This window comes from Phenylobacterium composti DSM 19425 (assembly GCF_059568645.1).
In genome coordinates this window covers 165,417-219,773 of record NZ_JCANTT010000016.1, presented here as the reverse complement: position 1 = coordinate 219,773, position 54,357 = coordinate 165,417, and the positions used below count along the sequence as shown (strand labels likewise).

General features: G+C 69.4%; 49 protein-coding genes, 1 tRNA gene, 1 rRNA gene and 1 pseudogene (1 of these 52 cut by a window edge). 27 read left to right on the top strand and 25 right to left on the bottom strand.

The features are described from left to right. The 6 genes from BO64_RS12695 to BO64_RS12670 all read right to left on the bottom strand — a co-directional run. Nucleotides 1–145: ribosomal RNA gene (locus BO64_RS12695) — 16S ribosomal RNA — on the bottom strand; the annotation flags it as partial. A gap of 649 nt (nucleotides 146–794) precedes the next feature. Then, the gene (locus BO64_RS12690) at nucleotides 795–1,865 is read right to left on the bottom strand and encodes an alkene reductase (RefSeq protein ID WP_496403673.1); all 1,071 of its coding nucleotides are present in this window, start codon (nucleotides 1,863–1,865) and stop codon (nucleotides 795–797) included. A gap of 129 nt (nucleotides 1,866–1,994) precedes the next feature. Continuing rightward, nucleotides 1,995–3,716, bottom strand: coding sequence for a gamma-glutamyltransferase (gene ggt, locus BO64_RS12685; protein ID WP_496403672.1), 1,722 nt, complete (start codon nucleotides 3,714–3,716; stop codon nucleotides 1,995–1,997). Further along, on the bottom strand, nucleotides 3,716–6,892 hold the full coding sequence (locus tag BO64_RS12680; protein ID WP_496403671.1) for a TonB-dependent receptor: 3,177 nt from the start codon (nucleotides 6,890–6,892) through the stop codon (nucleotides 3,716–3,718). Before BO64_RS12680 ends, ggt begins: the two co-directional genes overlap by 1 nt. Nucleotides 6,893–6,952: 60 nt before the next feature. Next, nucleotides 6,953–7,951, bottom strand: coding sequence for a FecR family protein (locus tag BO64_RS12675; RefSeq protein WP_496403670.1), 999 nt, complete (start codon nucleotides 7,949–7,951; stop codon nucleotides 6,953–6,955). Then, nucleotides 7,948–8,457 (bottom strand): RNA polymerase sigma factor, encoded by a 510-nt coding sequence (locus tag BO64_RS12670; protein WP_496403669.1) that lies wholly within the window; start codon nucleotides 8,455–8,457, stop codon nucleotides 7,948–7,950. The genes BO64_RS12675 and BO64_RS12670 overlap by 4 nt, the downstream gene beginning before the upstream one ends. Nucleotides 8,458–8,636: 179 nt before the next feature. Between BO64_RS12670 and BO64_RS12665 the strand changes: the two genes are divergently transcribed. After that, a complete protein-coding gene (locus tag BO64_RS12665; RefSeq protein WP_496403668.1) occupies nucleotides 8,637–9,065 on the top strand; it encodes a hypothetical protein in 429 nt (142 codons plus the stop codon). A 43-nt stretch (nucleotides 9,066–9,108) separates the two neighbouring features. Here BO64_RS12665 and BO64_RS12660 read toward each other — a convergent pair whose 3' ends face one another. Beyond that, nucleotides 9,109–9,360: a hypothetical protein gene (locus tag BO64_RS12660; RefSeq protein ID WP_496403667.1), complete on the bottom strand. Its 252-nt coding sequence runs from the start codon at nucleotides 9,358–9,360 to the stop codon at nucleotides 9,109–9,111. Between the two features lie 223 nt (nucleotides 9,361–9,583). On the opposite strand from BO64_RS12660, the gene BO64_RS12655 reads away from it, so the two are divergent. After that, the gene (locus BO64_RS12655; RefSeq protein ID WP_496403666.1) at nucleotides 9,584–10,024 is read left to right on the top strand and encodes a helix-turn-helix domain-containing protein; all 441 of its coding nucleotides are present in this window, start codon (nucleotides 9,584–9,586) and stop codon (nucleotides 10,022–10,024) included. 10 nt (nucleotides 10,025–10,034) lie between these two features. On the opposite strand, the gene BO64_RS12650 is transcribed toward BO64_RS12655, so the two are convergent. Then, complete coding sequence (locus BO64_RS12650; protein ID WP_496403665.1) at nucleotides 10,035–10,676, bottom strand: TlpA family protein disulfide reductase; 642 nt, start codon at nucleotides 10,674–10,676, stop codon at nucleotides 10,035–10,037. On the opposite strand from BO64_RS12650, the gene argH reads away from it, so the two are divergent. Genes argH through lysA form a run of 3 tightly spaced genes read left to right on the top strand, consistent with a single transcriptional unit; the run spans nucleotide 10,677 to nucleotide 13,692 of the window. Next, nucleotides 10,677–12,113: an argininosuccinate lyase gene (gene argH / locus BO64_RS12645; protein WP_496403664.1), complete on the top strand. Its 1,437-nt coding sequence runs from the start codon at nucleotides 10,677–10,679 to the stop codon at nucleotides 12,111–12,113. It begins immediately after the preceding gene. Beyond that, the gene (locus tag BO64_RS12640; protein WP_496403663.1) at nucleotides 12,110–12,424 is read left to right on the top strand and encodes a hypothetical protein; all 315 of its coding nucleotides are present in this window, start codon (nucleotides 12,110–12,112) and stop codon (nucleotides 12,422–12,424) included. The genes argH and BO64_RS12640 overlap by 4 nt, the downstream gene beginning before the upstream one ends. Further along, nucleotides 12,421–13,692, top strand: a complete 1,272-nt coding sequence (gene lysA / locus BO64_RS12635) for a diaminopimelate decarboxylase (protein ID WP_496403662.1) — start codon at nucleotides 12,421–12,423, stop codon at nucleotides 13,690–13,692. The genes BO64_RS12640 and lysA overlap by 4 nt, the downstream gene beginning before the upstream one ends. A 22-nt stretch (nucleotides 13,693–13,714) precedes the next feature. On the opposite strand, the gene BO64_RS12630 is transcribed toward lysA, so the two are convergent. Together BO64_RS12630 and BO64_RS12625 are read right to left on the bottom strand one after the other, a co-directional pair. Further along, a complete protein-coding gene (locus BO64_RS12630; RefSeq protein ID WP_496403661.1) occupies nucleotides 13,715–14,242 on the bottom strand; it encodes a phosphoribosyltransferase in 528 nt (175 codons plus the stop codon). Further along, nucleotides 14,235–15,092: an MJ0042-type zinc finger domain-containing protein gene (locus BO64_RS12625; protein ID WP_496403660.1), complete on the bottom strand. Its 858-nt coding sequence runs from the start codon at nucleotides 15,090–15,092 to the stop codon at nucleotides 14,235–14,237. Before BO64_RS12625 ends, BO64_RS12630 begins: the two co-directional genes overlap by 8 nt. Before the next feature lie 56 nt (nucleotides 15,093–15,148). Between BO64_RS12625 and ftsE the strand changes: the two genes are divergently transcribed. The 4 genes from ftsE to BO64_RS12605 are packed head-to-tail and all read left to right on the top strand — an operon-like array spanning nucleotide 15,149 to nucleotide 18,134. Then, a complete protein-coding gene (gene ftsE / locus BO64_RS12620; protein WP_496403659.1) occupies nucleotides 15,149–15,901 on the top strand; it encodes a cell division ATP-binding protein FtsE in 753 nt (250 codons plus the stop codon). Beyond that, nucleotides 15,898–16,791, top strand: a complete 894-nt coding sequence (locus BO64_RS12615; RefSeq protein WP_496403658.1) for a cell division protein FtsX — start codon at nucleotides 15,898–15,900, stop codon at nucleotides 16,789–16,791. The genes ftsE and BO64_RS12615 overlap by 4 nt, the downstream gene beginning before the upstream one ends. A gap of 6 nt (nucleotides 16,792–16,797) precedes the next feature. Continuing rightward, nucleotides 16,798–17,433 (top strand): YdcF family protein, encoded by a 636-nt coding sequence (locus tag BO64_RS12610; RefSeq protein WP_496403657.1) that lies wholly within the window; start codon nucleotides 16,798–16,800, stop codon nucleotides 17,431–17,433. Further along, a complete protein-coding gene (locus BO64_RS12605) occupies nucleotides 17,430–18,134 on the top strand; it encodes a lysophospholipid acyltransferase family protein (RefSeq protein ID WP_496403656.1) in 705 nt (234 codons plus the stop codon). Before BO64_RS12610 ends, BO64_RS12605 begins: the two co-directional genes overlap by 4 nt. Before the next feature lie 19 nt (nucleotides 18,135–18,153). Here BO64_RS12605 and BO64_RS12600 read toward each other — a convergent pair whose 3' ends face one another. Continuing rightward, on the bottom strand, nucleotides 18,154–18,690 hold the full coding sequence (locus BO64_RS12600) for a gamma-glutamylcyclotransferase (RefSeq protein WP_496403655.1): 537 nt from the start codon (nucleotides 18,688–18,690) through the stop codon (nucleotides 18,154–18,156). Between the two features lie 31 nt (nucleotides 18,691–18,721). Between BO64_RS12600 and BO64_RS12595 the strand changes: the two genes are divergently transcribed. The 4 genes from BO64_RS12595 to BO64_RS12580 all read left to right on the top strand — a co-directional run bounded on the left by BO64_RS12595 (nucleotide 18,722) and on the right by BO64_RS12580 (nucleotide 22,664). Continuing rightward, entirely contained in the window at nucleotides 18,722–19,768 is a 1,047-nt protein-coding gene (locus BO64_RS12595; protein WP_496403654.1) for a DUF2125 domain-containing protein, read from the top strand. A gap of 64 nt (nucleotides 19,769–19,832) precedes the next feature. Continuing rightward, a complete protein-coding gene (locus BO64_RS12590; protein WP_496403653.1) occupies nucleotides 19,833–20,453 on the top strand; it encodes a class I SAM-dependent methyltransferase in 621 nt (206 codons plus the stop codon). Between the two features lie 214 nt (nucleotides 20,454–20,667). Next, the gene (locus BO64_RS12585) at nucleotides 20,668–21,420 is read left to right on the top strand and encodes an outer membrane protein (RefSeq protein ID WP_496403652.1); all 753 of its coding nucleotides are present in this window, start codon (nucleotides 20,668–20,670) and stop codon (nucleotides 21,418–21,420) included. A 197-nt stretch (nucleotides 21,421–21,617) separates the two neighbouring features. Beyond that, nucleotides 21,618–22,664 (top strand): serine hydrolase domain-containing protein, encoded by a 1,047-nt coding sequence (locus tag BO64_RS12580; RefSeq protein ID WP_496403651.1) that lies wholly within the window; start codon nucleotides 21,618–21,620, stop codon nucleotides 22,662–22,664. On the opposite strand, the gene BO64_RS12575 is transcribed toward BO64_RS12580, so the two are convergent. The 7 genes from BO64_RS12575 to BO64_RS12545 form a co-directional block, all read right to left on the bottom strand. Beyond that, the gene (locus BO64_RS12575) at nucleotides 22,661–23,386 is read right to left on the bottom strand and encodes a TetR/AcrR family transcriptional regulator (protein WP_496403650.1); all 726 of its coding nucleotides are present in this window, start codon (nucleotides 23,384–23,386) and stop codon (nucleotides 22,661–22,663) included. The two genes, BO64_RS12580 and BO64_RS12575, sit on opposite strands and share 4 nt — an antisense overlap. A gap of 100 nt (nucleotides 23,387–23,486) precedes the next feature. Further along, nucleotides 23,487–24,788, bottom strand: coding sequence for a spinster family MFS transporter (locus tag BO64_RS12570; RefSeq protein WP_496403649.1), 1,302 nt, complete (start codon nucleotides 24,786–24,788; stop codon nucleotides 23,487–23,489). 2 nt (nucleotides 24,789–24,790) lie between these two features. Continuing rightward, on the bottom strand, nucleotides 24,791–27,079 hold the full coding sequence (locus tag BO64_RS12565) for a TonB-dependent receptor (RefSeq protein ID WP_496403648.1): 2,289 nt from the start codon (nucleotides 27,077–27,079) through the stop codon (nucleotides 24,791–24,793). Between the two features lie 246 nt (nucleotides 27,080–27,325). Beyond that, a complete protein-coding gene (locus tag BO64_RS12560; protein WP_496403647.1) occupies nucleotides 27,326–27,766 on the bottom strand; it encodes an alginate O-acetyltransferase AlgX-related protein in 441 nt (146 codons plus the stop codon). A gap of 63 nt (nucleotides 27,767–27,829) precedes the next feature. After that, entirely contained in the window at nucleotides 27,830–28,168 is a 339-nt protein-coding gene (locus BO64_RS12555; RefSeq protein ID WP_496403646.1) for a hypothetical protein, read from the bottom strand. A 302-nt stretch (nucleotides 28,169–28,470) separates the two neighbouring features. Further along, entirely contained in the window at nucleotides 28,471–29,337 is an 867-nt protein-coding gene (locus BO64_RS12550) for a hypothetical protein (RefSeq protein ID WP_496403645.1), read from the bottom strand. A gap of 710 nt (nucleotides 29,338–30,047) precedes the next feature. Beyond that, nucleotides 30,048–30,124: transfer RNA gene (locus BO64_RS12545), tRNA-Met, on the bottom strand. Between the two features lie 96 nt (nucleotides 30,125–30,220). On the opposite strand from BO64_RS12545, the gene BO64_RS12540 reads away from it, so the two are divergent. From BO64_RS12540 to BO64_RS12530, 3 genes are read left to right on the top strand one after another with little or no spacing between them, the layout of a single operon-like run. Then, nucleotides 30,221–31,261, top strand: a complete 1,041-nt coding sequence (locus tag BO64_RS12540; protein WP_496403644.1) for a glycosyltransferase — start codon at nucleotides 30,221–30,223, stop codon at nucleotides 31,259–31,261. Next, nucleotides 31,261–32,958 carry an asparagine synthase (glutamine-hydrolyzing) gene (gene asnB, locus BO64_RS12535; protein ID WP_496403643.1) on the top strand — a complete coding sequence of 566 codons (1,698 nt, stop codon included), beginning with the start codon at nucleotides 31,261–31,263 and terminating at the stop codon, nucleotides 32,956–32,958. Before BO64_RS12540 ends, asnB begins: the two co-directional genes overlap by 1 nt. Then, nucleotides 32,958–34,220 carry a PQQ-dependent sugar dehydrogenase gene (locus BO64_RS12530; protein ID WP_496403642.1) on the top strand — a complete coding sequence of 421 codons (1,263 nt, stop codon included), beginning with the start codon at nucleotides 32,958–32,960 and terminating at the stop codon, nucleotides 34,218–34,220. The genes asnB and BO64_RS12530 overlap by 1 nt, the downstream gene beginning before the upstream one ends. Nucleotides 34,221–34,228: 8 nt before the next feature. Here BO64_RS12530 and BO64_RS12525 read toward each other — a convergent pair. After that, nucleotides 34,229–35,176: pseudogene (locus BO64_RS12525) on the bottom strand (NAD(P)H-dependent flavin oxidoreductase); the annotation flags it as partial. 66 nt (nucleotides 35,177–35,242) lie between these two features. Then, nucleotides 35,243–36,355 carry an NAD(P)/FAD-dependent oxidoreductase gene (locus BO64_RS12520; RefSeq protein WP_496403641.1) on the bottom strand — a complete coding sequence of 371 codons (1,113 nt, stop codon included), beginning with the start codon at nucleotides 36,353–36,355 and terminating at the stop codon, nucleotides 35,243–35,245. Between the two features lie 124 nt (nucleotides 36,356–36,479). On the opposite strand from BO64_RS12520, the gene BO64_RS12515 reads away from it, so the two are divergent. The 3 genes from BO64_RS12515 to BO64_RS12505 all read left to right on the top strand — a co-directional run bounded on the left by BO64_RS12515 (nucleotide 36,480) and on the right by BO64_RS12505 (nucleotide 39,551). After that, nucleotides 36,480–37,622 carry a serine hydrolase domain-containing protein gene (locus BO64_RS12515; protein ID WP_496403640.1) on the top strand — a complete coding sequence of 381 codons (1,143 nt, stop codon included), beginning with the start codon at nucleotides 36,480–36,482 and terminating at the stop codon, nucleotides 37,620–37,622. Between the two features lie 90 nt (nucleotides 37,623–37,712). Then, the gene (locus BO64_RS12510; RefSeq protein ID WP_496403639.1) at nucleotides 37,713–38,612 is read left to right on the top strand and encodes a lipid kinase; all 900 of its coding nucleotides are present in this window, start codon (nucleotides 37,713–37,715) and stop codon (nucleotides 38,610–38,612) included. Nucleotides 38,613–38,684: 72 nt separating this feature from the next. After that, nucleotides 38,685–39,551 carry a sulfotransferase family protein gene (locus tag BO64_RS12505; protein WP_496403638.1) on the top strand — a complete coding sequence of 289 codons (867 nt, stop codon included), beginning with the start codon at nucleotides 38,685–38,687 and terminating at the stop codon, nucleotides 39,549–39,551. Between the two features lie 10 nt (nucleotides 39,552–39,561). Here BO64_RS12505 and BO64_RS12500 read toward each other — a convergent pair whose 3' ends face one another. Beyond that, nucleotides 39,562–42,984 carry an indolepyruvate ferredoxin oxidoreductase family protein gene (locus BO64_RS12500; protein ID WP_496403637.1) on the bottom strand — a complete coding sequence of 1,141 codons (3,423 nt, stop codon included), beginning with the start codon at nucleotides 42,982–42,984 and terminating at the stop codon, nucleotides 39,562–39,564. A gap of 141 nt (nucleotides 42,985–43,125) precedes the next feature. Here BO64_RS12500 and BO64_RS12495 point away from each other — a divergent pair, with 141 nt between their 5' ends. From BO64_RS12495 to BO64_RS12480, 4 genes are all read left to right on the top strand, one after another. After that, nucleotides 43,126–43,623 carry an Lrp/AsnC family transcriptional regulator gene (locus tag BO64_RS12495; RefSeq protein WP_496403636.1) on the top strand — a complete coding sequence of 166 codons (498 nt, stop codon included), beginning with the start codon at nucleotides 43,126–43,128 and terminating at the stop codon, nucleotides 43,621–43,623. A 40-nt stretch (nucleotides 43,624–43,663) separates the two neighbouring features. Next, nucleotides 43,664–44,554 (top strand): pirin family protein, encoded by an 891-nt coding sequence (locus tag BO64_RS12490; protein WP_496403635.1) that lies wholly within the window; start codon nucleotides 43,664–43,666, stop codon nucleotides 44,552–44,554. 13 nt (nucleotides 44,555–44,567) lie between these two features. After that, nucleotides 44,568–45,938 (top strand): L-serine ammonia-lyase, encoded by a 1,371-nt coding sequence (locus tag BO64_RS12485; RefSeq protein WP_496403634.1) that lies wholly within the window; start codon nucleotides 44,568–44,570, stop codon nucleotides 45,936–45,938. A gap of 73 nt (nucleotides 45,939–46,011) precedes the next feature. Continuing rightward, complete coding sequence (locus tag BO64_RS12480) at nucleotides 46,012–46,428, top strand: YciI family protein (RefSeq protein WP_496403633.1); 417 nt, start codon at nucleotides 46,012–46,014, stop codon at nucleotides 46,426–46,428. On the opposite strand, the gene pgsA is transcribed toward BO64_RS12480, so the two are convergent. Then, on the bottom strand, nucleotides 46,425–47,048 hold the full coding sequence (gene pgsA, locus BO64_RS12475; protein ID WP_496403632.1) for a CDP-diacylglycerol--glycerol-3-phosphate 3-phosphatidyltransferase: 624 nt from the start codon (nucleotides 47,046–47,048) through the stop codon (nucleotides 46,425–46,427). The genes BO64_RS12480 and pgsA overlap by 4 nt on opposite strands. Nucleotides 47,049–47,104: 56 nt before the next feature. Further along, nucleotides 47,105–48,964: an excinuclease ABC subunit UvrC gene (gene uvrC / locus BO64_RS12470; protein ID WP_496403631.1), complete on the bottom strand. Its 1,860-nt coding sequence runs from the start codon at nucleotides 48,962–48,964 to the stop codon at nucleotides 47,105–47,107. A gap of 93 nt (nucleotides 48,965–49,057) precedes the next feature. Between uvrC and BO64_RS12465 the strand changes: the two genes are divergently transcribed. Then, nucleotides 49,058–50,539 (top strand): sensor histidine kinase, encoded by a 1,482-nt coding sequence (locus tag BO64_RS12465; protein ID WP_496403630.1) that lies wholly within the window; start codon nucleotides 49,058–49,060, stop codon nucleotides 50,537–50,539. Here BO64_RS12465 and BO64_RS12460 read toward each other — a convergent pair. Next, complete coding sequence (locus tag BO64_RS12460) at nucleotides 50,536–52,323, bottom strand: long-chain-acyl-CoA synthetase (RefSeq protein WP_496403629.1); 1,788 nt, start codon at nucleotides 52,321–52,323, stop codon at nucleotides 50,536–50,538. The genes BO64_RS12465 and BO64_RS12460 overlap by 4 nt on opposite strands. A 384-nt stretch (nucleotides 52,324–52,707) precedes the next feature. On the opposite strand from BO64_RS12460, the gene BO64_RS12455 reads away from it, so the two are divergent. Next, entirely contained in the window at nucleotides 52,708–52,965 is a 258-nt protein-coding gene (locus tag BO64_RS12455; RefSeq protein WP_496403628.1) for a hypothetical protein, read from the top strand. A 92-nt stretch (nucleotides 52,966–53,057) separates the two neighbouring features. Here BO64_RS12455 and BO64_RS12450 read toward each other — a convergent pair whose 3' ends face one another. Next, nucleotides 53,058–53,429, bottom strand: a complete 372-nt coding sequence (locus tag BO64_RS12450; protein ID WP_496403627.1) for a GreA/GreB family elongation factor — start codon at nucleotides 53,427–53,429, stop codon at nucleotides 53,058–53,060. A gap of 491 nt (nucleotides 53,430–53,920) precedes the next feature. On the opposite strand from BO64_RS12450, the gene BO64_RS12445 reads away from it, so the two are divergent. Together BO64_RS12445 and BO64_RS12440 are read left to right on the top strand one after the other, a co-directional pair. Next, nucleotides 53,921–54,142 carry a hypothetical protein gene (locus BO64_RS12445; protein WP_496403626.1) on the top strand — a complete coding sequence of 74 codons (222 nt, stop codon included), beginning with the start codon at nucleotides 53,921–53,923 and terminating at the stop codon, nucleotides 54,140–54,142. Nucleotides 54,143–54,228: 86 nt separating this feature from the next. Further along, nucleotides 54,229–54,357, top strand: the beginning of a protein-coding gene (locus tag BO64_RS12440) for a hypothetical protein (RefSeq protein WP_496403625.1). Its footprint extends 612 nt past the window's final position; the window shows 129 of its 741 coding nt (coding positions 1–129); it begins with the start codon at nucleotides 54,229–54,231; the stop codon falls past the right edge of the window.

The window sequence follows — 54,357 nt, the reverse complement described above, 5'->3', positions numbered from 1 at the left end:
AAGTTTCCCTGGGTTGTTCCGTACCTAAGGGCACATTCCCACGCGTTACTCACCCGTCCGCCACTGCTCCGAAGAGCCGTTCGACTTGCATGTATTAGGCCTGCCGCCAGCGTTCGCTCTGAGCCAGGATCAAACTCTCAGGTTGAGTTGACGTTCTGACTTCAGCGTAACCAGTCCCTTGCGGAACCGGCTGGCATAGTCTGCGTAGTTCTTGACGAGTTCCCACAAATCTTGGCCAGGCCAAAGCCCAGCCATATTCATGGTGTCTTCAAGAGACCGCAGTCACAGTCAGCGTCGAGATAGAGCGGTTAGCTCCATCGCCAGGACGCCGCCGCCTGCGTTTCTCTTTCCTAATCAACGATGTCAAAGACCTGGAGCCCGGAGACCGAACCCCATGCGCAGAGCGCTTTGTCGCGTGAGACGCGCGGCCGGCCGAAGCCTGAACCAGTGCGCCCTTGGCGGCCAGGCCGCCTGGCCGACGAGACATCCGCAAGCGAACGTCCGTTTCGACCGAAGCCGCCACATGCTCTCGTTTGGACCGAAACGCAAGTGGCGCTTTCCGTTTCGCCGCGAGGCCCGGTGGGGCACCGCGTCGGCGGAGGCGGGCTTTTAGGCGGACCCTTTCCGCGGGTCAACACCCTTTTTTCGGCGCCCAACTGCGGCAGCCTGCCGCCCCCCTGCGCAAGGGCCTTTCAGGGCGGGCGCACCGCCCGGGACAGGCGCCTCGGCGGTGCGGAAACCGGCCGTCAGCTCGCCCGGATCGAGGTCGACGATCTCGTTGGCTGGCACCCGGCTCAGGCCGCCGCTTCAGACGTGAGGGCGGGATAGTCGACATAGCCCTCGGGCCCCGAGGCGTAGAAGGTCTTCACGTCCCAGGGATTGAGCGCCGCGTCGGTGCGCAACCGCTCGACCAGGTCCGGATTTGAGATGAACAGGCGGCCGAAGCTCACGGCGTCCGCCTCGCCTGCATCCAGCAGCGCTTGCGCCTCGGCCCGGCCCGTCAGGCCCTCGTTGGCCACATAGACGCCCCCGAAAGCCGCCTTCAGCTGGGGGCCGATGCGGTCGTCGCCCAGGTGTTCGCGGGCGAACAGAAAGGCGATGCCACGCTTGCCGACCTCCCGGGCCACATAGCCGAAGGTGGCCTGCGGATCGCTGTCGCCCATGTCGTGGTCGTCGCCGCGGGGCGCGATGTGCAGGCCCACGCGCTCGGCGCCGAACACCGAGATGGCGGCGTCCACCGCCTCCAGCATCAGGCGGGCGCGGTTCTCCACGGGGCCGCCATAGGCGTCGGTCCGCCGATTCGTGCTGTCCTGCAGGAACTGGTCGAGGAGGTAGCCATTGGCGCCGTGCAGCTCGACGCCGTCGAAGCCCGCCCGCTTGGCGTTCTCAGCGCCCTTCCGATAGGCCGCCACGACCTCGGCGATTTCGCCCAGGGTGAGCGCCCGAGGGACCGGATGCGGCCGCTTGGGCCGCAGCAGGCTGACGTGGCCCCGGGCGGCGATGGGGCTGGCCGACACCGGCGGCTGGCCGCCCAGGAAGCTGGGGTCGGAGATTCGGCCCACATGCCACAGCTGCAGGAAGATGCGGCCGCCCTGCTCGTGCACGGCCCGGGTCACTGGCTTCCAGCCCTCCACCTGCTCGTCCGACCAGATGCCGGGCGTGTCGGCGTACCCCACCCCCATCGGGGTGACGGCGGTGGCCTCGCTGATGATCAGGCCGGCCGAGGCGCGCTGGGCGTAGTACTCGGCCATCAGCGGCCCCGGCACCCGCTCAGGCCCGGACCGGCGCCGGGTGAGCGGCGCCATGATGATGCGGTTCCTGAGGGTGAGGTCGCCGACCTGGATGGGGTCGAAGAGGCTGGGCATGACTGGTCCTCGCGTAACGACGGTCACGCCAGAGGTAGGAAGCCGCCCCGGCCGCGCACCCGAAGAAATCCTGGACGCGGCGTCAGCACGGCTAAGGCGCCCGAGGCGCCAGGCCTCGGCGCACGCGCCTCAGTCGATTCCCGCCGCGAGGTTGTCCGGCCGACGGCCGTCCGAACCGCCGTAGAAGACCCCGTCCTCGATGACGATCGACTGGGTGGAGCCCATGGTCAGCGAGGTTCGGGTCTTATGCCCCCGGGCCTCCATCAGCCTGAGGATGTCGGGCGGAAAGCCCGGCTCGAACTCCACCGGGGTGTCGCTCGCCGCCTGGAAGATCCGCGGCCGAGCGGTGGCCTCGGCGACGTTCAGCCGGTGATCGATCAGATTCATCAGCAGTTGGGCCAGGGCCGAGATGATCCGCGTCCCGCCCGGCGTGCCGGACACGAGCCAGGGCTTGCCGTCCCGGAAGGCTATCAGCGGGGTGATGGTGCTGATCACCCGTTTGCCGGGCTCGGGCAGGTTGGCCGGCTCGGCCGAACTCCAGTTGAAGTTGGCCATGGCGTCGTTGAGGAAGAAGCCCGTGCCCGGGGCCATCACATGCGCCCCATAGGACGAGCCCAGAGTGTAGGTGTTGGACACCACATTGCCCTGGGCGTCAGCGACCGAGAAATGGGTGGTGTCGCGGCTCTCGTAGAGCAGCGGGTCCCCGGGCAGAGCAGCCGCCGCCATCGCCCGCTGTGGGTCGATGAGCCTGGCGCGCTCGGCCGCATAGGCCTTGCTGGTGAGGCCCTTCACCGGCGGACTGTAATGCGGATAGCCGCCCATGAACCGCGACCGGTCGGCGAACATCAGCTTCATGGCCTCGGCCGTCACGTGCAGAGCTTGGACGCTGTTCTGGCCGTACTCGGCGATCGGGAAGCGTTCGAGGACGTTCATCAGCCCGCAGAGCAGGACGCCCGCCGACGGCGGCGGGACATAGGCGATCGCCACCCCGCGGTAGTCGCAGGTCACCGGGTCTGCCCAGCGGACGCGATAGGCGCGCAGGTCCTCCATGGACAGCACCCCGCCGCCGGCCTGGACCCCAGCCACCACCCGCCGGGCGAGCTCCCCTTCGTAGAAGGCCGTCGCGCCATGGTCTCGCACCTGGCCGAGAGACCAGGCGAGCTCCGGCTGGCGGAGGATCTCGCCAGGCCGATAGACCGCACCATCGGGCTTGAAGAGACTGGCCTTTGTCGGGGCGTCCAGAATCAGCCCTTCCCGCTGCAGCGCGAGACCGTAGACCAGCTGGTCGGTGACCCGGATGCCGTCCGCGGCGAGCCGCACCGCCGGCTCGACCACCTCGCGCCAGGGAAGCCGCCCGTAGCGCTGGTGCATCTCCGCTAGCCCCAGCACGGTGCCGGGCACGCCGACGCCGAGGTGGGAGTAGCGCTTGGCCGGATCAAGCTTGCCGTCAGCGCCACGCAGCAGATCCCTGGTCGTGCCGAGGGGCGCCTGCGGATAGTAATCGAGGGCGTAGGTGCGGCCCTCCTTGGCGATATGGATGAGGGCGAAGCCGCCGCCGCCCAGGTTGCCGGCCTGCGGCAAGGTCACCGCCAGGGCGAAGGCCGTCGCCACCGAGGCGTCCACGGCATTGCCGCCCCGGGCGAGGATGTCCGCCCCCACCTTCGACGCCACCGCGTTCTGGCTGACCACCATGCCTCCGCGGGCGATCGCCGGGTGATGGATCGCCTCATAGTCGAGGATGTAGTCGAACCGCGGCGGAGCCTTGGCCGGCTGCGCGGCCAAGGCTCCGCCGCCGACCGCCAGCGCCGCGAGGGCGCCGACCGCCAGGCGTCCCAACAGGGTTCGGGCCATCAGAAGCTCTTCGAGACTTCGAGGTACCAGAACCGTCCGCGCGGATTGTAGAGGCTGGTGTAGAAGCCGAAGAGCTGGTTCGCGAGCGGCGGATCCCTGTCGGTGAGATTGTTGATCCCCAGCCGCACCGAGGAGCCCTCAAGCGGACCGTCCGACGGCGCATAGCGCACCGCGGCGTTGAAGGTCGTCCACGACTTCACCGGGAAGTTCAGGGCGCTAGTGTCGTAGATGCGGGAGATGTGCACCGCGCTGCCGGTGACCTGCCAGTCGCCGCCCGTCCAGATCACGGTCGCCGAGGCCCGCGTCCTCGGATTGCCGTTGAGGCCCAGTTGCGAGCCGCCCGCGGCCGTCGACAGGCCCGCGGCCACCAGGGCTGCCGCCTCGGGCGATGGCGACTGGTGGAACTTGCCGAAGACCGACATCTCCGCGTTCAAGCGGAAGTCGCCGAAGCCGTCGGTGGGCACGAGATAGCCCACGCCGAAGTCCGCCGCCTCCACGGTGCGGGCGTTCAGGTTCTGGAAGATGGCCTGCACATTAGTCACCTGCCCCGCCGCATTGCGCGTCACCAGCGGGTTCGAGCCGCCGCTTTCCAGCCGGCGGATGGCGTCCAGGTTGATCTGGTCCTGGGTGGAGAGGACACCCACCAGCCCCGTCTGCTTGATGCGCCACCAGTCGGCGGTCAGCACCAGATTGCGGATCGGGGTGAGGACCAGGCCCGCGCTGACCGTCTTGCTGTCCTCAGCCTTCAGCCGGTCGTTGCCCGAGCGGGCCTCCGACACATCGCCCCTGAAGGCGGCGCAGGCGCTGCGGTCGATGGCTGCGATGGTGGTCGCCCCCTGGGCCAGGGCGCAGCGATAGAGGTCGGTCTGGTTCTGCTGCACCCGCACCGCCGGAGCGGCGTTGATCTGCTCCAGGTTCGGCGCGCGGAAGGCCTCGGAATAGGAAGCCCGCAGCTTCACGACCTCATTCACTTCCCAGCTGGCGGCGATCTTGGGCTTCAGCACCTCGTCCTTGGTGTCGCCGTAGCGCTCATAGCGGGCCGCCGCCTGCACCTCGAAGCTGCGCATCAGCGGCACGCCATCCTCGGGCCGGACCACCATCGAGCGCAGCTCGGCATAGGCCGACAGCACGTTGCGGTCGCCGTGGGTGTCGAAGGTAGGGCTGGTGCCGACCACGTCGCTGGTTCGCGCGCCGGTGGGCGTGACGTAGCTGATTGTCCCGTTCACCCGCGGGTCGCGGTAGTCGTCATAGCTCTCGTAGCGCCACTCCAGGCCCGAGGCGACGCCGATGTCGCGTCCGAACACGGTCAGGGCGGCCGGATTGGAGACCTCGGCGTTGAGCAGGCCGAGCTTGGTGACGCTCTTGCGGGTCACGTCGATCCTCAGCCGGTCGACAACGGCCGCCGGGTTGAAGGTGGCGTCACCGAAGCGCGGGGTGCTCGGGTCGCCGCCGTTGAAGGGGTTGTAGGCCGTGGCCGGGTCCGAGCTCTGAAGGGCGGCCTGCAGAGCCGTGTTGCTGACGCGATTGTGCTCCGTGTCGATCGTCTTGGCGCGACTCCAGACGCCCGAGGTCTCCCAGCTCCAACCGCCCAGCTCGCCCTTGAAACCGAGAACGGCGCGGTACTGGTGATTGTCCACGTCGAAGCTGCGGTTGCCGACGTCCAGCACATTGTAGCCCACGAGGGTTACGTCCTGGGCCGGACCCGTGTAGGCCGCCAGCCGGCCAGGGCCGCTGCCGAACGGATTGTAGGGGTTATCCTTGGACACCACGAGCGGAGCGTCGGTGAGCAGGGTGCTGCCGCCGCGCTCGGCATAGGCGCTGGCCCGGTAGTAGAGCAGGTCGCCGAAGACCGTAATGTCGCCCGTCAGCTGATGGTCGAAGACGCCCATGACGCTGCCGCGGGTGGTGCGCGGGATCATGGTCCGCACCGGCCCCTCATCGGTCCGGAGGCTGGACGGCAGAGTGGACGAGCCTCCGTTCAGGCAGACGCCCGGCGTGGCGGTTTCGGCGCGCGATCCGGTGAAGCCGCAGGGCTGGAAGAGGAAGGTGGTGAAGCTGGCGCCCAGGCCGGTGATCGGCGTCGCCACCCGCGCTGTGGCCCAAGGTGACTGGCTCTGGGTGCGGTTGAAATAGCCCGCGTACTTTGCGTCCACACGGCCGCTCAGGTCGTCGGTGGCCGCATAGTCACGGTCCGCGCCTGGCATGTCGGAATTGTGGAAGATCTGGCCGAAGACGGCCACGTGCGTGCGGCCCTCGTTTAGCGAGCCGCCGAGCTTGAACGACAGGTCTTGCTCCTCGAAGTTCGTACCTTCCGAGGCCCCATAGCGGGCGGTGACCTGCGCGCCTTCGAAGTCGCGGTCGAGGACGAAATTCAGCACGCCGGCGGTGGCGTCCGAGCCATAGAGGGCGCTGGCCCCGTCGCGCAGCACCTCGACCCTGCGCAGGGCCGAGGCCGGGATTGCATTCAGGTTGACGATCTGCACCGGGACTGTGCCGCCTTCCTGCTGGCTCGTCGGGTGCAAAACCATGCGCCGGCCGTCCAGCAGCACCAGCGTATTGCCCGAGCCGAGGCCGCGGAGGTTGGCCGAGGCCACGTCGCCACGAGCATTGTTCGGACCCTGGACCCCGCTATTGAAGGCCTGGGCGCCGCTCTGAGGCAGGCGGCCGATCAGTTCGCCGGTGCTGGCCGCCCCTTGCGCCTGGATCTGGGCCTGGTCGACCACCGACACCGGCAGCGCGCCGGTGAGGGCCGCGCCGGCGATCTTGCTGCCCACCACGACGATCTCGTCGACAGCGGCCGGGGGCTCGGCCGCCGCGACCGCAGGCGCGCTCGCCTGGGCCGCGACGGGAGCGGGATTGGAGACCCGGGTGGGAGCCGGGGCGATGACGATGGTGCGACCGGCCGCCTGGGCGCGCAGGCCGGAGCCGCGCAGCAGCTGGTCCAGAGCCACGGCGACGTCATGCTCGCCCTTGAGGCCAGGCGCCTGCTTGCCGGCGACCAGAGCCGGATCGAACAGCACCTCGCGCCCAGACTGGAGCGCATACTGGCGCAGGGCCGTCTCCATCGCCTGAGCGGGAATGTCGAAGTTGGCGCGCGCCGTCTGAGCGAAGACCGGCGCGGCATAGGCCGCCACTGCGGCGCTCGCCAGCGCCAGCGCCTTGATCCCGAAATGCATCCTCGAGTGTCCCCCAACCTTGGTTTGGCTGGTTGAAGGACGCTGGTCTGCGAAAGCCCCTCACCCTCCGGACGAAATTTTCTTCGGCATCCGCCAGCCCAGATGAATGGCCTGGGCCGAGCGGGTGACGCGCACCGGATGGGTGAGCGGCAGCGCGTCGGGGAAGCCCGAGCCTTCGCCCGCCTCGAACACGCCGCTGATCCGCAGGCTCGCCAGGCCCGGATCATCAATAACCACGGGGGTGCGACGGTAGCGGTTCATCTCGGCCACAGCCTCGCCGAGGGTGACCGCGTCGAACTGCAGCCGCCCGCCGCGCCAGTCGCCGGCCACCGGTCCGGCCGCGGCCAAGCGCACGCTGCCCCCCCGCACGTCGGCGCGCTGGCCAGCGCTCACTGCCGCCAGCTCGGTCCGGTCGGCGGCGGCCACCACGACGCGCCCCTCCGAGACCGCCACCTGCAGGCCGTCCGATGCTGTCCGGACGTTGAAGGACGTCCCCGTGGCGGTGACCGTGTGGACCCCCGCCGTGACCACAAACGGGCGGCCTGGGTTCTTGGCCACGTCGAACCAGGCCTCGCCCGAAATCAGCCGCAGGCTTCGCCGCTTGCGGCTGTACTCCACCGCCAGCTCGCTCGCGGTGTTCAGCATCGCCTGGGAGCCGTCGGCGAGGGTCACCGTCGCCCGCTCGCCCACATCGGTTCGATAGACCTGCACATCGCCCGCCGGCGCTGTGAAGCGCGCAGCGGCCAGGACGCCCGCCAGGACCACCACCACCAGCACGGCCGCAGCCAGGGCCGCCGGCGGCAGGCTCCGCCGCTTCCGCCGGCGGGCGGTCGAAAGGGCCTGAGCCCGCAGGCTCTGCATCGCCGGGGATGCTGCGGCCTCGGCGCTCGCCGCCCAGGCGTCGGCCACGTCATCGAAGCTCGCCTGATGCTGTGGATTCTCGTCGAGCCAGGCCCGCAGCCTGGCCGCCTCGGCCTCCGACCAGTCGGACGCCCGGCTGCGCACAAACCAGCCGGCGGCCAGGTCGTGCAGGTCGGCGCTTCCTTCCACCGGCCTCACAGCGTCCTCCGTCGGCGAGCGATGTGCGCCAGCGCGCGCATCATGTGCTTCTCCACCGCACTCACCGACAGGGAAAGGCTCGCGGCGATCTCCTGATAGGTGAAATCCTCGTAGCGGTTCAGGGCGAAGACGATGCGGGTCCGCTCGGGCAATTCCAGCAGGGCGCGCTCCACCGCCGCCAGTTCCTCGCGGCCGAGCAGGATGCGCTCCGGCGAGCGCTCCTCCGCGTCGGTTCGCGCCTCCAGCCCGGTTTCAGCGTCATACCCCGCGGGCAGGCGCCGGGCGGCGCTCCGGTAGCTGTCAGTCATGACGCTGTTGGCGACAGCGAACACATAGCCCTCGATGGCTTGCAGATCCCCGCCTTCGGCGCGCCGGGCCAGGCGCAGGAACACCTCTTGCACGAGGTCGTCCACGTCGACGCCCGGGCGCACCCGCGCGCCGAAGTAGCGCTTCAGCGGCGCTGCGAACCGGCGCGCCACCTCGTCAACCTGGGCTCGCGGCAGCACGGATGTTCGCTCCGGACTTGGGCTCATGTGGCTTTAGACGCCGGCTCGCGAGATGTCCTCATCTACCCGCCAGGGGCGGCCCACTTCCACAGTTTGGGTAGCTGCCGGCCGACGCCCCCCGGCCTTAGGTAGTTCCCCTATCGTGCGCTTTCGCGGCGGATCCGTAGACGCGGCGCGCCATGCGCGTCAGCCGTATCTCCTTCCTCATGCCGCTCGCCGCCCTGCTCGTGATGCAGGCCGGCGCCGCCGTCGCCCAGACGGCGCCGACGGCCATGGCCGTCGCTGCGCCGCAAACCACCCCGCGCCTCGATCTGTCGGTCCTGGCGGTCGGCTCGTGGCGACCGAACGACAATCTTCGCATCCGCATCTGGGCCCGCGGCTTCGAGCCGGCGCCTGGCCAGCAGGTGGCGCTGATCGTCGATGGTCAGCGCATCAGCATCCATTCGTTCGACGGTCGCGCCGCCGACGGCACGGCCTATGCCGATTTTTCGCTGCCGTGGCGGGGCCTGGAGCGGACCACCATGACCGCCGAAATGGTCGCCGACGTTCCCACCCATATGGCTGCGGCCGGCCAGACCGGCGAGGCCGCGGTCTTCGCCCGGGACTAGGGCCGACGCTCCGGCCCGTATCGGGGGCTCCTCAGCCCCCGCCTCAGGCGTCGCAGGCCCGGGCCGTGTGGGCGACATGGAAGCGGCCGGAATGGGACAGCACGATCCAGTCGCCGCAGTGGGCCACGATCGGCCCGTCGGGCGTGCGCACCTGCACAGCCGCAGCCTCGGCCACCGACTGAGCCTCGTCGCCCAGCCAGCTCCACAGCACAGCCCAGCCCTTCTGATCGTGCGGCGGCGGCACGCGCAGCGCGGCGCCGTGGTCGAAAGGAGGATGAGAACGAATGACTCGCATGGGTCCTAGATACTGCTGCCCCGACCCGTGCGAGTGGGCGCTGACTCGGTCACCAAGTGCTTAACCGCCACCGCGTCCGGAACGTGTCCTCCGCCACCCCTGGTAGTTTTGCTTAGTCGCTGGGGCTTTTCAGGTGTGGAACAACGGTCTTAAGTGACCTCACGTTGAGATAACGCAGTTCTCGCGGATGACGTGCAGGTCTCTAGAGCCGAAGGAGACGAACATGTCCGAGACGTCTGTGAAGGCGCCGGATCCGATGGATATCGCCCTGGGCGCTGCGATCCGGATTCGCCGCCGGACCATCGGCATGTCGCAGGAAGCGCTCGCCGAGCAATGCGGCGTGAGCTTCCAGCAAATTCAGAAGTACGAGAACGGCGCCAACCGCATTTCCTTCTCGCGTCTGGTGCAGATCGCCCGGGCGCTTCGCTGTCGGGTCACCGACCTGATGGACGTGTTCGACGGCCCGAGCGAGGAAACCGCCCAGGACCTCGACATGCTCACCCGCCTGCGCACGCCGGGGGCCCTCGAGCTGCTGTCGGCCTATGAGCGGCTGGCGCCGGAGGCGCGCAGCGCCCTGGTGACCTTCCTGCGCGCCCTGACCGGCGCCGCGGCTGAAACGGCGACCGCGGCCAAGGCCCAGGCCGAGCCCGCGACGGCGGGCTGAGCGGCCCCCGTCAGTCGGCGGCCAGCGCCTTGTCGATCAAGGCGCGGGCCTCGGCGCCGGCCCAGTCGGCTTCGCCGGCCACCCGACCGATCTCCCGCCCGTCCTTGCCGTAGATGATGGTCGTCGGCGCGCCCTGCGCCGGCGGCTGCAGCCTGAACGGCAGCTTCATCTCGCGGTCGTGGTAGAACTTCAGCGGGTCGTTCCGGGCGATGAACAGCTTCGCCTCCGCCCCAGCGCTTTCGGAATCGATGCTCACCGGCACCACCGCCACGGGCTTGCCCTTGTAGGCCGCCTGCAGCTTGGCGAGGGTCGGCATCTCCACCTTGCAGGGCGCGCACCAGGTCGCCCAGATGTTCAGCACCACGACCTGGCCCTTCAGGTCGCCGACCCGGGTCGGTCGGCCAGCCTCGTCATAGAAGACATAGTCGGTGGCAGGGGTCCCGGCGGCCTCGGTGTTCCACTTGCTCATCAGCGTCTTTTCGGCCGTGGGCGACTCGGCCTTGGGCCCGGTGGCGACCACCGGCGGCTGCGGCTTGGTGGAAGCCTGGGCGATGATGTAGAGAACCGCGGCGACGCCCAGGAGGGCTGCGCCCCAGAGGGCCCAAGTCAGGATTCCCCTGGGTTTTCTGCTGGCCGCTGGACCTTCGCTCATATGACCGACGACTCCTCTCATGCGCCCGGCCGGACCGCTCCGGCGGGCCCGGCTCCCGTTGGACAAGCTATGTGGGGCGGGCGGTTCTCGGGCAAGCCCGCCGACCTGATGCAGGCGATCAACGTCTCCGTCGGATTCGACAAGCGGCTGGCCGCCCAGGACCTCGCCGGCTCCCGCGCCCATGCCGCCATGCTGCGGGCCACGGGCGTGATCTCGGCCGAGGACGAGGCCGCGATCCAGCAGGGCCTGGCGACCATCCAGGCGGAGATCGAGGCCGGAACCTTCCCGTTCCGCGACGAATACGAAGACATCCACATGAACGTGGAGGCCCGTCTGCGCGAGCTGATCGGGCCTGCCGCCGGCCGGCTGCACACCGCCCGGTCGCGCAACGACCAGGTGGCCGTCGACTTCCGCATGTGGGTGCGGGAGGCCTGCGACCGGACCATCGGCCAGCTGAAGGCCCTGCAGCGCGCGCTGCTCGCCAAGGCCGAGGCCCACGCCGCCGATATCATGCCCGGCTTCACCCACCTGCAGCCGGCGCAGCCCGTCACCTTCGGCCACCACCTGATGGCCTATGTGGAGATGTTCGGCCGCGACGCCTCGCGCTTCGCCGACGCCCGGGCGCGGATGAACGAATGCCCACTGGGCGCCGCGGCCCTTGCCGGCTCGCCGTTCCCCATCGACCGTCACATGACGGCCAAGGCCCTGGGCTTCGACCGCCCTACCGCCAATTCCCTGGACAGCACCTCCGACCGCGACTTCGCGCTGGAGGCCCTGGCGGCCGGCTCCATCTGCGCCATCCACCTGTCGCGACTGGCCGAGGAGATCGTCATCTGGATGACGCCGCCGTTCGGCTTCGTGAAGCTCTCCGACGCCTTCACGACCGGCTCTTCGATCATGCCGCAGAAGAAGAACCCCGACGCCGCCGAGCTGATCCGAGCCAAGGCCGGTCGCCTGCTGGCCAGCTTCCAGCAGCTGGCGGTGGTCATGAAGGGGCTGCCGCTGACCTATTCGAAGGATATGCAGGAGGACAAGGTTCCTACCTTCGAGGCCTTCGACGCCCTGGAGCTGTCGCTGCTGGCCATGACCGGCATGGTGGCCGACCTCGAGCCCAACGTGGCCAACATGGCCAAGGCCGCGGGCTCTGGCTTCTCCACCGCCACCGACCTCGCCGACTGGCTGGTGCGGGAGCTGGGCCTGCCGTTCCGCGACGCGCACCACGTCACCGGCGCCGCCGTGAAGCGGGCCGAGGAGCTGGGCGTCGACCTGTCGGGTCTGCCGCTGGAAGAGCTGCAGAAGCTCAACGCCGGCATCACCGCCGGGGTGTATGATGTCCTCACTGCGGAGGCTTCCGTCGCCAGCCGCAAGAGCTACGGTGGAACCTCGCCCGAGCAGGTGCGGGCCCAGATCCAGCGCTGGAAGGAAACCCTGGCATGAGCCGCAAGACCCACATCGCCGTCCTCGCGCTCCTGATGGCCGGCGCCGCCGGGCTCTCGGCCTGCGGCAAGGTCGGCGAGCTCGAACGCCCAGGCCCGCTGTTCGGCGCCGGCCGCAACACCACCCGGGAAGCCGACAACGCCCAGCGCCGGCAGGATCCCAGCCGCCCGGTCGACACCGTCGATCCGCGCGACCGAAGCACCGATCCGGCCCCGCCGCGCACCCTGCCCATCGAGGGCACCGCGCCGAACCCGACCCGCACCGCCCCGCAAGGCGCCCTGCCCGACCCTTACGCCCAACCCCGCCGATGAATCATTTCGAGCTCCGCGACGGCGAGCTCTTTTGCGAGGACGTGCCGCTGGCGACCATCGCCGCGGCCGTCGGCACGCCCGTCTATGTCTATTCCTCCGCCACGCTTGAGCGTCACTTCACCGTCCTTCGCGACGCGCTGACGAGCGCAGGGCTGCGCGAGCCGCTGATCGCCTTCGCCCTCAAGGCCAATCCCAATGTCTCGGTGATCCGCACCCTGGCGCGCCTGGGGGCCGGGGCCGACGTGGTGTCCGAAGGCGAGATCCGCCGGGCCCTGGCCGCGGGCGTGCCGCCCGAGCGCATCGTCTTCTCGGGCGTCGGCAAGACCGAGGCCGAGGTGACCTTCGCCCTGGAGGCCGGGGTCGCCGAGATCAATGTCGAGTCCGAGCCCGAACTGGAGCTCATCGACCGGGTCGGTCGGCGGCTGGGCAAGCGGGCGGGCGTCGCCATCCGTGTTAATCCCGACGTGGGGGCCGGCGGCCACGCCAAGATCTCCACCGGAAAGTCCGACAACAAATTCGGCGTCAGCTTCTCCGAGGCCGAGCGGCTCTACGCCAAGGCCTCGAACATGGCCGGCGTTCGCCCCCTGGGCGTGGCCTGCCACATCGGCAGCCAGATCACCGACCTCGCCCCCATGGAGGAGGCGTTCGGCAAGATGCGCGGCCTCGTCCAGCGGCTGCAGGCCGAGGGGCTTCGGGTCGAGCGCCTCGATCTCGGCGGCGGCCTGGGCGTGCCCTATTTCAACCAGCCCGAACCGCCATCCCCGGCCGACTACGCCGCCATGATCGCCCGGGCCACCGCCGGCCTGGATGTGCAGTTGGCCTTCGAGCCGGGACGGATGATCGCCGCCAACGCCGGCGTTCTGCTGGCCCAGGTGATCCACGTCCACCAGCGCCCCGAGGGGCGTCGGTTCCTGGTGCTGGACGCGGCCATGAACGACCTGCTGCGCCCGGCCATGTACGACGCCTATCACGACATCCGGGCGGTGAAGCCTCGCGAGGGCGAGCCGGTCGCCTACGACGTGGTCGGCCCGATCTGCGAGACCGGGGACACCTTCACCCGGGACCGCGCCCTGCCGCCCCTGGTCTCGGGCGACCTCGTGGCCTTCATGACCGCCGGCGCCTACGGAGCGGCCATGTCCAGCGAGTACAACTCGCGCCTGCTGGTTCCCGAGGTGCTGGTAAAGGGCGATCAGTTCGCCGTCGTCCGCCCGCGGCCCACCTATGAGGACATGCTGGCCCGGGAAGCCTCGGCGCCGTGGCTCGCCTGACAGCGCGCCTTCGGGGCTGCGGCTAGTCCAGGGCCCCGATGTAGGGCAAGCCGCGCATCTTGCCGGCCGAGTCCATGCCATAGCCTATGAGGAAGCGGGCCGGCGCCTCCCAGGCCACGAAGTCCGGCTGAATCGGCCGCGGCGAGGGCCAGGGTTTGGCCGCGAACACCGCGGTCAGCACCTCGCTGGCGCCGGAATCGCGCACGAGACGGGCCGCTTCCGACAGCGACAGGCCGGTGTCGAACACATCGTCCACCACCAGCGCCTTGCGGCCGGCGATAGGCCGCTGAAGGTCGGCGCGCACCTCACACCGGCCGCTAGACTGGCGCTCGTCCTTGTAGGACGCCAGCCACAGGGCGTCGAAGCGTACATGCCGCCCCTGGCGGGCCAGCGCCCGCATCAGATCGGAACAGAACCACAGGCCGCCGGTGAGTAGGCAGACCGCCACCGTGTCGTCGTCGATCCGGGGCGCGATCCGCCGCGCCAGGGCCTCCACCCGCTCAGCGATCTCGGCTTCCGAGAGCAGGACGACGGGGGCGGCCTCAGCCATGGTCGCCTCCGGCCGCCGGCGCCTCCGGCTCAGGCGCAGGACTCGGCGGATCCGCCCCCAGGCGGGCTTCCAGGGCCTCGCCCGTGGCGGGTGCAGCCGGCGCTTCGAAAACAATATCCAGGCTGGCCGAGCCGGCCGGCGGATCCGGAATGACGATGGCGAAGTAGCGTTTGGCCCCGGGGGGAGCCTCGGGGTTCAGCGGCCGGGCGATCTTCACCGACACCGGCTTGCCGGCGCGGTCCAGCAGGCTGACCCGCAAGGATGGCACGGTGACCGTCTGATTGCGCGTGTTGCGGATGGCGCCGGTGATCGACAGGACAGGACGCCCGCCCTGGAGCGAGGCCACCGAGCGCACCTCGTCGATGGTCAGGCCTAGCGGGTCGACCGGCAGGCCCACGGCGGCGAACAGCCGGGCGGACGCAGGGACGAGACGCGCCACCTGCTCGCGGAACACCACCGCCCCGGCCAGGGCGGCGACGACCGCCGCGGCGGCGGCCCAGCCCACCACGGCCCCGCGGCGGGGCTTCTTCTTGGACCTGGCAGTCGTCCGACTGCGGCTTAGCGGGGCGACCAGCGGGGCCGCCTCTTCGGCCGGCAGGGCTGAGGCGGGCGCGGGCTCGGCGATGATGTCGTCAGGCGGGATCGGCGCCGGCCGCGCCTCGGGCTCGGTTTCGGGGGGCTCGGCTTCCGAAACCTCTGCGAACGGTTCAGGCTCGGGCGGCGAGACGGGCTCCGGCATGGCTCGCCACTTCGCGCCGCAGGACGAGCACTTCACCGTCCGGCCTTCCGGCGGGATGCGCGCATCGTCCACGAAATAGCTGGTGGCGCAGTCTGGACAGGTCAGTATCATGCCGCCGAATCGGACGCTCCAGCACCCTCACTCCGAGGTCGCCGATTTCGGTCTCCATGTCCAGAAAGCCGAACGCCGGGGCGGCCCGCGAGGCCGCCGACGAAATCGTACGCTTCGATGGCGTGGCCATGCGCTATGGCCGCGGCCCCGAGGTGCTGTCCGATCTAAACTTCGTCCTGCGCCGCGGATCGTTCCACTTCGTCACCGGAGCCTCCGGGGCCGGCAAGAGCTCGCTGCTCAAGCTGATCTACCTGGCGGCCCGGCCGTCTTCGGGCGTCGTGCGCCTGTTCGGAGAGGACACCCAGAGCCTCACGTCCAGCCAGCTGCCGCGCCTGCGCCGGCGCATCGGCGTGGTGTTCCAGGACCTCATCCTGCTGGACCACCTCTCGGCCTTCGACAACGCCGCCCTGCCCCTGCGCATCGCCGGTTATAAGCCGGCCGAATACCGCAACGACGTGGCCGAACTGCTGGCCTGGGTCGGGCTCGGCCGCCGGATGCTGGCCCTGCCGCCCACCCTGGCCGGCGGCGAGAAGCAGCGCCTGGCCATCGCCCGGGCCGTGGTCAACCGCCCCGAGATTCTGCTGGCCGACGAGCCCACCGGCAATGTCGACCAGGAGATGGCCCTGCGCATCCTGCGCCTGTTCGTTGAGCTGAACCGGCTCGGGACCACCGTGGTCATCGCCACGCACGACCAGGACCTGGTGGCCCGGTCCAACAAGCCGGTGCTGCATCTGGAGGGCGGCCGCATCACCGCCCTGCCGCCCCAGGGCCCCGTCGCGGCCGGCGCCGACCGGAGCGAGGCGGAATGAGCGGCGCGCCCTTCGATCTCGAACGCTGGCGGCCGGCCTCCTTCCTCCCCGAGAAGGACGCCCGCGACCCGGCGCTGATCTTCGTGGTCGCCGTGCTGTGCTTCCTGGCCTGCCTCACGGCCATGGGCGTCATCGCCGCCGACCGCGCCGCCGGCGGCTGGGCCAGCCAGCTCACCGGCGAGGCCACCGTGATCGTCCGCGCCCGCGGAGGCGAGACGCCGGACGCCGCCGCCGCCCGCGCCGCCGAAACCCTCGCCGGCCTGAAGGGCGTGGCCGAGGCCCGAGCCCTGGAACGCGAGAAGGCGTACGACCTGGTCCGGCCCTGGCTCGGCGACATGAGCGACCTTGAGGACCTGCCGGTGCCGCGCCTCGTGGCCGTCACCCTGGACCCGGAAGAGCCGGCCACCGCCGAGGAACTCTCCAAGGCCCTGAACGCCCAGGGCCTCGACACCGTGGTCGACGACCATTCCATCTGGATCAACGACATCCGCCGGGCCGCGGGCGTGGTCCGCTGGACCGGCGCTGGCGTCTTCCTGATGATCGCCCTGGCCGCCGGCGCGGTGATCGCCTTCGCCACCCGGGCCGGGCTCGCCGCCCGCAAGGACGTGGTCGAGGTGCTGCACCTCACCGGCGCCGAGGACGGCTACATCGCCACCCTGTTCCAGCTGCGCTTCGCCCGCATCGCCGCCGTGGCCGGCGCCTTGGGCGCAGCCGCCGCGGCGGGCCTTGGCGCCATGCTTCGCCTAGCCGGCGGCGGCCAGGGCCTGACGCCGGCCCTGCCCATCGCCTGGATCGACCTGCTGGCCTGCCTGCCCGCCCCATTGCTGGCGGCGGCCGTAGCCGCCGTGGCCGCGCGCCTGACCGCCGCCGCGCTGATCCGGGCGTTATAAGACGCCATGAAATCCGTTGCGGCCTTCCTCGTCCTGGCGCTGATCTGGCTCGCGGGGCTGTTCGCCTTCGCCGCCCGAGTCCAGCAGTCGACGCCGGCGCCGTTGCCCGAGCGGGCCCAGGGCATCGTCGCCCTCACCGGCGCCGGCTCGGACCAGCGCATCTCCGCCGCCATCAGCCTGCTGGAGGACGGCTACGGCCAGAGGGTGCTGGTGTCCGGGGTCAACCGCGAGGCCAGCCGCGAGGACATCCGAAACGTCTCCCGCGCGGTGCGTCGCCTCTATGACTGCTGCGTGGACCTCGGCTTCACCGCCGCCGACACGGTGGGCAACGCCCGCGAGACCGCCGACTGGGCGCTGGCCATGCGCTACACCAGCCTGATCATCGTCACCGCCGACTACCACATGCCCCGGGCCATGCTGGAGCAGCAGGCCGTCTTCCACGGCTCGGGCGTACGGCTGCAGACCTACGCCGTGCCCACCCCGGCTCTGAAGAGCCGCCGCTGGTGGCGCAGCCCCCGGGCCGCCCGCTTGATGGTGACGGAGTATTGCAAGTATCTGGCGATCCTCGGCCGCGAGGCGGTGCTGGGCCTCGGCCCCCGCAAGACCCCGCTGGACGCGGCGCCGCAGAAGGCTAGCCCGTGATCGCCATTCGCTCGTTCGCCTACGTGGCCCTCTTCTACCTCTGGACCGCCCTGCTCGCGATCCTGGCCACGCCGGTTCTCCTGGGACCGCGCAGCTGGACCTTCGCCCTGTTCCACATCTGGGGCCGGGGCGTCACCGGCATGCTGCGGATCTGCGGCATTCGGGTGGAGGTGCGCGGGCGCCAGTACATTCCCGCCGGCCCGGCCCTGATCGCCCCCAAGCATCAGTGCATGCTGGACGTCTTCGCGCAGTACACCTGGCTGCCGGCCGCCGCCTTCGTCATGAAGCAGGAGCTGAAGTGGATCCCCTGGTTCGGCTGGTACGCCGCCAAGTCCGGGGCCATCGTGGTCGACCGTGCGGGAGGCTCCAAGACCATGCGGCAGGTGATCCGCGAGGGTAAGGAGCGGTTTGAGCGCGGCCAGCAGGTGGTGATCTTCCCGGAAGGCACCCGCCAGGCCCCCGGCGCCCCGCCCGACTACAAGCCCGGCATCGCCGCCCTCTACCGCGAGCTGGACGTGCCGGTATGTCCGGTGGCCACCAACGCCGGCGTCCACTGGCCCGCCCACGGCTTCATCCGCCGGCCGGGCGTCATTGTCTTCGAATACCTCGAGCCCATCCCGCCAGGCCTCAAGCGGGCCGAGTTCATGCGCCGCCTGGAAGAGGCCATCGAGACCAAGTCCGCCGAGCTGATGGCCCTTTAGGGCTGATGGTCGAGCCCCGTCAGGCGGCCAGTTCGCGAGCCTCCACCATGCCGAGCAGCCGCTCCATGGCGGCGTCGCGCACGCCCTCTTCGCGAAGATGCCCGACCAGGTCGCGCAGATAGTCGATATTTCGGCCCGAAAGCCCGCTGGCGCCGGCGATCAGCTCGGCCTGGCGCTCGAGGCTGAGCGCCCCGGCCCATTGCGGATGACGCACGTCGGACAGGAAGGTCAGGGCCGCCACCCGCCGGCCGTCGGCCAGACGCACCGACGAGGACGCCTCGATATAGGTCTCGGTCGGCTGCTCCCGTTCCTTGAGATAGGCGTAGGTCTCGGGCCAGTCGGCCTCGGCGACGCGATAAGCCATCCCGCGGGTGGCCCCGCCGGGCGCCAGGCCCAGAACCAGTCCCGGCCGCTCATAGGTCCCGCGATGGTGGACCGAATAGATGCAGAAGGCCCGGCGCCGCCCGTGTAGTGTGGCCGCCAGACGCTCCTGATAAGGGAAGCCCGGCCGCCACATCAGCGACCCGTAGCCGAAAACCCAACGCTCGTCCGACATCCCGACCTGAAGCCAAAAGCGCCCTTTCCGCATGTCTCTGCCCGATCTGCCCACGCCCCGCAAACGCCGTCGCCTGGGACTGGTGATTCCCTGGGTGCTTGCCGCGCTTCTCGCCATCGCCTGGACGGGCGGGTGGTTCTGGCTGCGGGGCCAGGCGCAGGCGCGCATGGACGCCGCCGTCGAGACCCTGCGCGGGGCAGGCTACGACGTGGCGTGGAAATCCCGCAGCCTCGGCGGCTATCCCTTCCGCCTGTCGGTTACTCTTGAGGAGCCGCGGATCCGCGAGCCTTCAGGCTGGGCCCTGGAGGCGCCGCGCATCGAGGCCGACGCCCGCATCTCCTCGCCCACCAGCTGGATCATCGCAGCCCCCCAGGGCGCCGCCTTCGTCCGGCCCGAAGGCGGGCCGGTAGCAGTCCAGGGCAAGGTGGTCCGCGCCAGCCTCACCCATCCCGCCGAGATCCCGCCGCGTTTGTCCTTCGAGGGCGTGGAGCTGACCTTCCAGCCCGCCGCCGGCGCCCAGCCGTTCGGCCTGGAAAAGGCCAAGCGCGTGGAGTTCCACCTGCGCGGCAACCGGGAGTTGGATGAGGCCCTGGTCGCCTTCAAGGTCGATGAGGGCAAGGCGCGATCCGGAACCCTGCTCGGACGCCTTGCCGGGGACCAGCAGGTGTCGATGGTGTGGAACGCCACCCTCTCCAAGATCGCGACCTTCAAGGGCGGGGACTGGACCGACGCAGTCCGCCACTGGACCGCCGCGGGCGGGCGCATGACTCTGCGCCAGGCGGGGCTCACCGCCGGCGAGGCCTCCCTAGGGTCCAGCACGGGCAGCTTCGGGGTCAGCTCGGACGGGCGGCTGTCGGGCTCCATGGAGGTCACCCTGCGCCAGGCCCCGCGGGCCCTTCTGGCGCTGGCCGAGACCGGCGCCATTCCCAAGGAGCAGGCCGAGGCCGCCGCCGCTGTGGTCGCTGCGCGCGCAGGGACCGGCGACCAGGCCCGGGCGAGTCTTTATTTCCAGGCCGGCCAGACCACCCTCGGCCCGGTCGCCCTGGGTCCCGCGCCCCGGGTCCACCCGCCGCGATAGCTTGGCTTTACAGGCCGCGCCCCTCGCGTAACGCTGCTCCGTCATCGTTACGGAGCGCCAGTCCATGGGCCGGTTCTACGACCGCCACGTCCTGCCCCGCCTGCTGAAGTGCGCCTGCCAGGCGCCGCCGGTGATGAAGCAGCGGGCCAAGGTGGTCCCCAAGGCCGAGGGTCGGGTCCTGGAGCTCGGCGTCGGCATGGGCCTGAACCTCGCCTTCTATGACCCGGCCCGGGTGGAGAGCGTCACCGGGGTCGACCCCGCCCCGGCCCTGCGCGCCATGGCCGAGGCCGCCCCCAGACCCGAGGGGCTGCCGCTGCGGGTTGAGGAAGGGACGGCGGAGGCCCTGCCCTTCGAGGCCGCCAGCTTCGACTGCGTGGTCTGCACCTTCACCCTCTGCTCGGTGCAGGCGCCGGCCCAGGCCCTGGCCGAAGCCCGCAGGGTGCTGAAACCCGGCGGGCGGCTGCTGTTCTGCGAGCACGGCCTCGCTCCGGACCCTGGGGTCCAGGCCTGGCAGCGTCGCCTCGACCCCCTGTGGTCCCGCCTCGCCGGGGGCTGTCACCTCGTCAGGCCGGTCACCGCCGCCATCGCCCAGGCGGGCTTCCGCATCATCCGCGCCGACACCATGTACCTGCCGGGCACGCCCCGTCCGCTGGGGTGGAACGAATGGGGCGAGGCGGCGGCCTGACCGCGATTTCGCAGAACGTGATATTTCTGTAATGCGCCGAAATCGGGGTTTCCTTACCGACAATTAATTAGATCGAGGGTCGATTGTTGCCAAAAGGCGACACTGCCCTGGCAAAGATTTGTTCCGAATGCCGCCGCGCCTTGAGCGTTCTGTGAGCGGTACCTAGCTGCAGGCCTCCTCCCCCGATCGCTCGGGACTTTGAGTAGGACTGACAATGAAAAAGAACCTGTTCGCCGCGGCCGCCGTCGTGGCCTTCCTCGGGTCGGCCGTGGCCGCCAACGCCCAAACCATCGGTCACGTGGGCGCCAACTACTCGCGTGTCGAAGCTGACACCGTCCTCGGCGACGCCGACGCCGACGTGTTCCAGGCTGAAGGCGCCGTCCGCTTCGACGCCGGTTCGCTGGGTGCTTCGATCAACGGCGCGGTCACCGACTACGAAGGCGACACCGCCTTCGGCGTGACCGGCCACCTGAACACCAAGGTCGCCAACGGCCTGGTCGGCGGCTTCGCTGGCGTCGAGACCAGCGACGACGTCACCATCTGGGGCGTGGGCGTCGACGGCCAGTTCAACCTGGCTCCGAACACCAGCCTGTACGGCCAGGCCGGCTACGGCAATTCGGACGACCTCGGCGACGCTGACCTGTGGGCCGTCCGCGGCGAGCTGCGCCACTATGTGAGCGACAACTTCAAGCTCCAGGCCTCGGCCGGCTACGTGAACGCCGACACCGACTTCGGCGACGTCGACGGTTGGACCCTGGGCGCCGAGGCCGAGTACCAGTTCTCGGGCTCGCCGTTCTCGGTGGTGGTCGGCTACGACCACTTCGACTCGAACGACCTGAAGTTCGACAGCGACACCTTCCGCATCGGCGGCCGCTACACCTTCGGCGGCTCGATCAAGGAACGTGATCAGTCGGGCGCCGCGCTCGGCTCGGTCGCCAAGCTCTTCGGCGCGGGCCTGATCCGCTAACGAGCGGCCGTCCAAGCTGAAGCTGGAACGCCCCCGGGTCCCCCTGCCCGGGGGCGTTTTCGCGCCTGCGCCACGCCGCCGCGCTGTGAGCACACCTGAGCGTGCGGCGACTTTTTCGAGGTCGCGGCTCGCCGGACCTGCCGCTATCTCCCATGGCGAAGTTGGCCGCCGCCGTGCGGCGAACGCGGAGGCAGCGCATGACCAGCCTGGGCGAAATTCTGAGGCCGCTGGCCGTCCTGTCAGCCCTGGCTCTCGCAGCCCCCGCCGCCCAGGCCCAGCCCGGCCCCACGGCGGCGACCGCGCCCCGCGCGGACGCGCTGCAGGAGGTGCTGGAATACGTCCGCAGCCAGAACACCACGGGCTTCCTGGTGATGCGCGACGGCCAGGTCCTGGCCGAAGCCAACTGGCCGGCCCCGGCCGTCCCGGCCTTCCGGCTCGGCTTCGTCCACGGGACCGCCGCCTCGGGCGCGCTTCTGGAGGACGTCGCCTCCCAGCAGAAGAGCTTCGTGGCGGTGCTGGCCGCGATCGCGGTGGACAAGGGGCTGCTCGACCTCGAGCAGCCGGTTTCCCGCTACATCGGCCCCGGCTGGTCCAAGGCCGCTCCCGAACAGGAGGCCGCCATCCGCGTGATCGACCTCCTGACCATGACCTCGGGCCTCGACACCAGCTTCGGCTACGCCGCGCCGCCCGGCCGGGTTTTCCTCTACAACACCCCTGTCTACGCGGTGACCAAGCAGGTGCTGGAGGCCGCCGCCCGCCGCCCGCTGGACGAGATCACCCGCGAGTGGCTGACCGAACCTGCCGGAATGACCGAGACGGCCTGGCGCAAGCGGCCCGCCGCCCTCGGCGACGTCGGCAATCCGACGGGCCTGGTGACCACGCCCCGGGACGTCGCCCGCTTCGGCCAGGTCATCCTCGACCGCGGCAGGGGCGCCGACGGGCGGCGGATCGTCTCCGAGGCCCAGCTCGACGCCCTCTTCACGCCGACCCCCGCCAATCCCGCCTATGGCCGGCTATGGTGGCTGAACAGCTCGCCCTACACGGTGCGGGCTGACGGCCGGCGGGCCGAGGGGCGGCTGATCCCGTCCGCCCCCGCCGACCTGGTGGTCGCCCTCGGCGCCCTGGATCGCAAGCTCTACGTCTCGCCCTCGCGCCGGCTGGTGGTGGTGCGCCTGGGCGCCTCCGCCCCGGACAAGGCCTTCGACGAGACCCTCTGGCGCAAGCTCTCTGCGGCCCTGGACTAAGGCGTCACGCCCTCGCGGGCGGCCTTGCGAGCCTGACAGATCTCCAGGAACCCCGCGGCCATGAAGCGGGCCATCCGCTGCTTGATGGCGGGGAAGTCGTCCGACTTGCACAGGCCGTTCGACAGCTTGTCGATGCGGCCCGTGCGGCCCAGCGTCACCATCAGGGCGCCGGTGACGAAGTGGTAGCCCCAGAAAATGTCCTCTTCCGCCGCCTCCGGCAGGGCCTGCTTGAGGATGCTCACCAGGCGCAGCACCACGGGATCGAAGTGCTTGTCCATGAGCTCGGCCCCTTCGGGGGTGTTGGCCGCCTGGGCGCCCAGGGCCCCGTAATTCTTCCACCCCTCGCCGCCCTGGATGTAGAGGTCGAGGTCCGTGTCGAGAAAGGCGTGCAGCGCCCCTTCGACGGTGGGCTTGCCCGCGGCCGCTTTCTCGTAGTCATCCAGCGCCTTCATCCGCAGTTCGCTGGTCACGGCGGCGCGCCGGGCGAACACCGCGTCGAAGAGCTTCTTCTTGTCCTCGAAATAGTAGTTCAGCAGCGTATGGTGGACGCCCACGCGCTGGGCCACGTCCTTCAGGGTGACCCCATAGAGGCCGTGCCGGGCGAAGAGATGTTCGGCGGCGTCGAGGATCTGCTCCATCGACTCGGCGCGCTGCTCCGCCTTCTTCGACCGCCGGCGGGGTTTCTGGGTATCGGCCACGGCCTGTTCTTTCTGGCCCGCCATCCGCCCCGTCAAGTCGCGCCTCCCGGCAGTTCCCGGCCCCGCGTTTCAAAGGCGCGAAGCCCGGCGCTTCTGCCCGCCGAAGGGCCTCCCGGCGCCCGGATCATTGGCGCGCCTCGCGTCGCAGGACCCGGGCGAGCGCCAGGAAGAGGCCGATGGCCACCGCGTAAATGGGCGTCAGGGCGTAGAAGGCCAGCTGCAGCGAATTGTCGGGATGGGCCGCCTTCAGCGCATCGCTCACCGCCCCCACGAAGGTAGGTCCCACGCCCATGCCCACGAGGTTCATCACCAGGAGCAGCAGGGCCCCCGACAGCACCCGCTGGTGCGGAGCCACCTCCTCCTGCACCAAGGCCACCACCGAGGAGAGGTAGAAATAGTTCAGGAAGGTGGGGAACAGCAGGAACACCAGGGCCAGGGGCCAGGTCGGCGCCCAGACGAAGGCCAGGTACGGTGCGATGGCCAGGGTCAGGGTCAGGGCCGGCGCCAGGGCGTAGGCCGCTCGGGTGCGGCGGGTGTAGCGGTCGATCACCCGGCCCGAGACGAAGATTCCGCCGCCCATGCCCACCGCCACGACGATGGCGTACCAGATCGAGACGTCGGCCAGGGTCATGCCCTTCTCGCGCATCAGGAACAGGGTGGTGAAGTTGCCCGCCCCGTAGGTGATGATCTGGGTGGCGGCGCTGGCCAGCGCGGCCAGCAGCAGCGCAGGCGTCGTGACGAACATCCGCACCGTCGGCCAGAAGCCGTCCGGCCCGGTCTGCGGCTTGGGCGGAACGCCAGCCGCCCGATCCAGGCCGCCGCGCTCCGGCTCCTTCACCCCGAACAGCACCGCCAGGGCCGTGGCCACGCCAACCCCGCCGATCAGCAGGAAGGCCATGCGCCAACTGTAGGCCGCGGCGATGGCGGCCCCGAAGGCCACGCCCAGGGCCTGGCCTATGGGCGGTCCCAGGTTGAACAGGCCTAGCGCCGTGCCCCGCCGCCCAGGCGGGAAGTAATCCGTGATGATGGCGTAGGACGGCGGCACCCCGCCGGCCTCCCCGACGCCCACCGTCATTCGCGCCAGCACCAGCTGCGGATAGTTAGTCGAGAGGCCGCAGGCCATGGTGGCCAGGCTCCACAGGCCGCAGGCGAAGGCCAGCACCCGCACCCGGTTCGTCCGGTCAGCCAGCCATCCCACCGGGATGGAGATCAGGCAGTAGAACAGCGCGAAATAGAGGCCGCTGATCAGGCCGAGCTGGCCGTCGGTGACCCCAAGGTCGTCCTGGATCGGCTTGGCCAGGATCGACAGGAGCTGCCGATCCAGGAAGTTCAGCACATAGACAAAGCACAGGATGGTCAGGACCCAGCCGCCGCCCTTCAGCGGGCGAACGTTGGCTGGCGGCGCGGCGGCGTCGGACGCGGCCATGGCTAGAAGTCGTAGCCCACGCGCACGCCGATGGTGCGCGGCCGTTGCTCGGCATAGCGGCTGACGAGGAAGGCCTCGGGGTGCACGTAGGTCACCTTCCGGCTGTCGAACAGGTTCTCGACATAGGCCCCGATGGTCCACTGGTCGAACGCCACGGCGAAGGCCGCGTTCACATTGGTGTAGGCGTCCGTGTAGTCGTAGGTCGGCTGCAGCAACCCGGGCTGGCCTGGGACGTACGGGAACATGCCAGGGAACCTGCCCACCCGCTGGACGGTGGCCGACAGATTGGCCCGGGCCTTGGACGTCAGGTCGAAGCTGTAGTTGAGCCAGGCCGCCCCCTGGAACCGGGGCGAGGACAGCCGCACGCCCTCGCCTGCGCCCGAGATGGCGGCTTCGGTGGGCGTGAGCTTGGAAACCTCGGCCTCGTTGAGCGACCCGGTGGCGCCGATGGCCAGGCCCTCGACCGGGAGGGCGACGATCTCGAACTCCAGCCCGCGACTGAAGGCCTTGCCGATGTTGGTGGCGAACTGCACCGAGTCCGACACCCGGTTGGCCTGCACCTGGATGTTCTTCCAGTCGATCCAGTAGGCGGCGAGGTTGGTGGTCAGCCGCCCGTCCAGCCAGCGCCCCTTCAGCCCGATCTCATAGTTGGTCAGGTCGTCGGAATCGGCGCCCGCCGGAATGATGATGTCGTTGGGATTCACCACGCTGGTCCGGCCGGCGAAGCCGTTGACCACCGGCGTGCGGAAGCCCGTGGAGACGGTGGCGTAGGTGGTGATGCTGGGGACCGGCTTGTAAGAGACGCTGATCTTGTACGAAGGGCCGGTCTCCTTCGCCTTCAGGCCTGTCACGGGCGCGATCGGCGTCACCGTCAGCGGCCCGGTGAAGCCCGGCGTCAGAGCGGCGGCCAGATAGTTGCTGTTGTAGCCGCCCTCCACGAACGACTGCGCTTCGAAGCCGCCGTAACGCAGGCCGCCCGTCACCCAGAGCCTGTCGCTGAAGCGGTAGGTGATTTCGCCGAAGCCCGCGAGCTCCTGCGAGTTCGTGTGGTTGTACTGGCGCTGATAATATTCGTCCGGCAGGCCGGTGAAGCCGCGGAACGCGAGGTAGTCCGGCCGCGAGCGATAGTTGTAGTCAACGTCCAGCCGGCGATCGAGGTAGAAGCCGCCGATCACCCAGTCCCAGCGGCCACCGGGATCCGAAGCCAGCCGCACCTCCTCTACGAAGGTGTCCATATAGGCGGTGGCGTCGAGGCCGAAGGCGATGCTGGTGGGCATGGGGCTCGCCCCCGCCGGCAGGAAGGTGCCCGCCAGGTCCACGAAGAACTTCTGGTCGAAGCCCGACAGCGTCGAGGAGCTGGTGAACTGCGCCCCGTCGAAGCGGTACTCGACCGTGGCGTTGTAGCTGACCAGCTGGCCCTGGAAGAGGTCGAACCGGTCGCTGGCCCGGGTATCGTGCCCGAGGTTCGGATTGATCAGCGAAGAGTCCCGCGGCTCGCTGTCCTCATAGGACGCCAGGAGCTTTATCGACAGCCGCTCGGTGGGCTCCCACAGCAGCGACACCCGCCCGCCATAGGCGTCCAGGTCGTTGGAATTGGCCTTCCGGGCGAGGCCGATGTTGTCGACGTAGCCCTCTTCCTTACGCACGAAGCCCACGGCCCGGATCGCCAGCCGGTCCTGCACCAGAGGCGCGTTGACCATGGCGTTGTAGCGCTGGCGCAGGCTGTCCGAGCCGGTCATGCCGATGTCGACCAGCGCTGCGGCGTCGAAGGCCCGGGTGTCGGGCTTGCGGGTCAGGATCCGGAGGGCGCCCGACAGCGAGCCCGAGCCGAACAGGGTCCCCTGCGGCCCGCGGAGGAACTCCACCCGCTCCACGTCGAACAGGTTTGGGTCCAGCACCGTGGTGTTGCCGATCGTCGAGATCGGCAGCTCGTCGATATAGACCGCCACCGTGCTCTGCAGGTTCGCGCCATAGCCGTTGGTGGCCACGCCCCGGGCGGTGAAGTTGTTGAAGTTGGCGCTGGGCCGGTTCAGCACCACGCCCGGCGTCTCCACCGCCAGCCCCTCGTAGCCGACGATGCCCTTGGCGGTGAGCGTCTCCTGGGAATAGGCCGTCACGCTCAGCGGCACGTCCTGCAGACGTTCGGCCCGCCGGGTCGCTGTGACGATCACCTCGCCCACATCGGTGGCGGCCCGCGGCTCCGCGGCGGTCTGAGCCGCCGCCGGCGCGGCGGCAAGCAAGGTCCCGGCTGCGCCGAACGCGCACGCCGTCCCGAATAGAAGCGCCTTCATCTGGCCGTCCCTCCCTGTCAGCCGGTCATTCACGCCGGCTGTGATGGCGGGACGATGCGACGCGCCAAGCGCCCAAGTCAACACTCACTAACGCGAGTGTGAATATCTGCGATCTGCGAAATAGGCCGTGATGCGCCCGACCGCAGCGACGCCGCTCTAGGCCTTCGGCAGGTCGGCCATGAACCGTTCGGCGCTTTCCCAGATCACCACATCGACGCCCTCGCGTTCGACGAAGGGCCAGGCGACCTACTTGCTCCACAGGAACCAGACCTCGGCGAACACGGCCGAGAGGCTGTAGAGCAGGCCGGCCTCATACGAATAGCTGTCGCCGAAGATGGCCAGCCGGCGCGGATCGGGCGCGTCCGGATTGCAGATCTTCAGCTGCGTGCCGGTGTAGCGCCCGGTCTCAAGCAGCGCCTCATAGCGGTGCGGCATGTCGCCGTTGGTCTGCAGGCGCCCCGCTTCAAAGCTTGGGGGCTCCACGAAGAAATGCTTGGTGAGGTCATGGACGCGAACCTCCCGGGCGTAGGCGAACCGGAGTTTCGCCACGTCCACGTCCACCTGCATCCCCGCAAGCAGCCCGGCCGTGGCCGCCAGCACGACCGAGGCGCACCAGTGGGAGTCCAGGACATGGAAGACCGGCCCCTCAGCCTTGGCTCTCGCCAGGTCGGCCGCGCAGTAGTGCACCCGGTGCTCCGGCTTCAGGCGGGCGAGCAGTTGCAGAAACGGCCGCTTCGCCCCGGATGGCGGCTAGCGCCAGCGCAGCTCCGGAAGGATCACCTGCTTCTCGGGGACCACGACATTCCAGAGCTCCACGCCAAGCTGCCGGGCCTTCTCCTGGCGTTGTTCGAGCAGCGCCGCCCAGGCCGCGAACCACCCCGGCGAAATATCGACCTCGCCCTGGTAGCGCGTTTCCCAGCGGTTGGAGCCCAGGGCGATGAACAGATAACCGCCCAGCCCGGCCGCAGACTGGGAGCCCGGTGATAGGCTCCCGGCGCGCAGATGCACGCTCCCGGCCGCAGCCTTGGCCTCCATCTCGGCGTCAAGCGCCCGGATCTCGGCCTGGGTCAGACGCAGGATCTCTGTCATCGGCGAGGCCCATCTCCTCCCGGGTGAGCGGCAGCGAAGCTTAGGACAAGCGCCGCGATTCTGTCGGCGGAGCGGCCGCCGACCAGATCACAAATGTTCCGGCTTGATAGTCCCCGCCAGGCGCGCACCGCCTGGGGCGCGAGATGATCGGCGATCCGCGGGGTGCTATGCGGCGTTAACGACGCACCGTTGCACTTGGCCACGGCACGACTCCCCCCCGATAACGTTAGCGGGATGAGCGACACTCTGCTCCGCGCCTGCGCTTGTGGTAGTCGAAGAAGACGAACGCCCCCTGTTTTCGCTCAGCCGATGGAAGAGATCGGGGCCGGCAAGGCCCTCCCCCGAAGTCGAGCGATGTAGCCGTCAAAATCGGCTTCAAGATTGGCAAGAATCTCAGCCGCTATGGGTTCATTGTCGCGCACAACCTTCTCCATCAACTCCGCCTTAGGTGCCTTCGGTCGTTCGCGTCGCGCGCGCGCCAAGTCCGCCCAAAATAGCTTCGGGCGGCTTCCCGCACCGTAGTGGAAGACCCGATCCCCGTAGATGCCAGCCATGATGTGATGCGGATTCCAGATGTTCGTGCGAAGCAGCGCCTTCCATCGCAAGTGCCGCTCATACGCAAGCAGCCCGAAGGCAGCCCCCGTATCGAACCGGTGTTGCCCGGTGGCCTTATAATATGCCCTCGTTCGAGAGGTGAGCGGGAGCGGCGCGAACGTCAAATCCTCAAGCTCCCACAATTCGCGCGCGAAAAACATAAAGCTCGGGTGAGGCGCCGACGTATCGCCGTTCTCGCGACGCAGAACCGCGACCATACTCACACCTTGCTGTAGCTCTGCAACGCAACTCTCGAGCCAAGAAGTGGCCACTGGGAAACTGTCGACGTCTAGGGTCGCAATGTATTCCGAACCGGCTTGCACTGCGCGATTGACGAGCTGATCAAGGTAATAAGCATGCTCCGCGGAGCCGCGGAGCCCCGTTGGCTCGACGTCGCAGAGCCGAACATACGACCTACTGCGAAGATGATCGCGATACTTAGAAGCCAATCGCGGGGCGGCGGCATAGACGGTGAATGGCACGCCACCAGAGCAGCGCTCAAGCTGGGCAAGATGGCGGAAAAATAGGCCATCCATGGCCTCATCGACGAGATAGACAACGCAAATGGCGATCATGAAAGCGCGGGCTGAGTCAGAAGAAGCAGGAAGGCTAGACGCGATGGCCTAAAGCGTCACCGCAGAATGCTACCATTACTGTGCGCATGTAGGCGTCTAGAGCGAGGATCAACTCGTCCCGGCTCCGCGGCCGGTTGCGAGCCCCGATGCGTCAGCTTCTTTCACAACGATAAATTTTAGATCGCGGAGCACCTTCGAGACCGTTTGTTTCCCCCGGAGAACTCGGAAGGCCTCAGCGGCTTGCAGCCAGGGAGGCCAGGATGTTCAGCATCAAGCGCCCCTCGGAGGCGGTCGAATTAATATGCTGCTGAAGGCAACGGAATCCGACGTCCTCCCCCGTTATCGCGTCGATGATCTTCCGGAGGCAGTGAAACGATCAAGAACCGCCTCAAAGAACTCGAAACAGGAGCAGGCTAATCTGGCGCAACGCCTCGCTGAGACCAGTCAAGCCCCTCAGCCGGTGGCGATCCACCCCGCTGCTGCCGATCACTACGCGCGGATGGTGGCGGATCTCGAGGCAAACCTCCCGGAAACGGCGCGGGGGAACACGGAAGCCGCCCGTCGCACAAAAGACGCGGTTCGTGGATTGATCGACCGCGTGCTCATCAATCCGGTCTCAGACGAGCGGGGGGCTGAACTTGACATCACCGTCGAAGGGACGCTGCGAGACCTCCTGACCGAGCGTTCCAAGAACGCTCGGTCTGGAGCCGTGGTAGCTGGGGGCGGGCTCGAACCGCCGACCTGTGGGTTATGAATCCACCGCTCTAACCAGCTGAGCTACCCAGCCACGGTCGCCTCAAGCGAGGTGGGGCTTATAGGGGTTCATCTTCACCGCTTCAAGCGCTTGGGCTTCGGCGATTTGCACACTAGGGTCGCGGCCGCGATGAGCGTCCTCCACCTCCTGGGAACGGCCGGCGACGGCGGGGCCGAGACCTACTTCGTCAGCCTCGTGGAGGCCCTGGCCCGGGCGGGCGTGCCCCAGGCCGCCGCCATCCGCCGCCACCCCGACCGCGAGGCCCGGCTGAAGGCCGCCGGGGTCCCGGTTCGCGCCCTACCCTTCGGCGGGCCGGTGGACATCATCAGCCGCCCGGCCACGGCGGGATTCGCCACGGTCCACGGGGCGAAGGTGGCTCTGGCCTGGATGAATCGCGCCGCTCGCCACACGCCGCGGGGGCCGCGGCACGGCGGCTGGGCCCGGATCGGCCGGCTCGGCGGCTACTACAACCTCAAATACTACCGGAACTTCGACCACCTGGTGGCCAACACCGAGGACATCGCCGACTGGATCGTGGCCCGGGGCTGGCCCGCAGGGAAGGTGAGCTGCATCCCCAACTTCGCCGCTGCGCCCAGCGACGTGCCGCCCCTGGACAGGGCGAGCCTCGACACGCCGAAGGACGCGCCCCTGCTGCTGGGCATGGGTCGCCTGCACGAATCAAAGGCCCACGACATCTCGCTGCAGGCCCTCACCCGCCTGCCGGACGCCTATCTGTGGATCGCCGGCGCCGGCCCGCTGGAGGCCAAGCTGCACGGCATGGCCGCGGCCCTGGGAGTCGCGGACCGGGTGCGGTTCCTCGGCTGGCGCACAGATCCTTCGGCGCTCTATCGGGCCGCCGATGTCTGCGTCTTCCCCTCGCGCTACGAGCCGCTCGGCAATGTGGTGATCCAGGCCTGGGCCCACGGCCTGCCGGTGGTCGCCGCCGAATCGCAGGGCCCGAAGACGCTGATCACCCCCGGCAAGGACGGCCTGCTGACGCCCGTGGACGATCCCGACGCCCTGGCCGAGGCCGTCCGTCAGGTTCTGGATGACTCCGTGCTCGCCTCCCGCATGACCCGCAATGGCGAACTGCGGGTGGAGACCGACTTTTCCGAAGCTGCCGTCGTCGCCCGCTGGAAGCGCCTCTTCGCCGACTTCGGGGCCGCCTGATGTGCGGCATCGCCGGCCAGCTCGGGGGCCAGCTTGGGAGCAAACCCGTCGCCGAGCGGATGATCGCCGCCCTTGGCCACCGGGGCCCGGACGGCGTGCGGCTGGAACAGCAGGCCGACGCAGCCCTCGCGCACGCCCGCCTCTCGATCATCGACCTGGAATGCGGCTGGCAGCCGCTGCACGCCGCGGGCGGCGTGGTGGTCGGCAATGGCGAAATCTACAACTACCTGGAGCTCGTTCAGGCGCACGGCCTCGAACCGGACACGGGCTCGGACTTCGAGCCCCTGCTGCATCTCTACGCCCGGGAAGGCGAGGCCGCGTTCGAGCGGCTGCGGGGGATGTACGCCTTCTGCCTGATCGGACCCGACGGCCGCGCCTTCCTGGCCCGTGACCCTTTCGGCATCAAGCCGCTCTACATCATGGAGCACGCCGGAGGCCTGGCCTTCGCCTCCGAGCCCCGGGCCTTCTTCGCCGCCGGGCTGATGCGCCCCGAACTCGACCCGGAGGCCGCCCGGGAGCTGCTGGGCTTCAACTACACTGTGGGCGAACGCACGCCCTACCAGGGCCTGCGCCGCCTCGCCCCCGGCGAGGTGGTCGAGGTGCGCGGCGGCCGCATCGTCGGCGGCTGGCGCGCCCCCAGGCTTCCCGCGCCCAGGACTGTCGCCCGAAACGAAAACGAACTCCTCGACCAGCTCGACGCGGTGCTTGAGGACAGCGTGCGCGTCCACCAGCGCTCGGACGCCCCCTACGGCCTGTTCCTTTCAGGGGGCGTCGACAGCGCCGTCATCGCCACCCTGATGAGCCGGCTGAATCAGCGTCCCGTCACCGCCCTTACCTGCGGCTTCGAGGTCGAAGGCGCGGCCGACGAGCGCGCCCAGGCCGAGCGGGTGGCGCGGGCCCTGAATCTCGACTGGCGCGAGATCCGATTCGGGGAGGCCGACTTCTGGCGGATTCTGCCCCAGGCGGCCTGGGCCCTGGACGATCCCACCGCCGACTACGCCACCCTGCCCACCTGTCGGCTCGCCGAGGCCGCCAAGGGCGTGCTCACGGTCGCCCTCACCGGCGAAGGCGGCGATGAGCTGTTCGCCGGCTATGGGCGCTATCGCCGCGCGCTGCGCCCGGCCTGGCTGGGCGGACGGCCCGCCGAGCCTCGGGGCGCCGATGCGGCCGCCCTTTCCGCCTGGCGCGCCGCGGCCAAGCCGCCGCCCGGCCTCTCGCCCCTGCAGCAGGCTCAATGGGCCGACATCGCCACCTGGCTGCCCAACGACCTGCTGCTCAAGCTGGATCGGTGCCTGATGGCCCACGGCCTGGAAGGACGCACGCCCTTCCTCGACCCCGAGGTGGCCCGGTTCGCCTGGAGCCTGCCCGACGCCGCCAAGGTGCGCGGCGGCTACGGCAAGTGGATCCTGCGCAAGTGGCTGGAGCGCGCCTGCCCCGCGGCCCAGCCCTGGGCGAAGAAGCAGGGCTTCACCGTGCCGGTGGACGCCTGGATCGCCCCGCGGGCGAGGGACATCGCCGCCCGCATCGGCGAGGTGGAGGCCGTCCGCCGCGTGATCCCCGACGCCGCCGCGGTGATGCGCGAGGGCGACCAGGCGCGGCGCTGGCCGTTACTGTTCTTCGCCGTTTGGGCACGAATCCATCTCGAGAACGCTTCTCCCGACGACGCCCTCGCATCCCTGCTCGGAGGCCCCGCCTGATGACGCCCAAGACGCTGACCTTCGCCGCCGCCGGAGCCCTGCTGCTCGCCGCTTGCGGGGGAGAGCCCAGCAGCGCCCAGTCGGGCGGCCAATCCGGCGGCCAGTCCAGCGGCCAGCCGGCGCCCTATGAGACCCGCCCGGCCAACGGCCAGGGGCAGCAGCCGGCCTTTCCCGGCCAGACCCGCGCCCCCGAACTGAAGGCCAATGTGGCCTATGAGGTCAGCGACTATGTCACCGGCCTCGCCAAGCCCTGGGCCATGGCCTTTACGCCGGACGGCGCCCTGCTGATCACCGAACGGCCCGGCCGACTGCGGCTGTTCAAGGACGGGCGACTGTCCGCCCCCATCACGGGCGTGCCGCAGGTGGACGCCCGCGACCAGGGCGGCCTGCAGGGGCTGGCCCTCGATCCCGGCTTTGCCGAAAACGGACTGATCTATCTGGCCTATGCCGAACCCAAGGGCGCCGGGACGAACAACGCCGCTGTCGCCCGGGCGCGACTGGTGACCACCGGCGGCGCGCCGCGCCTGGAGGACGTGCAGGTGATCTGGCGTCAGGCGCCCTCCCTGGCCTCCACCAAGCACTTCGGCGGCCGGCTCGTGTTCGGCCGCGACGGCAAGCTGTTCATCACCGGCGGCGAGCGCTCCATCATCGAGGGGCGGATGCAGGCCCAGCGGATGGAGGGCACGCTCGGCAAGGTCGTTCGCATCAACACCGACGGCTCGATTCCGGACGACAATCCCTTCGTCGGCCAGGCCGGGGTGAAGCCCGAGATCTTCTCCATCGGCCACCGCAACGTCCTCGGCGCGGCGCTCCATCCCCGCACGGGCGAACTCTGGGCGGTGGAGCACGGCGCCCGCGGCGGCGACGAGCTGAACATCGTGCGCAAGGGCAAGGACTACGGCTGGCCCACCATCGCCTACGGCATCGAATATGCCGGCGGCCCGATCACCGGGGGCATCACCCAGAAGCCGGGCATGGAACAACCCATCTACTACTGGGATCCGGTGCTCGCCCCCGGCGGCATGGCCTTCTACGAGGCCGACGCCGCTGCGGCCTGGAAGGGCAGTCTCTTCATCGCCGGTCTCGCCCCCAAGAATCTCGCCCGCCTCACCCTCGACGGCGACAAGGTGGTGGGCGAGGAGCGCCTGCTCACCGAGGTGGGCGAACGCCTGCGCGACGTCATCGTCGGCCCCGACGGGGCGCTCTATGTGGCCACCGACAACGACCAGGGCCGCATTCTGCGCGTGGCGCCCAAGCCCTAGCGCCGCATCTAGCCGCCGCGCCCGTACTTCGCGCCGAGGTCCGCGGCGACCGCCTCGAACTCGGCGATCGTCTCGGCGATGATCTCGGCCACCGGCTTGATGCCGTCGATGCGCCCGGCCACCTGGCCCGAGAGGGCGATGGCCGCCTCCATGTCGCCGCCGAAGTAGAGGTCGAGCACCCGGGCCATCTCGCCCATGATGTTCTCCGGCGGCTCCAGCTCCAGGCGGCTGGTCCGCTCGGTGCGCAGGGCCCGCAGCGCCGGCCCCGGCCCGTGCCGGTTCAGGAACACGGTGTCGGTCTCCCTGGCGGCGATGATGGCCTGCTTCCAGTTCTCGTGGACCGGGCTCTCGGACGCCGAGACCATCCGGGTGCCCATCTGCACGCCCTCGGCGCCCAGGGCGAAGGCTGCGGCCATGCTGCGGCCGTCCGTGATCCCGCCCGCCGCGATCACGGGCAGGGTGGTCTTCGAACAGACCAGCGGCAGCAGGACCATGGTCGCCACCTCGCGGCTGTTCTTGAAGCCGCCCCCCTCGCCGCCCTCGACTACCAGGCCGTCGACACCCGCCGCGATCGCCTTCTCGGCGGCCGCCAGGGAGGGCACCACATGGAAGACCGTCAGCCCCTTGCTCTTCAGCGCGTCGCAGTAGCGGTTGGGATCGCCCGCCGAGGTGGTCACGAACCTCACGCCCTGGTCGGCCACGAAGCTGACGATGTCCGGATCGCGGACAAAGGCCTGGGCGACATTGATGCCCCACGGCTTGTCGGTGAGGCCCTTCATCTTCCGCACCTCCTCGCGCACCTCGTCGAGGCGTCCGGAAGAGGTCTCGATGATGCCGAGCCCGCCGGCGTTCGACACGGCGCTGGCCAGCTGCGCCCGGGCGATCCAGCCCATGGGCGCCTGCACGATGGGATACTGCACGCCCAGAAGGTCGGTGATGCGGTTCTTCATGTTTCGCTCCCTGGGGCCGAGTAGAGCCCGGTGACGCCGGGGAAGCCAAACCGCCCCTCTGGTCGGCTGGGCCTACAGCCCGAGCCGGGCGGCCACTTCCTCGCCGATGGCCAGGGACGAAGTCAGGCCGGGGCTCTCGATACCGAACAGAGCCACAAGGCCGGGCAGGCCATGGGCCGCCTCGCCGTCGATGCGGAAGTCCGGCTGCGGCTCGCCCGGCCCGTGCAGCTTGGGGCGGACGCCGGCGTAGTCAGGCGCCAGGGCGCCGTCCGGCAGACCGGGCCAGAACTTGCGGATGTAGCGGTAGAACTCGCCGGCGGCGGCCGGGTCTACCGAATAGTCCGGCGCGTCCACATAGCTCAGGTCCGGGCCGAACACAGCCTGACCGCCGAGGTCCCGGCGGTAATGGGTGCCGAGGGCGCCGGGGATCGGCGGCGGATAGACCAGCCGGGCGAAGGGGGCCTTGCCCTGCAGGCGGAAGTACATCCCCTTGCCGAAGTGGGCCTTCGGGATCAGATCCGCGGGAAAGCCCTCGACCCGCCCCGCCACGTCCTGGGCGGAGAGCCCCGGCGCGGTCACCAGATGGCGGCAGGTTAGCCGCGTCGGCTCGGCCCCGCCGGCCCGCACCTCGAAGCCGCCGCCGCTTAGGGGCGCGGCCCCCTCGAAGGGCGTCGAGACGACCACCGCCCCGCCCGCCGCCTCGATCTCGCCCTGCATCGCCAGCATGTAGCCGTGGCTGTCGAACACGCCGCTCTGGGGCGAGAGCAGCGCGCCTTCGCAGGCGAGTTCCGGCTCCAGCGCCAGGGCTTCGGCCCTGGAGAGCCGCGTCATCTCCTCGACATCATTGGCCCGGGCCTGTTCGAGGATGGCGTCCAGGCGCGGCAGTTCCTCAGTGCTGGTCGCCACCACCAACTTGCCGCAGCGGTCGTAGGCGACCTGGTGGGCGTCAAGGAAGGCGTAGAGCATCCGGCGTCCGGCCACGCACAACCGCGCCTTCAGCGATCCGGTGGGATAGTAGAGGCCGCCGTGGATCACCTCGGAATTGCGCGAGGAGACGCCCTGGCCGATGGCGGCCTCCCGCTCCAGCACGGCCACCACCAGGCCGCGCCGGGACAAGGCCAGGCCGCAAGCCAGCCCGACGGCGCCCGCGCCCACGACCACCGCATCGAAATCGAACTCGGCCATGCGTCCGGCCTAACGCGCCAGGCCGCGGTTGGAAACCGCAAGTCCCGCCGGCGCGGGGGGTTCTTTTTGCCGGAGCAGGCTCTACCTTGCCCGCCATAACCAGAACCTGCCCGGGGGAAACCACATGCGTCCGTTCCTTCTCGCCGCCGCTGCAGCGGCCCTTCTCGCCGCGCCCGCCGCCGCCCAGCAGGCGCTGAAGCCCGACACGCCCTCGATCCTCGTCTGGTCGCCCGAGCAGCAGAAGGCCTGGTACCCCGCCATCGAGACGGTCTACCGCGTCAACACCATCAAGGCCGGCGAGGCCAAACCCCTGCCGCGGGCCGAGCGGATGCTGCCCGACGCCCTGTCGGACGAATACATGGCCAGGGAGAACGTCTCGGGCTTCCTGGTCCTGAAGGACGGCAAGATCATCGCCGAGCGCTACGGCCTCGGCCGCAAGCCCGAGGACCGCTGGACCAGCTTCTCGGTGGCCAAGTCGGTGACCTCCACCCTGGTCGGCGCGGCCATCGCGGACGGCAAGATCGCCTCGGTGAACGCGCCGGTGACCGACTACATCCCCGAGCTGAGGGGCTCTGGCTACGACGGTGTCACCGTCCGCCAGCTGCTGATGATGTCCTCGGGCGTGAAGTGGAACGAGGACTACACCGACCCCAATTCCGATGTCGCCCGCGCCGGATCGGCGATCCTGGAGCCCGGCGTCAATCCGCTGGTCAGCTACATGCGCAAGCTGCCCCGGGCCAACGAGCCCGGGACCCGGTTCACCTACAACACCGGCGAGACTGACCTTGTGGGCGTCCTGGTGTCCAACGCCGTGGGCAAGAGCCTGTCCGAGTACGCCTCGGAAAAGATCTGGAAGCCCTATGGCATGGAGCGCGACGCCATCTGGGTGACCGACCTGGCCGGCCATGAGCGCGGCGGCTGCTGCATCTCCATGACCCTGCGCGACTACGGCCGGCTCGGCCAGTTCCTGCTGGACGGCGGCAAGGCCGGGGACAAGCAGGTGGTCCCGCCCGAGTTCGTCCGGGAAGCCACCACGCCGCAGATCACCAACGGCGCGCCCGAGCGCGGCTATGGCTATTTCTGGTGGATGCCGGCGAGCGGCGCCTTCGAGGGCCGCGGCATCTTCGGACAGTCGGTCACCGTCTTCCCCGAGGACCGGCTCGTGATTGTGCTCAACGCCGCCTGGCCCGAAGCCACCAGCCGCGACCGCTCCATCGCCCGCACCGTCTTCATCAACGCCGTGCGGGCGGCGGCGAGGGACTTCTAGGGCGGCGCGAGGCGCTTCGACTTCGGCGGCGCCGGGCGGGGTGTTGTAGGGGCTGTGAGCCTTTCGTCACCCTGGCCGTTGAGCCTTTCCATGCCGTCCCGCACCGCCCTTCTCGTCCGCAACGGCGCCAACCCGGCCGACTGGCTCGCCGCCGTGACCGAGCGGCTCGGGGCGGCGGGGATCACTGTCCGCGACGTGCCGACCCGTTCGGCCCAGGCCTGCCGAGCCGCCATCGCCGAGGCAGGCACCGCCGCCGATCTGGTGGTCCTGGCCGGCGGCGACGGGACGCTGGCCGGCGCCGCGCCGGCGCTGATGGAGGCGGCGAAGCCCATGGGCGTCCTGCCGGTGGGCACCGCCAACGACCTCGCCCGCACCCTGGCCATTCCCGCCGACCCGGTGAAGGCGGCCGAAATCATCGCCGCGGGCCGCACACGGCGGATCGACCTGGGCCTCGCCAATGGCCATCCCTTCTTCAATGTCGCCAGCGTGGGCCTCGCTGCAGACGTGGCCCAAGCCCTGGCGGCCGGAGAGAAGCGCGCCCTCGGCCGCTTCGCCTATGCGGCCGCGGCGGCTCGCGTGCTGCGTCGCGCCCGCCAGTTCCAGGCCGAGATCTCGGTCCATCATGCGGACGGCCACGTTGTCCTTCGGACCCGCAGCTATCAGGTGGCCGTCGGCAACGGCCGCTATCACGGTGGCGGGGTGGCCGTGCACGAGGACGCCGAGATCGATGACGGCCAACTGATGCTCTACAGCCTCGAGCCCGGCAGCCTCTGGAAGGCCGCCCTGCTGGCGCCCCTGTTCAAACGCGGCGCACATGTTCGCTGGGACGAGGTCCGCACCGCCACCGCCCGCGCCATGACGATCCGAACAGGGGGCTCGATGCCGGTGAATCTCGACGGCGACGTCGTCACCGAGACGCCGCTGGAACTGAGGGTGCTGCCGAAAGCCATCGAGGTCTTCGCGCCCAACGGCGGGCAACCAAGACCTTGAACTGACCGATCGTATTCGACTACTCGGCGCTCACCCACCCGACGGCTTGGCCGTGGACGGAGAGCCTATTGCATGTCGTCGCCTGAGAATTCCCCGCGCAACGTCTTCTTCGCCTGCGGGGCGCCGAAATCGGGGACGACATGGCTGCAGCGGGTGCTCGACGCTCACCCCGAGGTGGTCTGCTCCGGCGAAGGCCATTTCATCGACCAGTTCAGCACGCCGCTGGCCCAGGTAGTCCGCAACTACAATCAGAAACTGCAGCTGGTGAACCGGCGGGTCTATGAGGGCAAGCCCTACTATTCGCCGATCGATCAGTCCGAGTTCGACGACCTCGTGCGCATCTTCATCCGCCGCCGGATGGAGGCGCGAGCCACCGACCCGCGGGTGCGCTGGATCGGCGACAAGACTCCCGCCTACGCCACCTACCTCAAGCGGCTGACCGGCCTGTTCCCCGAGGCGAAGTTCTTCGAGATCATTCGCGATCCCCGCGACGCCGCGGTGTCCCGGCTCTACCACGCCCGGCGTGCAGGCCTGCCCCATGCTGACGCCCCTCACACCCCGGAGGCCCTGGAGTTCTTCCGCGCCGGGGCGCAGCAGTGGCGCAGCAATGTCGCCCCCGTCCGCGAGTTCGCGCGCCAGCATCCCGGACGCCTGATCACCGTGCTCTACGAGACGATGATCGACGATCCCGCCGGCGAGGCGCGCAGACTGTTCGGCTTCCTGGGCGTCTCCTGCGACGATGCGGTCATCGGGCAGGTGACCGGGGCCAGCTCGTTCGAGGCCCTCACCGGGCGCAAGCGCGGCCAGGAGGATCCCAACAGTTTCGTGCGCAAGGGCGTGGTGGGCGATTGGGTCGGCAAGCTGCCCCAGCCCGCCCTCGACGCCATCGAAGAGGTCTGCGGCCCGCTGATGCGCGAACTGGGCTACGCCAAGGCCTGAGCTTCCGCGCTCAGGCCTCCGCCGCCTCCCACTCCCGCCACAACCGCTGGGCTTCGGCCTTTGCCGGCCCCACGGACGCTTCCTTCACGTGGCCGAAGCCGCGGATCTGCTGCGGCGCGGCGGCGATCCGCACCGCCAGATTCAGACGCGCCTTGGAGAGGCCCGCCGCCAGCCGGTCGACCTGCGCCTCGAAGTCGGCGATCAGGCCGCGCTCCATCCGCCGCTCGGCCGTGTAGCCGAAGAGATCCAGCGGCGTGCCCCGCAGGCCTTTCAGCCTGGCCAGGACCGGGAAGGCGGCGTCGGTGAGCCAGCCGGGGACGGCCATCTTGCGCGGCTTGCCGTCCGGCCCCTTGCGGGCGAGCAGCGGAGGGGCCAGCCACACCTTGGCCTTGCCGCCGCTGAACGTCTCCGCCCGATAGGCGGCGAACCGCCCATCGGAATGCAGGCGGGCGACCTCGTACTCGTCCTTGTAGGCCATCAGCTTGTAGAGGCTGATAGCCACCTGCCGGGTCAGGGCGTCGGAACCGAGCGGAGCTTCCGCCGCCTGCACCTTGCGCACCCGGTCCAGGTAGCGTTGGGCGTAGGCTCGGCTCTGGTACTTCTCCAGTTCACCCGCGCGATGAGCGATCAGGGCCTCTAGCGGCATGGTCTCGGGCGTCGGCGCATCGTCCTCGCGCGGGCCGCGGCTGGACGGATCGAACGCCGCCTTTCGGCCCAGTTCGAAGGCCTGCAGGTTCTCCTCCGCCTGCACCCCGTTCAGCCGGATCGCACGGTACACGGCCCGGCTCGACACCGGCACCACGCCCTTCTGCCAGGCGAAGCCCAGCATGATCATGTTGGCGTAGATGGCGTCGCCCAGGTGCGTCTCGGCAAGGCGCTGGGCCGGGGCCGAATCGTAGCTCTTCACCGCCGCGGCGATCCGCCTGGCCTGGGCGTCGGCGTCGAAGCGCACGTCCCGGTCGGTGATGAAGTCGGCCGTCGGCGTGAAGTCGGCGTTGCCCACCGCCACGGTGCGATCCTTGGCGTAGAGCGCCAGGGCGTCGGCGCCCGCCGCCACCAGGATGTCGCAGGCGATCAGCACATGGGCGCTCGCCGCCGGCACCCGCCCGCCGATGACGGTCTCCTCCGTCTCGCCGATGCGCACATGGCTGAACACCGCCCCGCCCTTCTGGGCGAGGCCCGTCATGTCCACCACGCTGGCCGAACGGCCGTCCACGTGGGCGGCCATGGCCAGGATCGAGGCCACCGTGGTCACGCCCGTGCCGCCCACTCCGGTGAAGATGATGTTCTTCACACCCTCGAAAGGCTCAAAGCGCGGCAGCGGGGTGGAGTCCGCCATCAGGGCCGGCAGCGCCTTGCGGTTGGCGTTCTCGGCCCCGGATATGGTGACGAACGAGGGGCAGAAGCCCTCCAGGCACGAATAGTCCTGGTTGCAGGTGGACTGGTTGATCTTCCGCTTGCGGCCGAACTCGGTGTTCAGCGGCTCCACCGACACGCAGTGGCTGGTGCGGGAGCAGTCGCCGCAGCCCTCGCAGACCAGCGGATTGATCATCACCCGCAGGGGCGCGGCGGCCATCTTGCCCCGCTTGCGCCGGCGCCGCTTCTCGGTGGCGCATACCTGGTCATAAATGAGCACCGTCGTGCCGGGGGTTTCGCGCAGCTCGCGCTGGACCTTCATCAGGTCCCGGCGCGGGAACACCTCGACGCCCGGGGCCAGATCGCGGACGCCCTCGTAGCGCTCGGGCTCGGCGGCTACGATCACCACCTTCTTCACCCCCTCGGCGGCAAGCTGGCGCGTGATCTGCGGGACGGTGAAGCCGCTTTCGGCCCGCTGACCGCCGGTCATGGCCACGGCGTCGTTGTAGAGCAGCTTGTAGGTGATGTTGGACCCGGCCGCGACCGAGGCCCGGATCGCCAGGGATCCGGAGTGGTTGTAGGTGCCGTCGCCGAGATTGACGAAGACGTGCTTCTCCTCGGTGAAGGGCGCCGCGCCCACCCAGGTCAGCCCCTCGCCGCCCATGTGGCTGGTGAGGTCGGTGTTCGGGTCGTTGAAGCTGGCCATGTAGTGGCAGCCGATGCCGGCCAGCGCCCGCGAGCCTTCCGGCAGGCGGGTCGACGAGTTGTGGGGGCAGCCCGAGCAGAAGAACGGCTTGCGCTGCTGGTCGCTCGACAGCGTCACCGCCGCCATCGAGGCCGCCGACACGCGGTTCAGATAGTCGTGCACCCGGTCCATGTGCGGCCCGGGCGGCAGACGGTCGGCTATGGCCAGGGCGATCTCGGCCACGGACAGCGACACGAGTTCGGAGAGCAGCGGGCGGCCGTGTTCGTCGGTCTTGCCGATGATCCGCGGCCGGGCATGGGCCGGCAGGTCGTACAGCGCCGCCCGGGCCTGGGTCTCGATCAGCGGCCGCTTGTGTTCGACCACCATCAGGGTCTCAAGGCCGGCGGCGAAGGCGCGCAGCCCCTGGGGCTCCAGCGGCCAGGGCATGCCGACCTTGTAGATGGCCACGCCCAGGGCCTGGGCTTCCGCCGCGCTGACGCCCATGGCTGCGAAAGCCTCGATCACATCCTTGTAGGCCTGGCCCTGGCAGACGATGCCGAGCCGCGGACGGCTGCCGCCAAGCATCACCCGGTCGATCCGGTTGGCGCGGGCGAAGGCCAGGGCCGCAGGGATCTTTTGGGTGCGGAGCCGGCGCTCCTTGTCCAGCGGCTGGTCCTTCAGGCGGATGCCGAGGCCGCCCGCGGGCAGGCGGAAGTTCTCGGGCAGGACGAACCGGTGCCGGTCGAGGCTGATGTCGATGGTGGCGCCCGAGTCCATGGTGTCGGCCAGGGCGATCAGGCCCACCCACAGGCCCGAAAAGCGCGACATGGCGTAGCCGAGCAGGCCGTAGTCCAGCACCTCCTGCACGTCGGCCGGCGACAGCACCGGCATCTCGAAGTCCTGGAAGGCGTATTCCGACTGCGACGGCAGGGTGGACGACTTGCAGGAATGATCGTCGCCGGCCACCGCCAGCACCCCGCCCTTGGGCCAGACGCCCGCGAAGTTGGCGTGCTTGAAGGCGTCGCCCGTGCGGTCGACCCCGGGGGCCTTGCCGTACCACATGCCGAAGACGCCGTCGTAGCGGGCCCCGGGGAACAGATTTGCCTGCTGGCTGCCCCAGACCGCGGTGGCGGCCAGGTCTTCGTTCAGACCTTCCTTGAAGGTGATCTCTGCCGCCTGCAGATGCCTCGCGGCGCGGGCGGCCTGCTGGTCGAGCCCGCCGAGCGGCGAGCCGCGATAGCCCGAGACAAATCCCGCCGTGTTCAGGCCTGCGGCGCGGTCCAGCCGGTGCTGGTCGATCATCACCCGCAGCAGGGTCTGGACCCCGGTGATGTAGACACGGCCTTCGGTGAGCAGAAATTTGTCGTCGAGCGTCACATCTTGGTGCCGCATCGCAATTTTTTTCCTTTCGGGCCTTCCTCCAGCCCTGCACGATCATATAGGTTCCAGGGAATTGCTTACCAAAAGCATGCCCCGCCTCAGCGGTTCCGGGGCACGATCAACGCGATTTTGGGTTGGGATACGGAGGAAAAGTTGTCTGAGGCCCTCGACGCCGTCGATGCCAAGATCCTGGACCTGATCCAGCATGATGCAGGCTTGTCGGTCGCCGAGATCGCCGAGCGAGTGGGCCTGTCCTCCAGTCCCTGCTGGCGGCGCATCAAGCGTCTTGAGGACGCCGGCATCATCCAGCGCCGGGTCACCATCCTCGACCGCGACCGGCTAGGCCTGGGCTTCGAGGTCTATTGCACGGTGAAACTCTCGCTGCCGACCAAGGAAAACCTCGACGCCTTCGAGGCGGCGATCGCCAAGCTCGCCGAGGTCGTCCAGTGCGCCACGGTCACCGGCTCCGCCGACTATGAGCTGCGCATCGTCACCCGCGACATGCACGCCTTCGACGATTTCCTCCGCGACAAGATTCTTTCGCTCGGCCTGGTCTCGAACATCGAAAGCCGAATCGTCATTCGGTCGGTGAAACACACGACCGCCGCTCCACTCGGGCTGGTCAGTCCCTATGTAAGCGCGCAGGGTTAGGAGCCTCCCGCCCGCGCGAGGGAGGCACGGGAGGCAAGAGATGATCGAACTTGTCATCGACCAGCGCCGGAAGGACCTCGGCGGGTTCGAGGTTGGCCGCGTGCTCCCCTTCGTGAAGCGCCGCATGGTCGGCCCCTTCGTCTTCTTCGACCACATGGGACCGGTGGAATTCGAGCGGGGCTTCCCACGCACCGTCGATGTGCGGCCGCATCCGCACATCGGCCTGTCGACGGTCACCTATCTCTTCGAAGGCGAGATCACCCACCGGGACAGCGTCGGGGTCACCCAGAAGATCCACCCGGGCGAGGTGAACTGGATGACCGCTGGGTCGGGGATCACCCACTCCGAACGCTTCGAGACCCTGCGCGAAGAGGGCGGCCGGATGCACGGCATCCAGGCCTGGTGCGCCCTGCCGGTGGAATATGAGGAGGTCGATCCCTCCTTCGCCCACCACCCCACCGAAGACCTGCCCACCCATGAGGAGGGCGGCCTGTGGGCCCGGCTGATCGCCGGCGAGGCCTTCGGCGCCCGGGCGAAGGTGCAGACCCTGTCGCCGCTGTTCTACGTCCACTGGCGGCTCGAGGCCGGGACCCGGGCGCAGCTCCCCGCCGAATATCCCGAGCGCGCCGCCTATGTGGCCCAGGGCGTGGTGGAGGTGGACGGCCGCCAGTTCCAGGACGGCCAGATGCTGGTGTTCGAGCCGGGCCAGGCGGTGGTGTTCACCGCCGTCACCCCGGCCATGGTGATGCTTCTGGGCGGCGAGCCGCTCGGCCCGCGCTTTATTGAATGGAACTTCGTCTCGTCCTCCAAGGATCGCCTGGAACAGGCCAAGGCCGACTGGCGGGCGGGCCGCATGAAACTGCCCGACGCGGACCACGACGAGTTCATCCCGCTGCCCGAGCCGCCGCCGCCGGCGAACCCGATGTCCTAGGGCCGCTGTCCTGGTGAACGTCAGCGTCTTCGACCTCTTCAAGCTCGGCGTCGGGCCGTCCAGCTCCCACACCATGGGGCCGATGACGGCCGCCGGCCGCTTTCTCGCCCAGCTCGGGGATGAGCTCGGCCGCACGGCCCGCGTCGAGGTCGCCCTCTACGCCTCACTGGCCCTCACCGGGCGCGGCCACGCCACGGACCGGGCGGTGATCCTGGGCCTTGCGGGGTTCGAACCGCGCACGCTCGATCCCGACGCCGCCGACCTCGCCCTTGCGACCATCCGCGAGCGCGGGCGTTTGCCGCTCGCCGGACGTCAGGAGATCGCCTTCGACGAGGCCCGGGACATCGTCTGGGAGGGCCGCACGCGCCTGCCGCAGCACCCGAACGCCCTGAAGTTCGCCGCCTTCGATGCATCCGGCGGCGTCCTCGCCCAGCGCACCTACTTCTCCGTCGGCGGCGGCTTCGTCCGGGATGAGGACGAGCTGGGCCAGAACGCCGCCCCGGATCGGGCGCTGCCCGCGCCCTACCCGTTCGCCTCCGGGGCCGAACTCCTGGAGATGGCCGAGACCGCAGGCCTCTCCATCGCCGACCTGATGCTGGCCAACGAGACCGTGCGCCGGTCGCAGGAGGAGGTGGAGGCGGGAATCGATGAGATCGTCCAGGCCATGTACGCCTGTATCGACCGGGGCATGCGCACCGAGGGCGTCCTGCCTGGAGGGCTCAACGTCCAGCGCCGGGCCCGGCAGGTCTGGCGCGCCCTGGTGGAGGACGCCGATCGGCGCATCGCCGATCCCCTGGCCGCCCTCGACTGGGTGAACCTCTGGGCCCTGGCCGTGAACGAGGAGAACGCCGCCGGTGGACGGGTGGTGACCGCTCCCACCAACGGCGCCGCCGGCCTGCTGCCGGCCGTCCTGCGCTACTACGACCGCTTTCACCAGGGCACGCCCAAGGGCCGGCGCGTCTTTCTGCTGACCGCCGCGGCCATCGGGGCGCTCTACAAGACCCGCGCCTCGATCTCCGGCGCCGAGGTGGGCTGTCAGGGCGAGGTGGGAGTCGCCTGTTCCATGGCGGCGGCAGGCCTCGCCGCCGCCCTCGGGGCCACCAACGCCCAGGTGGAGAACGCGGCCGAGATCGCCATGGAGCACAACCTCGGCCTGACCTGTGATCCCATCGGCGGCCTGGTGCAGATCCCCTGCATCGAGCGCAACGCCATGGGGGCGGTGAAGGCCATCGACGCCGCGCGCCTGGCCCTGCTGGGCGATGGGCAGCACAGCGTCAGCCTCGACAAGGTCATCGCCACCATGAAGCGCACGGGCGAAGACATGAGCGCCATCTACAAGGAGACCTCCCTCGGCGGCCTCGCCGTCAATCTCACCGAGTGCTGACCGTTGTCGGGACGGGCGCGCCGCCGGCGTCCTTGGGGCCTACGGTCGTAAGGACCCGAGAGGAGAGCCCGCAATGCGCGTCATGGTGATCGTGAAGGCCAATCCGCAGACCGAGGCCGGCGAGCTGCCGACCCGTGAAATGCTGGAGGCCATGGACCGCTACAACGATGAACTGATCGCCGCCGGGGTGATGGTCGACGGGGCGGGCCTGAAGCCCACGAGGGAAGCGGTGCGCGTCCGCTTCGGCGGCCCCGAGCCAGTGGTGCTCGACGGCCCGTTCGCCGAGACCAAGGAGCTGATCTCCGGCTACTGGATCTGGCAGGTCGCCGACATGGCCGAGGCCATCGCCTGGCTGAAGAAGGCGCCGTTCGAGGACGGCGAGCTGGACATCCGTCCCTTCGTCGAACCCGAGGACTTCGCGGGCTTGGCGAGCGAGGAGCTGATCCAGAAGGAGATCGGCTGGCGCGAGGCCCAGCTGAAGAAGGCCTAGGCGGTCAGGGCCTTCCGAGTCTGCTCCCAGTACTGGACGCCGGTGACCAGGGTGATCACCGCCGCCAGCCAGAAGAGGCCGTGGGCGGCGGCGGCGAACCCGCCCCGCAGCGCGGTATCGTCCGGCAGGCTGAAGGCGCCCCAGGCCAGCACCACGAGCTCCATGGCCAGGGCCACGAGCTGCAGCGTCGTCTTCCACTTCGCAAGCAGGGTGACCGGCAGCTTCACGCCCTTGCCGGCGCCCACCTCGCGCAGGGCGCTGACGGTGAACTCGCGGAACAGGATCAGGCCGGCCGGCAGTGCGACCCAGGCCTTCTGATCCCCCGCCGCCAGCACGCCCAGCACAGCCCCGCAGACCAGCACCTTGTCGCCGATGGGGTCGAGGATCGCGCCCCAGACGCTGGTGGCGTCCAGCTTGCGCGCCAGCCAGCCGTCGAAGAAGTCGGTGATGGCGGCCACCACGAAGGCGATCACCGCCCAGCGCTGCAGGGCGAACTGCTGCATCACGTCCAGGCGTTCCGAGACGTAGGGGATGCCGCCCACCGCCGCCGCCAGAGCCACGAACATGAAGAGCGCCATCACCAGGCGCAGCGACGTGAGGATGTTCGGCAGGGCTTTCATGATTTGCGTCGAGCGTCCGGCTTGGGGGTTCGTTCCCGCCAGCTTAGCCCTATTCCCTAGGCCTTGTGGAAGTGGTCGTAGATGCGCTGGGCGAGCGCCTCGCTCACGCCCTCCACCTTCGCCAAGTCCGCCACCGACGCGCGGCTGACGCCCCGGGCCGAACCGAAGGTGTGCAGCAGCGCCCGCTTGCGGCTGGGCCCGACGCCCTCGATCTCGTCCAGCGGGTTCTTCTTCATGTCCATCGCCCGGCGGGTGCGATGGCTGCCGATGGCGAACCGGTGCGCCTCGTCGCGCAGACGCTGCAGGTAGTAGAGGACCGGGCTCTTGGGCTCGAGCATGAAGTACGGCTTGCCGGGGATGTAGAACCGCTCCAGCCCGGCGTCGCGGTCCGGCCCCTTGGCCACCCCCACCACCGGGATGTCCTCGACCCCGAGGTCGGCCATGATCTCCATCACCGCGGCCACCTGGCCCTGGCCGCCGTCGATGAGGACGAGGTCCGGCCGCACGACCTCGGCGCCTTCCTCTTCCTCCTTCACCAGACGACCGAAGCGCCGGCGCAGAACCTCCTTCATCATCCCGAAGTCGTCGCCGGGGGTCAGGTCCGAACCCTTGATGTTGAACTTGCGGTACTGGCTCTTCTGGAAGCCTTCGGGCCCGGCCACGATCATGGCGCCGACGGCGTTCGTGCCCATGATGTGGCTGTTGTCATAGACCTCGATCCGCTCGGGGCGCGTCTCCAGCCCGAACGCCTCGCAGACCCCGTCCAGCAGCTTCGACTGGGCCGAGCTCTCGGCCATCTTGCGGCCCAGGGCTTCCCGGGCGTTGGTCAGGGCGTGCTCCACCAGCTGGCGCTTCTCGCCGCGCCGGGGCTGGCTGATCTCCACCTTGCGGTCGGCCTTCTGGCTCAGCGCCTCGGCGAGCAGCTCGCACTCGGAAGGCAGCAGGTTCACCAGGATCAGCTTGGGGATCGGCTTGTCGTCATAGAACTGGCCGAGGAAGGCGCTCATCACCTCGGCGTCGCCGTCCGACTTGTCCACCCGCGGGAAGTAGGCCCGGTTGCCCCAGTTCTGGCCGGCCCGGAAGAAGAACACCTGGACGCAGGCCTGGCCGCCCTCGGCATGCAGGGCGAACACGTCGGCCTCGTTCACTGTCTCGGGATTGATCTGCTGTTCCTGGGCCACGGAGGCCAGGGCGCGGATGCGGTCGCGCAGGCGGGCGGCGCGTTCGAACTCCAGGTCCTCGGCCGCGGCCTGCATCTCCTGGGCCATGCGCTCCATCACCGCCCGGCTCTTGCCGCGCAGGAAGGCGCCCGCCTCCTCCACCAGGCTGTTGTAGTCCTCCAGGCTGATCAACCCCGTGCAGGGCGCCGAGCAGCGCCGGATCTGGTGCAGCATGCACGGCCGGGTGCGGCTCTCGTACACGCTGTCGGAGCACGACCGGAGGAGGAACGCCTTCTGCAGGGTGTTCAGGGTGCGGTTCACCGCCCAGGCGCTGGCGAAGGGGCCGAAATAGTCGCCCTTGATCGAATGGGCGCCGCGGTGCTTGCGCAGCTGCGGCGCCTCGTGGTCTCGCCGGATGACGATCTCGGGGAAGCTCTTGTCGTCCCGCAGCAGGACGTTGAAGCGCGGCTTCAGCTGCTTGATCAGGTTGATCTCGAGCAGCAGGGCGTCCGTCTCGGTCCGGGTGGTGACGAACTCCATCGACCGGGTCAGGTCGACCATGCGGGCGATGCGCTGGGTGTGGAAGCGCCCCTGGGCGTACTGCAGAACCCGCTTCTTCAGGGAGCGGGCCTTGCCCACATAGAGGACCTCGCCGTCCTCGCCGATCATGCGATAGACGCCGGGGCGGTCAGGCAGCCGCTTGACCTCGTCCTTGATGAGCGCGGCGCCCTTGAGCGTCGCTTCGTTGTCCAGCATGGGTCCAGATATAGGCCGGTTTGCGCGCCCTGGCAGTGCGGCGAAGGAACAAGCTTCGCCGCTTGGCGTTCGGAACGCGTTTGGGTGGTGATGATGCGCGCAGCCAATGACGCCGCCGGCAGCGGCCCCGACTTTCGCGCGCTCTTCGACCGCCTGCCCAGCCCCTACATGGTCCTGGACCGGACCTTCCGGTACGTCGAGGCCAACGCCGCCTATTGCCGCACGCTTGAACGCGCCCGCGACGAGCTGATCGGCGTGAACGTCTTCGAGGCCTTCCCCGGGCATGCCGACAGCGCCCAGCGGCTCCAGGCCTCCTTCGAGCGCGTACTACAGACGGGGCAGTCCGACTCCCTGCCGCTGATCCCCTATCCCATCGAGCGCCCGCCCAGCCGCGGCGGCGGGGTCGACATGCGATACTGGTCGGCCATCCACATTCCGCTCTTCGACGCGGACGGACAGGTCGCCTACATCGTCCAGAATACGGTGGACGTCACCGAGCTCCAGCGCCTGAAGGATATGGCCTATGGGCCCGGGGGCGATGTCCTGCCGGTCCCGGGCGAGGCCGACCTCCTGCAGCGCACCCGCGAGGTCGAGGCGCTCAACGCCTCCCTGATCGAGGAGTCCCAGGGGCTGCGGGACCTCTTCATGCAGGCCCCCGGCTTCATGGCCGTGCTCACCGGCGAGCGCCTGACCTTCGCCCTGGTCAACCACGCCTATCAGCAGCTCATCGGCCACCGCCAGGTGATCGGTCGGACCATCGAGGAAGCCCTGCCCGAGGTCCACGCTCAGGGCTTCGTCGAACTGCTGAACATGGTGGTCCGGCGTCGCGAGCCCTATGTGGGCAAGGCGGTGAGCGTCCGGCTTCAGCGCGCACCGGGCGCGCCGCTCGAGGAGCGGTTCGTCGACTTCGTGTTCCAGCCGATGACGGCCCCCGGCGAGGAGGTCTGGGGCGTGTTCGTGGAGGGCAGCGACGTCACCGACCGGGTCCTCGCCGAGCGGCAGCAGAAGCTCCTGGTGGATGAGCTGAACCACCGGGTCAAGAACACCCTGGCCACCGTCCAGGCCATCGCCGCCCAGACGCTGCGGACCACAAGCGACATCGAGACCTTCCGGGAAGCCTTCGAGTCCCGGCTGATGGCGCTGTCGGCCACCCACGACCTGCTTACCGCCACCAGCTGGCGCAGCGCCCGCCTGCGCGACGTGCTGGGCGTGGAGTTCCGGCCCTACGGCGCCGACCGCTATCACATGGCGGGGCCCGACGTGGCCCTGGCTCCCGCGGAGGCCCTGGCCCTCGGCCTGCTCTTCCACGAACTGGCCACCAACGCCGCCAAGTACGGCGCGCTGAGCTGCGCGGCCGGGCGGGTCGACATTTCCTGGCAGGCGGAAGGCGGCGTGCTGGACCTCGTCTGGCGCGAGAGCGGCGGCCCCGTCGTGACACCGCCGACGCGCCGCGGCTTCGGTTCGCGGCTCATCGAACGCAGCCTGCAGGGCGCCCTGCGCGGCAAGGCCAGCCTGGAGTTCGCCCCGGAGGGCCTGGTCTGCCGGATCCTCCTGCCGCTGGGCGGCGCCGGCTAGACCTTCACCTCGCCGGCCGCCAGCTTCTCGAACACCGACTTGGTGATCTTCACATAGCCCTTCTTGGGGTCATGGAAGAACAGCGGCCCCTTGACCTTGGCGGGGTCATAGCCGTCCGCGACCAGATCCACCTTGCGGATCTTGAAGGTGCCGGTGGTGTCGATGGCCGGCAGGATGCGGACGAACAGCGGCTGAGCGTAGGGCGGCAGTTCGCGGGCCACATGCTCGCCGAACTGGACGATGTCGAAATCCGGATCGACCACCAGCGCCGCCATGCCGGCGCGCCCGTCGGCGCCCTCGACCGTCACGCCGTAGACCGTGGCCTGGGCCACCCCGGGCGCGGCCTGCAGCCGCTCGGCGACTTCGTTCGTGGAGACGTTCTCGCCCTTCCAGCGGAAGGTGTCGCCCACCCGATCCACAAAATAGAGATAGCCGTCGGCGTCCATCCGCATCAGGTCGCCAGTGGCGAACCAGGCGTCGCCTCGGGTGAACACGTCGCGCAGGACCTTCTTCTCGGAGGCCTGGCGGTCGAGATAGCCGGTGTATTCGGCGCGGGCGTCGCCGCCGATCTTGCCGATGCACTCGCCGATCTGGCCGACACCCGCCTCGATGCAGAAGCCGCTCGGCCCGCGGACCACGGTCTCCTGATCCACGTCGAACTGGACGAGGCGGATGTTGAAGCGCTTGCGCAGCCACTTCGGCACCCGGCCGACGGCCCCCTCGCGGCCGTCGAAGTTGAACAGGCTGACGTTGCCTTCGGTGGAGCCGTAGAACTCCAGGATGTCCGGGATGCGGAAGCGCTGCTTCATCACCGGCCAGATGTCGGGCCGCAGCCCGTTGCCGAAGGCCAGGCGGATCTTGTGGGCGGTCTCCTCGGGAACCTCCTCGTGGTTCACCAGGTATCGGCACAGCTCGCCGATGTAGACGAACATGGTGCAGCCCTCGGCCACCACCTCGGGCCAGAAATGGCTGGCTGAAAACTTGCGGCGCAGCACGATCGAGCCGCCGTTGAGCAGGGCGGCGCCGACGGCGCAGAGGCCGCCGGTGGCGTGGTAGAGCGGCAGGGTGATGTAGATCCGGTCCGTGGCCTTGGCGCCGGTCGAGCCTGCGAAGCCGCGCATGTAGAGCTGGGCCCGCATGTGGGTGACGCGCGCGGCCTTGGGCATGCCGGTGGTGCCCGAGGTGAAGATCAGCAGCGCGGTGTCCCCCGCGCGCATGTCCTCGCGCACAGACCGGTCGGGCGGCAGCTGGCTGCAGCTCTTCAGCGCCTGGACGAGGTCGCGCTGGCCGCCGTGGGCCGGCCCCAGGATCCATTGCTGCAGCGGCCGCTCAAGCAGGTCCTTGGCCTGCTCGAACACCGGTGAGGTTTCGGGATCGACGATGATGTGGTGGGCGCCCGAGATGTTCAGGCAGTGGGCCAGCGGCAGCCCCGCGAGCTGGTTGTTGATCAGGGCGGTGACGACGCCGACCTTCGAAAGGCCGTACCAGATGGCGAAGTATTCGAGCCGGTTGGGCATGAACAGGGCCACCACGGCTCCGCGCCGCAGGTTCAGGCCCTTGGCCCAGTGGGCGTAACGGTTGGCCATGGCGTCAAGCTCGCCATAGGTCACTGTCCGCCCTTCGAAGGTGATGGCCCGCCGCTCGCGATGGGCGTCCATCGCCGCCTGAATGTCGTCGCAGACGAGGTTGTCGCTCTCCTTGGAGATCGACTTCACGCGCTTCAGCGTCCGGTTCAGGCCCCGCAGGAAACGCAACTCTCGCTGGAGCCTAGCCTTCAGGCGCATTCATTCCTCCGACATATGAGGCCAGCTTGAGGAGCCCCGCGCAGGGCGGTCAAGCGATGCCTTCGATCCGGCCGCCCCGATCCGACGCATCGCTCAAGCCTGCGACGCACCGCAACAGCAGGCCCGGCGCGAAACCCAGCCCTTGGCCGCAATGTGGCCGATCCCAAGCTTGGCGCAAGCCTAAAACGGTTAACGGCCCCACCAATCCAGAGACAACTCTTGCCATTCAAAAGGAAACCTACAAAATACACTCCACACACATTGCAGTGTTATCTTATTCAATTCTGAATACGCATCTTCAAATACGAATATTTTGACCCGCCGCCGAGGAACCCCCGGCAGAACGTATCGTTTGACCTCGCGACACTTTCTGGAGGGATCCGAATGCCCATCGACAAGATCGACCGCCCGGCCGAACCCTCGCCACCGGCGGAAAACCCCGCCGCCGATCGGCCGGCTGACGCCGACCGCCGCCAGCTGATCGCGGACCGCGGCTCGACTGACGCCATGCCCGAGCCCGAGCCCGGCTTCGCCTCGACAGTCACGGCCACAGATCTCATGACCGGGCGCATCGACAAGATCGCCCCCGCCCCCGAAGCGCCCCGAGCGGCCCCGCAGACTGAAACGCCGCCCGGCGAGTGACCCCAGGCGGGTCGAAGATCCACCCGCAAGACACGGCGAAGGCGGCGCTCCCAGGCGGGCGCCGCCTTCGCGCGTCAGGCTCCGCTCGCCGATCAGCCGGCGCTCACCGCCTCGATCGTGATGAGCCGCGGCCGGCCGTCAGGCCCCGTCCAGCCGAAGGTGTCGCCGGCGCAGAGGCCGATGAGCGCGGCCCCGACGGGCGAGAGCACGGACAGCCGCCCTTCGTCGATGTCCGCAGCGTCGGGCGGCGTCACCTGGACCTTTCGCAGGCGGTCGGTGAGCAGGTCGCGATATTCGACCCAGGATCCAAGGCGGACGAAAGCCGGAGTCCGTTGCCCCTCGCGGACCACGATGGCGCGCTCCAGTTCGCGCGCCAGCAGTTCGGCGCCGGGCCCGTCCTGGGCGGCGAGATTCAGCAGCCGGTCGTAGTCGGCCTCAGCCACGCGCACGGTCGGCTGGCGCACAGCCGCCTTGCGGGCAGGCCGCAAGGTTTCAGTAGATGTAGACAAGGTTCCACCTTCGTCCAGGCGCAACCGCCGGACTGATGTCTAGAGGACAGAAAGAAAAAGAGAGTCGATCCCCGAACCCCGGCCTTGCGGCCGACTTGGGCTCGGGGCTAGCGGCCTGCGATGAAGCGGCCGGCCCGGCAGATGCGGGACATGATCATGGCGGACTTACACATGATCGGATCAAGATGGGCAGGCTGGTGGGCAAAGTCAAACCGGCGCTCCGATACGCAGAGCGCCGGCGACTGTGAGCCCGACGCTCTTGGGGTCGAGCGTAGGGCGGGTCGTTTCGACGCCGCACCCTCGCACAACTTCCGGATGATGGACCCTGCGACCTACCGCCACACGGGCCCCGCCCCATCGTGCGCGGACGGGTCGCATCGCATCGTTCGGCGTCTTCTGGCATCCGGGGACGATCTTCAACCTCGGCTCCACACGGGTGAGTTCGCATGCCGGAACAGACGACCAAGCAGTTCTTCGCCGAATGGGCTACGGCGGGTCTGGTGCTGCTTTCCGGCGCGACGGCGGGTCATTTCGCAGCCATCGGCATGAACGCGGTCCAGTGGGCCGGCGCGGCGGCGGCGGTGATCGGTTCGGTGAGCGTGGCTGTGGCCGTGCGCGTCTGGCCGGCGCCGCAAAAGGCCGAAGCCAAGGCAAAGAGCCGCGACTGAGACGCTGCGGCCCCAATCAACTGGACACGGTGAAGGCGGCGACGCATTCAGGCAGGGCCTGACGGCGACGCCAGAGGAGCCCGCCCGTGCAAGCTGCGAACGACGGCCATACGCCGCGCCTCGACATCTCCGAGGCTGACCTCAGCGCCTACGCCGAGGGCCGGCTTAGCCGCGCGCGGCGGCGCGAGGTGGAAGGCTTCCTCGCCTGCAATCCC

What these genes read in the sequence shown, in the direction of transcription:
- BO64_RS12690 (WP_496403673.1), bottom strand. Translation starts at nt 1,865, where the DNA reads ATGCCCAGCCTCTTCGACCCCATCCAGGTCGGCGACCTCACCCTCAGG.
- ggt (WP_496403672.1), bottom strand. Translation starts at nt 3,716, where the DNA reads ATGGCCCGAACCCTGTTGGGACGCCTGGCGGTCGGCGCCCTCGCGGCG.
- BO64_RS12680 (WP_496403671.1), bottom strand. Translation starts at nt 6,892, where the DNA reads ATGCATTTCGGGATCAAGGCGCTGGCGCTGGCGAGCGCCGCAGTGGCG.
- BO64_RS12665 (WP_496403668.1), top strand. Translation starts at nt 8,637, where the DNA reads ATGCGCGTCAGCCGTATCTCCTTCCTCATGCCGCTCGCCGCCCTGCTC.
- BO64_RS12660 (WP_496403667.1), bottom strand. Translation starts at nt 9,360, where the DNA reads ATGCGAGTCATTCGTTCTCATCCTCCTTTCGACCACGGCGCCGCGCTG.
- BO64_RS12655 (WP_496403666.1), top strand. Translation starts at nt 9,584, where the DNA reads ATGTCCGAGACGTCTGTGAAGGCGCCGGATCCGATGGATATCGCCCTG.
- BO64_RS12650 (WP_496403665.1), bottom strand. Translation starts at nt 10,676, where the DNA reads ATGAGCGAAGGTCCAGCGGCCAGCAGAAAACCCAGGGGAATCCTGACT.
- argH (WP_496403664.1), top strand. Translation starts at nt 10,677, where the DNA reads ATGACCGACGACTCCTCTCATGCGCCCGGCCGGACCGCTCCGGCGGGC.
- BO64_RS12640 (WP_496403663.1), top strand. Translation starts at nt 12,110, where the DNA reads ATGAGCCGCAAGACCCACATCGCCGTCCTCGCGCTCCTGATGGCCGGC.
- lysA (WP_496403662.1), top strand. Translation starts at nt 12,421, where the DNA reads ATGAATCATTTCGAGCTCCGCGACGGCGAGCTCTTTTGCGAGGACGTG.
- BO64_RS12630 (WP_496403661.1), bottom strand. Translation starts at nt 14,242, where the DNA reads ATGGCTGAGGCCGCCCCCGTCGTCCTGCTCTCGGAAGCCGAGATCGCT.
- BO64_RS12625 (WP_496403660.1), bottom strand. Translation starts at nt 15,092, where the DNA reads ATGATACTGACCTGTCCAGACTGCGCCACCAGCTATTTCGTGGACGAT.
- ftsE (WP_496403659.1), top strand. Translation starts at nt 15,149, where the DNA reads ATGTCCAGAAAGCCGAACGCCGGGGCGGCCCGCGAGGCCGCCGACGAA.
- BO64_RS12615 (WP_496403658.1), top strand. Translation starts at nt 15,898, where the DNA reads ATGAGCGGCGCGCCCTTCGATCTCGAACGCTGGCGGCCGGCCTCCTTC.
- BO64_RS12610 (WP_496403657.1), top strand. Translation starts at nt 16,798, where the DNA reads ATGAAATCCGTTGCGGCCTTCCTCGTCCTGGCGCTGATCTGGCTCGCG.
- BO64_RS12600 (WP_496403655.1), bottom strand. Translation starts at nt 18,690, where the DNA reads ATGTCGGACGAGCGTTGGGTTTTCGGCTACGGGTCGCTGATGTGGCGG.
- BO64_RS12595 (WP_496403654.1), top strand. Translation starts at nt 18,722, where the DNA reads ATGTCTCTGCCCGATCTGCCCACGCCCCGCAAACGCCGTCGCCTGGGA.
- BO64_RS12590 (WP_496403653.1), top strand. Translation starts at nt 19,833, where the DNA reads ATGGGCCGGTTCTACGACCGCCACGTCCTGCCCCGCCTGCTGAAGTGC.
- BO64_RS12585 (WP_496403652.1), top strand. Translation starts at nt 20,668, where the DNA reads ATGAAAAAGAACCTGTTCGCCGCGGCCGCCGTCGTGGCCTTCCTCGGG.
- BO64_RS12580 (WP_496403651.1), top strand. Translation starts at nt 21,618, where the DNA reads ATGACCAGCCTGGGCGAAATTCTGAGGCCGCTGGCCGTCCTGTCAGCC.
- BO64_RS12575 (WP_496403650.1), bottom strand. Translation starts at nt 23,386, where the DNA reads ATGGCGGGCCAGAAAGAACAGGCCGTGGCCGATACCCAGAAACCCCGC.
- BO64_RS12570 (WP_496403649.1), bottom strand. Translation starts at nt 24,788, where the DNA reads ATGGCCGCGTCCGACGCCGCCGCGCCGCCAGCCAACGTTCGCCCGCTG.
- BO64_RS12565 (WP_496403648.1), bottom strand. Translation starts at nt 27,079, where the DNA reads ATGAAGGCGCTTCTATTCGGGACGGCGTGCGCGTTCGGCGCAGCCGGG.
- BO64_RS12555 (WP_496403646.1), bottom strand. Translation starts at nt 28,168, where the DNA reads ATGACAGAGATCCTGCGTCTGACCCAGGCCGAGATCCGGGCGCTTGAC.
- BO64_RS12550 (WP_496403645.1), bottom strand. Translation starts at nt 29,337, where the DNA reads ATGATCGCCATTTGCGTTGTCTATCTCGTCGATGAGGCCATGGATGGC.
- BO64_RS12540 (WP_496403644.1), top strand. Translation starts at nt 30,221, where the DNA reads ATGAGCGTCCTCCACCTCCTGGGAACGGCCGGCGACGGCGGGGCCGAG.
- asnB (WP_496403643.1), top strand. Translation starts at nt 31,261, where the DNA reads ATGTGCGGCATCGCCGGCCAGCTCGGGGGCCAGCTTGGGAGCAAACCC.
- BO64_RS12530 (WP_496403642.1), top strand. Translation starts at nt 32,958, where the DNA reads ATGACGCCCAAGACGCTGACCTTCGCCGCCGCCGGAGCCCTGCTGCTC.
- BO64_RS12520 (WP_496403641.1), bottom strand. Translation starts at nt 36,355, where the DNA reads ATGGCCGAGTTCGATTTCGATGCGGTGGTCGTGGGCGCGGGCGCCGTC.
- BO64_RS12515 (WP_496403640.1), top strand. Translation starts at nt 36,480, where the DNA reads ATGCGTCCGTTCCTTCTCGCCGCCGCTGCAGCGGCCCTTCTCGCCGCG.
- BO64_RS12510 (WP_496403639.1), top strand. Translation starts at nt 37,713, where the DNA reads ATGCCGTCCCGCACCGCCCTTCTCGTCCGCAACGGCGCCAACCCGGCC.
- BO64_RS12505 (WP_496403638.1), top strand. Translation starts at nt 38,685, where the DNA reads ATGTCGTCGCCTGAGAATTCCCCGCGCAACGTCTTCTTCGCCTGCGGG.
- BO64_RS12500 (WP_496403637.1), bottom strand. Translation starts at nt 42,984, where the DNA reads ATGCGGCACCAAGATGTGACGCTCGACGACAAATTTCTGCTCACCGAA.
- BO64_RS12490 (WP_496403635.1), top strand. Translation starts at nt 43,664, where the DNA reads ATGATCGAACTTGTCATCGACCAGCGCCGGAAGGACCTCGGCGGGTTC.
- BO64_RS12480 (WP_496403633.1), top strand. Translation starts at nt 46,012, where the DNA reads ATGCGCGTCATGGTGATCGTGAAGGCCAATCCGCAGACCGAGGCCGGC.
- pgsA (WP_496403632.1), bottom strand. Translation starts at nt 47,048, where the DNA reads ATGAAAGCCCTGCCGAACATCCTCACGTCGCTGCGCCTGGTGATGGCG.
- uvrC (WP_496403631.1), bottom strand. Translation starts at nt 48,964, where the DNA reads ATGCTGGACAACGAAGCGACGCTCAAGGGCGCCGCGCTCATCAAGGAC.
- BO64_RS12465 (WP_496403630.1), top strand. Translation starts at nt 49,058, where the DNA reads ATGCGCGCAGCCAATGACGCCGCCGGCAGCGGCCCCGACTTTCGCGCG.
- BO64_RS12460 (WP_496403629.1), bottom strand. Translation starts at nt 52,323, where the DNA reads ATGCGCCTGAAGGCTAGGCTCCAGCGAGAGTTGCGTTTCCTGCGGGGC.
- BO64_RS12455 (WP_496403628.1), top strand. Translation starts at nt 52,708, where the DNA reads ATGCCCATCGACAAGATCGACCGCCCGGCCGAACCCTCGCCACCGGCG.
- BO64_RS12445 (WP_496403626.1), top strand. Translation starts at nt 53,921, where the DNA reads ATGCCGGAACAGACGACCAAGCAGTTCTTCGCCGAATGGGCTACGGCG.